Annotated in this window: 56 protein-coding genes and 3 pseudogenes (1 of these 59 running past the window's edge); 33 read left to right on the top strand and 26 right to left on the bottom strand. The window is 61.5% G+C overall.

Going from position 1 to position 55217, the window contains the following annotated elements; genetic code table 11:
* Nucleotides 1-18: the 5' end (the start) of a MarR family winged helix-turn-helix transcriptional regulator gene (locus RWK44_RS29960; RefSeq protein WP_017989072.1), read on the bottom strand. It extends 474 nt beyond the left edge of the window; only the first 18 of its 492 coding nucleotides appear in the window; its start codon is at nucleotides 16-18; its stop codon lies beyond the left edge, outside the window.
* 220 nt (nucleotides 19-238) lie between these two features.
* Between RWK44_RS29960 and RWK44_RS29955 the strand changes: the two are divergent.
* A pseudogene (locus tag RWK44_RS29955) lies at nucleotides 239-522 on the top strand (aminotransferase class IV); the annotation flags it as partial.
* Between the two features lie 130 nt (nucleotides 523-652).
* On the opposite strand, the gene RWK44_RS29950 reads toward RWK44_RS29955, so the two are convergent.
* Nucleotides 653-922, bottom strand: coding sequence for a hypothetical protein (locus tag RWK44_RS29950; RefSeq protein WP_003541697.1), 270 nt, complete (start codon nucleotides 920-922; stop codon nucleotides 653-655).
* Between the two features lie 182 nt (nucleotides 923-1104).
* Entirely contained in the window at nucleotides 1105-1722 is a 618-nt protein-coding gene (locus RWK44_RS29945) for a DUF1236 domain-containing protein (protein WP_077978892.1), read from the bottom strand.
* Nucleotides 1723-2009: 287 nt separating this feature from the next.
* On the opposite strand from RWK44_RS29945, the gene RWK44_RS29940 reads away from it, so the two are divergent.
* A complete protein-coding gene (locus tag RWK44_RS29940) occupies nucleotides 2010-2684 on the top strand; it encodes an MBL fold metallo-hydrolase (RefSeq protein WP_077978893.1) in 675 nt (224 codons plus the stop codon).
* 30 nt (nucleotides 2685-2714) lie between these two features.
* On the opposite strand, the gene RWK44_RS29935 is transcribed toward RWK44_RS29940, so the two are convergent.
* The 4 genes from RWK44_RS29935 to RWK44_RS29920 form a co-directional block, all read right to left on the bottom strand.
* Nucleotides 2715-3056 (bottom strand): tRNA-binding protein, encoded by a 342-nt coding sequence (locus tag RWK44_RS29935; RefSeq protein WP_077978894.1) that lies wholly within the window; start codon nucleotides 3054-3056, stop codon nucleotides 2715-2717.
* A gap of 10 nt (nucleotides 3057-3066) precedes the next feature.
* Nucleotides 3067-3894 carry a pyrroline-5-carboxylate reductase gene (gene proC, locus RWK44_RS29930; protein WP_077978895.1) on the bottom strand — a complete coding sequence of 276 codons (828 nt, stop codon included), beginning with the start codon at nucleotides 3892-3894 and terminating at the stop codon, nucleotides 3067-3069.
* 1 nt (nucleotide 3895) lies between these two features.
* Nucleotides 3896-4396, bottom strand: a complete 501-nt coding sequence (locus RWK44_RS29925) for a YbjN domain-containing protein (protein ID WP_003541709.1) — start codon at nucleotides 4394-4396, stop codon at nucleotides 3896-3898.
* A gap of 389 nt (nucleotides 4397-4785) precedes the next feature.
* Nucleotides 4786-5046, bottom strand: a complete 261-nt coding sequence (locus tag RWK44_RS29920) for an accessory factor UbiK family protein (RefSeq protein WP_003541711.1) — start codon at nucleotides 5044-5046, stop codon at nucleotides 4786-4788.
* 201 nt (nucleotides 5047-5247) lie between these two features.
* On the opposite strand from RWK44_RS29920, the gene lgt reads away from it, so the two are divergent.
* The 6 genes from lgt (at nucleotide 5248) to RWK44_RS29890 (ending at nucleotide 11229) form a co-directional block, all read left to right on the top strand.
* On the top strand, nucleotides 5248-6096 hold the full coding sequence (gene lgt, locus RWK44_RS29915) for a prolipoprotein diacylglyceryl transferase (protein ID WP_077978896.1): 849 nt from the start codon (nucleotides 5248-5250) through the stop codon (nucleotides 6094-6096).
* 18 nt (nucleotides 6097-6114) lie between these two features.
* Complete coding sequence (locus tag RWK44_RS29910; RefSeq protein ID WP_168284006.1) at nucleotides 6115-7215, top strand: class I SAM-dependent methyltransferase; 1101 nt, start codon at nucleotides 6115-6117, stop codon at nucleotides 7213-7215.
* A gap of 111 nt (nucleotides 7216-7326) precedes the next feature.
* Nucleotides 7327-8121 (top strand): peptidoglycan editing factor PgeF, encoded by a 795-nt coding sequence (gene pgeF / locus RWK44_RS29905; protein WP_168284005.1) that lies wholly within the window; start codon nucleotides 7327-7329, stop codon nucleotides 8119-8121.
* A gap of 5 nt (nucleotides 8122-8126) precedes the next feature.
* Nucleotides 8127-9278: a M24 family metallopeptidase gene (locus RWK44_RS29900; protein ID WP_017961468.1), complete on the top strand. Its 1152-nt coding sequence runs from the start codon at nucleotides 8127-8129 to the stop codon at nucleotides 9276-9278.
* Between the two features lie 91 nt (nucleotides 9279-9369).
* Nucleotides 9370-10191: a hypothetical protein gene (locus RWK44_RS29895; RefSeq protein ID WP_168284004.1), complete on the top strand. Its 822-nt coding sequence runs from the start codon at nucleotides 9370-9372 to the stop codon at nucleotides 10189-10191.
* A 105-nt stretch (nucleotides 10192-10296) separates the two neighbouring features.
* Complete coding sequence (locus tag RWK44_RS29890; protein ID WP_011652946.1) at nucleotides 10297-11229, top strand: ribose-phosphate pyrophosphokinase; 933 nt, start codon at nucleotides 10297-10299, stop codon at nucleotides 11227-11229.
* Nucleotides 11230-11449: 220 nt separating this feature from the next.
* On the opposite strand, the gene RWK44_RS29885 is transcribed toward RWK44_RS29890, so the two are convergent.
* Nucleotides 11450-12985 carry a hypothetical protein gene (locus RWK44_RS29885; RefSeq protein WP_131664606.1) on the bottom strand — a complete coding sequence of 512 codons (1536 nt, stop codon included), beginning with the start codon at nucleotides 12983-12985 and terminating at the stop codon, nucleotides 11450-11452.
* Nucleotides 12986-13087: 102 nt separating this feature from the next.
* Nucleotides 13088-15173, bottom strand: a pseudogene (locus RWK44_RS29880) (putative bifunctional diguanylate cyclase/phosphodiesterase).
* A gap of 295 nt (nucleotides 15174-15468) precedes the next feature.
* On the opposite strand from RWK44_RS29880, the gene RWK44_RS29875 reads away from it, so the two are divergent.
* The 5 genes from RWK44_RS29875 to RWK44_RS29855 all read left to right on the top strand — a co-directional run bounded on the left by RWK44_RS29875 (nucleotide 15469) and on the right by RWK44_RS29855 (nucleotide 20731).
* Nucleotides 15469-16077, top strand: a complete 609-nt coding sequence (locus RWK44_RS29875) for a 50S ribosomal protein L25/general stress protein Ctc (RefSeq protein ID WP_131664605.1) — start codon at nucleotides 15469-15471, stop codon at nucleotides 16075-16077.
* A gap of 183 nt (nucleotides 16078-16260) precedes the next feature.
* On the top strand, nucleotides 16261-18612 hold the full coding sequence (locus RWK44_RS29870) for an EAL domain-containing protein (protein WP_131664604.1): 2352 nt from the start codon (nucleotides 16261-16263) through the stop codon (nucleotides 18610-18612).
* A gap of 25 nt (nucleotides 18613-18637) precedes the next feature.
* Complete coding sequence (locus RWK44_RS29865; RefSeq protein WP_026265367.1) at nucleotides 18638-19351, top strand: substrate-binding periplasmic protein; 714 nt, start codon at nucleotides 18638-18640, stop codon at nucleotides 19349-19351.
* A gap of 190 nt (nucleotides 19352-19541) precedes the next feature.
* On the top strand, nucleotides 19542-20273 hold the full coding sequence (gene pth, locus RWK44_RS29860; protein ID WP_020051044.1) for an aminoacyl-tRNA hydrolase: 732 nt from the start codon (nucleotides 19542-19544) through the stop codon (nucleotides 20271-20273).
* Nucleotides 20274-20278: 5 nt separating this feature from the next.
* On the top strand, nucleotides 20279-20731 hold the full coding sequence (locus tag RWK44_RS29855) for a GNAT family N-acetyltransferase (RefSeq protein WP_376775258.1): 453 nt from the start codon (nucleotides 20279-20281) through the stop codon (nucleotides 20729-20731).
* Between the two features lie 31 nt (nucleotides 20732-20762).
* Here RWK44_RS29855 and clpS read toward each other — a convergent pair whose 3' ends face one another.
* The 3 genes from clpS to RWK44_RS29840 form a co-directional block, all read right to left on the bottom strand.
* Entirely contained in the window at nucleotides 20763-21074 is a 312-nt protein-coding gene (clpS, locus tag RWK44_RS29850; protein WP_131664602.1) for an ATP-dependent Clp protease adapter ClpS, read from the bottom strand.
* 95 nt (nucleotides 21075-21169) lie between these two features.
* A complete protein-coding gene (locus RWK44_RS29845) occupies nucleotides 21170-21568 on the bottom strand; it encodes a type II toxin-antitoxin system VapC family toxin (RefSeq protein WP_131664601.1) in 399 nt (132 codons plus the stop codon).
* Nucleotides 21558-21836: an AbrB/MazE/SpoVT family DNA-binding domain-containing protein gene (locus RWK44_RS29840; RefSeq protein ID WP_131664600.1), complete on the bottom strand. Its 279-nt coding sequence runs from the start codon at nucleotides 21834-21836 to the stop codon at nucleotides 21558-21560. The genes RWK44_RS29845 and RWK44_RS29840 overlap by 11 nt, the downstream gene beginning before the upstream one ends.
* Before the next feature lie 153 nt (nucleotides 21837-21989).
* On the opposite strand from RWK44_RS29840, the gene ychF reads away from it, so the two are divergent.
* The gene (gene ychF / locus RWK44_RS29835; protein WP_131664599.1) at nucleotides 21990-23093 is read left to right on the top strand and encodes a redox-regulated ATPase YchF; all 1104 of its coding nucleotides are present in this window, start codon (nucleotides 21990-21992) and stop codon (nucleotides 23091-23093) included.
* A 16-nt stretch (nucleotides 23094-23109) separates the two neighbouring features.
* Here the strand turns inward: ychF and RWK44_RS29830 are convergent, their stop codons facing one another.
* Nucleotides 23110-24189, bottom strand: a complete 1080-nt coding sequence (locus RWK44_RS29830) for a hypothetical protein (RefSeq protein WP_020051050.1) — start codon at nucleotides 24187-24189, stop codon at nucleotides 23110-23112.
* Nucleotides 24190-24270: 81 nt separating this feature from the next.
* Between RWK44_RS29830 and RWK44_RS29825 the strand changes: the two genes are divergently transcribed.
* Nucleotides 24271-24762, top strand: a complete 492-nt coding sequence (locus tag RWK44_RS29825; protein WP_221942437.1) for a MaoC family dehydratase — start codon at nucleotides 24271-24273, stop codon at nucleotides 24760-24762.
* Nucleotides 24759-25226, top strand: coding sequence for a MaoC family dehydratase (locus tag RWK44_RS29820; protein ID WP_131664597.1), 468 nt, complete (start codon nucleotides 24759-24761; stop codon nucleotides 25224-25226). The genes RWK44_RS29825 and RWK44_RS29820 overlap by 4 nt, the downstream gene beginning before the upstream one ends.
* 21 nt (nucleotides 25227-25247) lie before the next feature.
* On the opposite strand, the gene RWK44_RS29815 is transcribed toward RWK44_RS29820, so the two are convergent.
* From RWK44_RS29815 to petA, 4 genes are all read right to left on the bottom strand, one after another.
* Nucleotides 25248-25790 carry an adenine phosphoribosyltransferase gene (locus RWK44_RS29815; protein WP_131664596.1) on the bottom strand — a complete coding sequence of 181 codons (543 nt, stop codon included), beginning with the start codon at nucleotides 25788-25790 and terminating at the stop codon, nucleotides 25248-25250.
* Nucleotides 25791-25905: 115 nt separating this feature from the next.
* Nucleotides 25906-26790 (bottom strand): cytochrome c1, encoded by an 885-nt coding sequence (locus tag RWK44_RS29810; protein WP_131664595.1) that lies wholly within the window; start codon nucleotides 26788-26790, stop codon nucleotides 25906-25908.
* A gap of 24 nt (nucleotides 26791-26814) precedes the next feature.
* On the bottom strand, nucleotides 26815-28083 hold the full coding sequence (locus tag RWK44_RS29805) for a cytochrome b (protein ID WP_131664594.1): 1269 nt from the start codon (nucleotides 28081-28083) through the stop codon (nucleotides 26815-26817).
* A gap of 14 nt (nucleotides 28084-28097) precedes the next feature.
* Nucleotides 28098-28676 (bottom strand): ubiquinol-cytochrome c reductase iron-sulfur subunit, encoded by a 579-nt coding sequence (gene petA / locus RWK44_RS29800; protein ID WP_026265370.1) that lies wholly within the window; start codon nucleotides 28674-28676, stop codon nucleotides 28098-28100.
* Nucleotides 28677-28959: 283 nt separating this feature from the next.
* On the opposite strand from petA, the gene RWK44_RS29795 reads away from it, so the two are divergent.
* Nucleotides 28960-29892 (top strand): endonuclease/exonuclease/phosphatase family protein, encoded by a 933-nt coding sequence (locus tag RWK44_RS29795; protein WP_316029856.1) that lies wholly within the window; start codon nucleotides 28960-28962, stop codon nucleotides 29890-29892.
* Here the strand turns inward: RWK44_RS29795 and RWK44_RS29790 are convergent.
* Nucleotides 29848-31761, bottom strand: coding sequence for an ABC transporter ATP-binding protein (locus RWK44_RS29790; protein ID WP_221942439.1), 1914 nt, complete (start codon nucleotides 31759-31761; stop codon nucleotides 29848-29850). The genes RWK44_RS29795 and RWK44_RS29790 overlap by 45 nt on opposite strands.
* 161 nt (nucleotides 31762-31922) lie before the next feature.
* Between RWK44_RS29790 and RWK44_RS29785 the strand changes: the two genes are divergently transcribed.
* Nucleotides 31923-32153: a ribbon-helix-helix domain-containing protein gene (locus tag RWK44_RS29785; protein ID WP_026265371.1), complete on the top strand. Its 231-nt coding sequence runs from the start codon at nucleotides 31923-31925 to the stop codon at nucleotides 32151-32153.
* Nucleotides 32154-32264: 111 nt separating this feature from the next.
* Here RWK44_RS29785 and RWK44_RS29780 read toward each other — a convergent pair whose 3' ends face one another.
* Entirely contained in the window at nucleotides 32265-34121 is a 1857-nt protein-coding gene (locus RWK44_RS29780; protein ID WP_221999395.1) for an ABC transporter ATP-binding protein, read from the bottom strand.
* 386 nt (nucleotides 34122-34507) lie between these two features.
* Between RWK44_RS29780 and RWK44_RS29775 the strand changes: the two genes are divergently transcribed.
* The gene (locus tag RWK44_RS29775) at nucleotides 34508-34969 is read left to right on the top strand and encodes a tRNA (cytidine(34)-2'-O)-methyltransferase (RefSeq protein ID WP_131664590.1); all 462 of its coding nucleotides are present in this window, start codon (nucleotides 34508-34510) and stop codon (nucleotides 34967-34969) included.
* A 208-nt stretch (nucleotides 34970-35177) separates the two neighbouring features.
* The gene (locus tag RWK44_RS29770; RefSeq protein WP_131664589.1) at nucleotides 35178-36824 is read left to right on the top strand and encodes a Na/Pi cotransporter family protein; all 1647 of its coding nucleotides are present in this window, start codon (nucleotides 35178-35180) and stop codon (nucleotides 36822-36824) included.
* A gap of 3 nt (nucleotides 36825-36827) precedes the next feature.
* Here the strand turns inward: RWK44_RS29770 and RWK44_RS29765 are convergent, their stop codons facing one another.
* Nucleotides 36828-37088, bottom strand: coding sequence for a hypothetical protein (locus RWK44_RS29765; RefSeq protein WP_003541775.1), 261 nt, complete (start codon nucleotides 37086-37088; stop codon nucleotides 36828-36830).
* Nucleotides 37089-37266: 178 nt separating this feature from the next.
* Between RWK44_RS29765 and hemF the strand changes: the two genes are divergently transcribed.
* The 3 genes from hemF to RWK44_RS29750 all read left to right on the top strand — a co-directional run bounded on the left by hemF (nucleotide 37267) and on the right by RWK44_RS29750 (nucleotide 38851).
* On the top strand, nucleotides 37267-38178 hold the full coding sequence (hemF, locus tag RWK44_RS29760) for an oxygen-dependent coproporphyrinogen oxidase (RefSeq protein ID WP_131664588.1): 912 nt from the start codon (nucleotides 37267-37269) through the stop codon (nucleotides 38176-38178).
* Between the two features lie 103 nt (nucleotides 38179-38281).
* A complete protein-coding gene (locus RWK44_RS29755; protein WP_131664587.1) occupies nucleotides 38282-38551 on the top strand; it encodes a hypothetical protein in 270 nt (89 codons plus the stop codon).
* Nucleotides 38552-38665: 114 nt separating this feature from the next.
* The gene (locus RWK44_RS29750) at nucleotides 38666-38851 is read left to right on the top strand and encodes a DUF1059 domain-containing protein (RefSeq protein ID WP_003565542.1); all 186 of its coding nucleotides are present in this window, start codon (nucleotides 38666-38668) and stop codon (nucleotides 38849-38851) included.
* Here the strand turns inward: RWK44_RS29750 and RWK44_RS29745 are convergent, their stop codons facing one another.
* Genes RWK44_RS29745 through RWK44_RS29735 form a run of 3 tightly spaced genes read right to left on the bottom strand, consistent with a single transcriptional unit; the run spans nucleotide 38852 to nucleotide 41372 of the window.
* Nucleotides 38852-40105, bottom strand: coding sequence for a CCA tRNA nucleotidyltransferase (locus tag RWK44_RS29745; RefSeq protein WP_131664586.1), 1254 nt, complete (start codon nucleotides 40103-40105; stop codon nucleotides 38852-38854).
* Nucleotides 40102-40752 carry a CoA pyrophosphatase gene (locus RWK44_RS29740; RefSeq protein ID WP_027664102.1) on the bottom strand — a complete coding sequence of 217 codons (651 nt, stop codon included), beginning with the start codon at nucleotides 40750-40752 and terminating at the stop codon, nucleotides 40102-40104. The genes RWK44_RS29745 and RWK44_RS29740 overlap by 4 nt, the downstream gene beginning before the upstream one ends.
* Nucleotides 40749-41372: a DUF1285 domain-containing protein gene (locus RWK44_RS29735; protein WP_316029855.1), complete on the bottom strand. Its 624-nt coding sequence runs from the start codon at nucleotides 41370-41372 to the stop codon at nucleotides 40749-40751. The genes RWK44_RS29740 and RWK44_RS29735 overlap by 4 nt, the downstream gene beginning before the upstream one ends.
* Nucleotides 41373-41530: 158 nt before the next feature.
* Between RWK44_RS29735 and RWK44_RS29730 the strand changes: the two genes are divergently transcribed.
* From RWK44_RS29730 to RWK44_RS29710, 5 genes and pseudogenes are all read left to right on the top strand, one after another.
* Nucleotides 41531-42541 (top strand): AAA family ATPase, encoded by a 1011-nt coding sequence (locus tag RWK44_RS29730; protein WP_131664584.1) that lies wholly within the window; start codon nucleotides 41531-41533, stop codon nucleotides 42539-42541.
* 13 nt (nucleotides 42542-42554) lie between these two features.
* On the top strand, nucleotides 42555-43475 hold the full coding sequence (locus RWK44_RS29725) for a DUF58 domain-containing protein (protein ID WP_020051068.1): 921 nt from the start codon (nucleotides 42555-42557) through the stop codon (nucleotides 43473-43475).
* Complete coding sequence (locus tag RWK44_RS29720; RefSeq protein ID WP_168257512.1) at nucleotides 43472-46285, top strand: DUF4159 domain-containing protein; 2814 nt, start codon at nucleotides 43472-43474, stop codon at nucleotides 46283-46285. Before RWK44_RS29725 ends, RWK44_RS29720 begins: the two co-directional genes overlap by 4 nt.
* A gap of 1 nt (nucleotide 46286) precedes the next feature.
* A complete protein-coding gene (locus RWK44_RS29715) occupies nucleotides 46287-48356 on the top strand; it encodes a hypothetical protein (protein WP_131639610.1) in 2070 nt (689 codons plus the stop codon).
* A gap of 4 nt (nucleotides 48357-48360) precedes the next feature.
* A pseudogene (locus RWK44_RS29710) lies at nucleotides 48361-48509 on the top strand (GNAT family N-acetyltransferase); the annotation flags it as partial.
* Nucleotides 48510-48564: 55 nt separating this feature from the next.
* On the opposite strand, the gene RWK44_RS29705 reads toward RWK44_RS29710, so the two are convergent.
* Nucleotides 48565-49128 carry a GNAT family N-acetyltransferase gene (locus tag RWK44_RS29705; protein WP_003541792.1) on the bottom strand — a complete coding sequence of 188 codons (564 nt, stop codon included), beginning with the start codon at nucleotides 49126-49128 and terminating at the stop codon, nucleotides 48565-48567.
* Nucleotides 49129-49393: 265 nt separating this feature from the next.
* Here RWK44_RS29705 and RWK44_RS29700 point away from each other — a divergent pair, with 265 nt between their 5' ends.
* A complete protein-coding gene (locus tag RWK44_RS29700; protein WP_316029854.1) occupies nucleotides 49394-50404 on the top strand; it encodes a glutathione S-transferase family protein in 1011 nt (336 codons plus the stop codon).
* Nucleotides 50405-50485: 81 nt separating this feature from the next.
* On the opposite strand, the gene RWK44_RS29695 is transcribed toward RWK44_RS29700, so the two are convergent.
* Nucleotides 50486-50965 (bottom strand): NUDIX domain-containing protein, encoded by a 480-nt coding sequence (locus tag RWK44_RS29695; protein WP_017961501.1) that lies wholly within the window; start codon nucleotides 50963-50965, stop codon nucleotides 50486-50488.
* A 70-nt stretch (nucleotides 50966-51035) separates the two neighbouring features.
* Here RWK44_RS29695 and RWK44_RS29690 point away from each other — a divergent pair, with 70 nt between their 5' ends.
* The 4 genes from RWK44_RS29690 (at nucleotide 51036) to RWK44_RS29675 (ending at nucleotide 54209) form a co-directional block, all read left to right on the top strand.
* Nucleotides 51036-51944, top strand: coding sequence for a metallophosphoesterase family protein (locus RWK44_RS29690; protein WP_017961502.1), 909 nt, complete (start codon nucleotides 51036-51038; stop codon nucleotides 51942-51944).
* Nucleotides 51945-52103: 159 nt separating this feature from the next.
* A complete protein-coding gene (locus RWK44_RS29685) occupies nucleotides 52104-52664 on the top strand; it encodes a tetratricopeptide repeat protein (RefSeq protein ID WP_094088765.1) in 561 nt (186 codons plus the stop codon).
* A 187-nt stretch (nucleotides 52665-52851) separates the two neighbouring features.
* A complete protein-coding gene (locus RWK44_RS29680; protein WP_017961504.1) occupies nucleotides 52852-53361 on the top strand; it encodes an RNA polymerase sigma factor in 510 nt (169 codons plus the stop codon).
* A 2-nt stretch (nucleotides 53362-53363) separates the two neighbouring features.
* Nucleotides 53364-54209 carry an anti-sigma factor family protein gene (locus RWK44_RS29675; RefSeq protein WP_077978924.1) on the top strand — a complete coding sequence of 282 codons (846 nt, stop codon included), beginning with the start codon at nucleotides 53364-53366 and terminating at the stop codon, nucleotides 54207-54209.
* Between the two features lie 57 nt (nucleotides 54210-54266).
* Here the strand turns inward: RWK44_RS29675 and RWK44_RS29670 are convergent.
* Nucleotides 54267-55217, bottom strand: a 951-nt coding sequence (locus tag RWK44_RS29670; RefSeq protein ID WP_316029853.1) for a quinone oxidoreductase family protein, incomplete at its 5' end; no start/stop codon positions are given.

Raw genomic sequence — 55217 nt, 5'->3', positions numbered from 1 at the left:
GCCGGTCTGTCGTGACACTCGGCATTTCCTTTCTTTTCCGCGCGCTGCCGGAAGCTTTCGCGAAAATATGTCAGCCTCATTGACATAAATTTGCGTCGCTATCAGCTTCCACGAACTCTGCGGGAGCCCGCACGGCCTCTCATTTCCCTGGCATTTCCCCGGAAAACAAGGCCCGTCCGGCACTCCGACGCAATACGCGATTTCCCCTTGCGTCTGTGGATAAAACGTAATGGGGATAACAATCAACAGGCATGGGGCGTGAAGCGCCGGAGGAGTCTGGGGAGATGATGCTCGATTATCTCGGTCAGGTCACTGATGCGACCGGCGCCAACATCTTCTTCATCAAGGATGGCGTCATTCACACGCCGACCCCGGGTTGCTTTCTGAACGGTATCACCCGCCAGACGTCATCAACCCGGTTTCCGAAATCGGCCCGTATCGCTTCACGCCGTCGATGATCTCGAAACACGGATGAACGACCACATGAAGGAAGTCTATCCGGCGGCGGTCGCCGCCGAATAAGCCCCTCACGCAATCGGTCCGGCTACCGCATAATTCCTTAAATCGGAATCGATTTAAGGATGCAGCTACGGCGTCCTTTGCGGCTCTCGAAAAGACGTGCGGCGCTGTAGATACAGACCCGTCGGGCCTTTTATCTATGCGCCCGTGCCATGACCAGTCCGGCGAGCGTCGAGAGAATGCCGCCGCCGATCAAGCCGCCGATGCCGTCGGCGATCAGGCCGGTCATAGCCGCTTCCCCACCGACCATGCTGAGCAGCATACCGCCGGCAACGCCGCCGATCGCACCCGCGATCGTACGGGCGACGACATTGATCGCCTGCTGCTTCAAAGCGGCGCTCGCGGCGTTGCCGCCGATTGCACCGGCAATCAACTGGGTGATGAGCGGAAGTAGCGCTTCCATGATTTCCTCCTCTGGCGATCTCCCCGACCGCCGATCCATGCCGAACCTTCGGCATATTAGTATATTATCATATTTCGGAGGAAAGCGTTAAGAAAAATCAACCGATGCGGGATTAAGGCAGGGAGAACCGCCCCGGAACGAGGCGGTCCGACGTCCGCCTCGCTTCGTTTCTGTCGATCACGTCACTGATAGACGTAGACGATCCGGCGTGTACCGGGATCGACCAGCACCGGCCGGTCGTTGATCCTGGTATAGCGATACTCGTAATCCGGGATCGACTGGAAGGTGACATCGGCAGGCACTTCCGCGCCGACGACGACGTCACCGCCGAGCTGCACCGTCTCACCCGGATTGGTCTCGATGTAGGTGCGGACTGTCTCCGGTGGGGTGATGGTCTCGACCGCACCGACGGGGCCGAGCAACTCGTCGCCCGGTGCCGGCTGCGGATCGGCCGGAACGACACTCGCGGTCGACTCGTAAGTCACGCTGGGAACGCCGATCTCGGCGCGGTGCTGTTCGACGATAACAGACGTGCCGCCATGATCGACCTGCAGATAATCAGCATAGACCCAGCCGCGCATGCCGTTGACGTCGACGCGGCACCAGCGGCTGCCTTCGATGCAGCCGTCGAGGACCGCGGTCGAGCCGCGGGTGGCAAGGCCGACCGAGGGATATTGCGGGCCCGGGCCGGCGCGAACGTTGAGATCATTGACCGTTGTCGCCATCATCTCCGCCTGCGCAAGACCGCCGCTCGCCAGGAGCGCGGCTCCAGCCAACAGAATGTTTCTCTTCAACGTCATGTGAGCGTCTCCTTGGTTTCGATGCGCTGACAACGCGCGGGGTTCCCCGATGTTCCCCGGCACTCCGCCCAGCGAAACGCCGCTTGTCGGAGATTTCCTCCAAGTACCTTGAAGAATTAAACAAAATTCGATTTTTCCGCTCTACGGCAGTGGCGAAGAGAGGCATAAACTCTTGTTTCAGTCCGTCTTTTTGCCGTGAGGCAGGCCGCAATGGCGGAAGATTCCGGCTGTCCTTGCCGTGGTTTCGGACTATACCCGAAGCAATAGAGACACGAAGCGAGGCACATATGGGCATGCTCCAGGCCGGCATCATTCCGGTGACACCCTTCCAGCAGAACTGCACGATCTTCTTCGATCCCGATACCAAGGAAGGCGTCGTCGTCGATCCCGGCGGCGACGTGCCGCTCATCCTGCAGGCGATCGCCCAGAACGGCCTGACCATCAATGAAATCTGGCTGACACACGGCCATCTCGACCATGCGGGCGGCGCCAGTGAATTGAAGGAGGCCCTCGGCGTCGACGTGGTCGGCCCGCAGCAGGACGATCTGCCGCTGCTGCAACGGATCGAAACCCAGGCTGAAAAATACGGCATATCAGGATTGCGCGACGTCGTGCCCGACCGCTGGCTGAAGGACGGCGACAAGATCTCTTTCGGCGCCCATGAATTCGAAGTCTATCACACGCCCGGCCATGCCCCCGGCCACGTCATCTATTTCAACCGTGCGCAGAATTTCGCCCATCTCGGCGACGTGCTTTTCAACGGCTCGATCGGCCGCACCGACCTGCCGGGCGGCAATCATCAGCAGCTTCTCGATTCGATCCGCGACAAGGTATTGCCGCTCGGCGACGACGTCGGCTTCATCTGCGGCCACGGCCCCGGCAGCCGCATCGGCGACGAGCGGCGAAGCAATCCATTCCTGCAGGAGATCAAACCTCGTGGAGGATCCGATCCTGCCACGTGAAGCCCGGAACAAATAGCTGTAAGCTCGCGCTCACATCATTCTTCTGCCGTTCGGCACCGGCTGTTCGACCGCAGCAAGCACGATCGCGCCGTTCTCATCCTCGAATCCCAGCGTCAGCACTTCCGAGCGGAACGGCCCGATCTGGCGCGGCGGGAAGTTGACGACGCCGAGCACCTGCCGGCCGATCAGGCTTTCCGTCGTATAATGCACGGTGATCTGCGCTGAGGACTTTTTGATGCCGATGTCAGGACCAAAATCGATCAGGAGTTTGAACGCCGGCTTGCGCGCCTCCGGAAAGGGGCCGGCTTCGATGATCGTGCCGACGCGGATATCGACACGCTCGAAATCGGCGTAGGTGATCTCTTCTGCCATATGGTCTCCGTCAGCCAGCCAGTTCCTCGGCTCGCTTGCGCGCCGCCGCAAGGGCTGCGTCGAACAAGGGCTGCATGCCGTCTTCGGCCATCAGCACGGCGAGCGCCGCCGCCGTCGTGCCGCCGGGAGAGGTCACATTTTCCCGCAGCCGCGAAGCGTCGTCGGGGGACTGGTGCATGAGTTCACCAGCCCCCGCGACTGTTTCCCGCGCAAGACGCATGGCGAGGTCCGCCTGCAGGCCGAGTTTACGGCCTGCCTCCGCCATACATTCGACGAGATAGAATACATAAGCCGGACCGCTGCCCGAAAGCGCCGTCACGGCATCGATATCGGCTTCCGCCGGCACCCATTCGACCGGCCCCGAGACGTGCAGAAGGGCATGGACGCGTTCGCGCTGCGGATCGCTGACCCCTGAATTCGCAAAAGCACCGGTGACGCCGCGCCCGACCATGGCTGGCGTGTTCGGCATGGCCCGCACCATGGCGGCCTTGCCGAGATGTTTCTCGAGGAAACCGAGCGTCTTGCCGGCCGCGACCGAGACGACGACCGTGTCCGGCCCGATGGCACTCTTCACCGCCGGCAGCACCGTCTCCATCACCTGCGGCTTGACTGCCAGAAACAGCACGCTTGCCTTCAAATCCGTAGGAAGCGCAGTCAGATGGGTCGCGCCAGCCTCGCTGATCGTCGAAAGCATCGCCGGCGACGGGCCCGGATCGACAACGATGACGGCCGAGCCCGGAACGCCGCTTTTCAGCCAGCCGGAGAGCATCGCCCCGCCCATGTTTCCGGCACCGATCAGAACGACGGGATGTGTCGAGGAGAAAGCCTTCGTCGGCATCTTATGCCTCGCCGACCGTTTCAAACAGCACGGCTTCCATCGCCTTCGTCGCTTCCATGCCGGACCAGACGACGAACTGGAATGCCTGGAAATAGGCCTCGCAGGTGTCAAGCGCGCTGGAAAGCAGCACCTCCACCTGGCGATTGGTAGGCTCCGCACCGCCGGCAAGCAGCAGCGATTGGCGGAAAATGACGACATCTTCCTGGCGCCAGAGGTCGAAATGACCCATCAGCACCTGCCCGTTGATCGCCGAGAGCAGCTTGACCACCTCGTTGACCCTGATGTCGGGAACTTTGATATCGAAGGCGCAGCCAAGGTGCAGCGCCTCGAATTCCTCCATCCAGGAGAAGGAGACGTGGTAGTCCGTCCAGCGGCCCTCGACCGTCATCGCGATCTCGTCCTCGCCGGACCGTTCGAACGACCAGTCGTTGTTGGAGGCAACGTACTCGATCATATCGACCGGGTTCGACTGACGCTCGACTTCCAATTCCATCAGGTTCATGCAGCACCTTCTTGACCGGAACGAATGCGACCTAACTTGGTGTACGAACACAAGAAAGACACACGCAAAATACCGGAACCACCACTCGGATGATCGTTGAACCGCTGCCAGACTTAACGCAGATAACCTGCCCGGAGCTTACCACGTCGCTTCGAATCATCATTTAAAATCAGTGTATAGCGCCCCTGGTCCCCTGCCAGCCCCCCGAACCGAAAATAGGACCGACCACTGTGGAAAGGCTCTTCGAAATTCAATTCAGAAGGGAGAATAAGCGACTCTGCGAATTGGCTTTTTTGGCAGTGTCCACAGGTGGAAAACTCACCTGGTTTTTTTAAGGAAGATGCGGCGTGTGGCATGAAGGCAACGCCGCATCTGTGTCGTATCGGGACTTAAGCGCCCTCGCCGGCAAGCTTCGCCTCGAGTGCTGCGATGCGGGCGGCAAGCGCCTCGTTCTCGTCGCGTGCCTTGATCGCCATCTCGCGCACGGCCTCGAACTCCTCGCGCTTGACGATGTCCATGCTGTTCAGCCAACGCTCGGCTTGGGCGTTGAAGGCGGTTTCGATCTCCTTGCGGACGCCCTGGGCGGCACCGGCCGCATCGGTCATCAGCTTGGCGAATTCGTCCATGATGCGGTTCGTTCCGGTCGTCATGGCGTTTTTCTCCCTTCGCATGAGGTGAATTCAGCCCTTCAGGGCCTCGAGGATTGAGGTAGGGCTTCGCCATCGACGATGCAAGCGCTTTACACGGGATAAGCTTGCCGGAACCGGCCGGGAACGGGCCATCACGAACAATGGACTTGACCGTCCGGGATCGCAGCGGCATGTTCCGCGCAACTCAACAGGTGGAAAACCTTGCCGACAGCAGCCAATCTCCTTGCCATCATGCCTTTCCCGGATATCGATCCGATCGCCTTTTCGATCGGCCCGCTGGCGATTCATTGGTACGGTCTCGCCTATGTCGCCGGCATCCTGCTCGGCTGGGCCTATGCGCGTCGCATCGCCGCCAATGACAGTCTCTGGCCCGGCAACGTCTCGCCGATATCAAAGACGCAGCTCGATGATTTCATCGTCTGGGCAGCGCTTGGCGTCGTCCTCGGCGGTCGTCTCGGCTATATTTTCTTCTATGATCTCCCCGCCGTCCTGCGCACTCCCGTCCGTGCGCTCGAGATCTGGAACGGCGGCATGTCCTTCCATGGCGGTCTGACCGGCACGACGATCGCCATGATCCTCTTTGCCCGCCGTAACGCCATCCCGGTCTGGAGCCTGTTCGACATTGTCGCCGCCGTCGTTCCCTTCGGTCTGTTCTTCGGCCGCATCGCCAATTTCATCAATGGCGAGCTGTGGGGCCGGTTGACCGACGTGCCCTGGGCCGTTGTCTTCCCGACCGGCGGTCCCTTCGCCCGCCATCCGAGCCAGCTTTACGAAGCCGGTCTCGAAGGCATCGTTCTGCTCCTGGTGCTGGCCGCCTTCGTCTATGGCATGCGCGCGCTGAAAAGCCCCGGCTTCATTACAGGCGTCTTCGTCTGCGGTTATGCGCTGTCGCGCATCTTCGTCGAATTCTTCCGCGAGCCTGATGCCCAGCTCGGTTACCTGCTCGGCACGAACTGGCTGACCATGGGCATGGTGCTCTCCTTCCCGATGATCCTGCTTGGCCTCTGGGCGATGCTGCGGGCCCGCCGCCAGGCTGCGCTGCAGCTCTGAAACGGCAGGACGCGCGACATGACCACCGCTCTAGGCGAAAAGATCAAGGCGATTATCCAGGCCAACGGCCCGATCAGCGTCACCGATTATTTCTCGCTCTGCCTCGCAGACCCCGAACACGGCTATTACCGCACCCGCGAGCCCTTCGGCCGTTCCGGTGATTTCGTCACCGCGCCCGAAGTCAGCCAGATCTTCGGCGAGATGATCGGCGTCTTCATCGTCCATGCGTGGCAGCGCCATGGCACACCGACAGACGTCCGCCTCGTCGAGATCGGCCCCGGCCGCGGCACCATGATATCAGACATGCTGCGCGTCATTTCCCGCATCGCTCCACCGCTTTTCGACGCGATGACCGTGCATCTCGTCGAAACCAGCGAGCGCCTGCGCGACGTTCAGAGCCAGACGCTCGAACCCCACGGCGACAAGATCACCTGGCACGATGGCTTCGACGAAGTACCGCCCGGCTTCACGCTGATTGCCGCCAACGAACTCTTCGACGCCATCCCGATCCGCCAGTTCGTCCGCATGCCAACGGGGTTCCGTGAGCGCATGGTCGGTATCGACGCCGATGGCGAGCTGACTTTCGCCGCCGGCGTCGCCGGCCTCGATCCCACCTTGCTGCCCGAACCGGTGCAGAACGTGCCGGTCGGCACGCTCTTCGAGATCTCGCCTGCTCGCCAGGCGGTGATGATGGCGATCTGCGAGCGGCTGCGCGCCTTCGGCGGCACGGCGCTTACGATCGACTACGGCCATCTCGTCACCGGTTTCGGAGATACGCTGCAGGCCGTGCGCATGCATGAATTCGACCCGCCGCTCGCCCATCCCGGCGAAGCCGATCTGACGAGCCATGTCGACTTCCAGCAGCTCGCCGAAACGGCACTTGCGGCCGGCCTCCATCTGAACGGCGCCCTGCATCAGGGTGATTTCCTGACCGGCCTCGGCATCATCGAGCGCGCAACCGCGCTCGGCCGCGATCGCGAACCGCAAACCCAGCAGGTCATCCAGGCGGCGGTCGAAAGGCTCGCCGGCGCCGGTGAAGGCCGGATGGGCGAACTGTTCAAGGTGATGGCGGTCTCCTATCCCCCCCTCGATCTCATGCCCTTTCGTCCGGTGGATTGACAGGGCGCACGCGGCTGGTTCAACATCGGCCCGAAACAAGAACTTAAAGCGCGCCGCATATGCGATGCGCTTGGGATAATAACAAACCCCTCGAAAACCCCGGAATCACAGATGCAGGACGCGGCCTCTCCCGCACCGATCGAAAGCGCGCTGCTGAACGAAGCGACGGGCGCCACGATCCGGCACGGATATTTCACTCGGGCCGGCGGCGTTTCGGAGGGGCTGTATCGTGGCCTTAACGTCGGCCTCGGCTCCAGCGACGAACGCGACAAGGTCCTGGAAAACCGCCGTCGCGTCGCCGCCTGGTTCGGCTTGCCGGTCGAGCGGCTGGCAACCACGCATCAGGTCCATTCCGCCGATGTCGTGACGATCGGCGCCGATTACGACGGCGCCCGCCCCGACGCGGATGCGATGGTGACCCGCACCCCTGGCATTGCGCTTGGCGTGCTCGCCGCCGATTGCGGACCCATCCTGTTTGCCGACCCCGACAATCGCGTCATCGGCGCCGCCCATGCCGGCTGGAAGGGCGCACTGACGGGCGTGCTCGAAAACACCATCGCCGCCATGGAGGCGCTGGGTGCGGACCGCGCTCGCATCGTCGCCTGCCTCGGCCCCTCGATCAGCCAGGCGAGCTATGAGGTCGGTCCTGAGTTCGTCGAGCGTTTCGTCGTCGAAAACCCGGAGGACGAGTGCTTTTTCGTGCCTTCCGCAACACCCGGCCACGCCATGTTCGACCTGCCGGCGCTGACGGTCGACCGGCTGACGAAAGCCGGCGTGCGTGCCGAAAGCCTCGGCCTCTGCACCTATGTGGACAACGAGCGCTTCTTTTCCTACCGCAGGACGACACATCGCAAGGAGCCGGATTACGGCCGCCAGATTTCCGCGATATCAATCAGGGAGACTTGAGCAGAATGGCACTGCACTTCGAAAAGGCCGAATTCGCAAGCCGGCTTGCGCGCCTCACCGAGAAGATGAAGGAAGAAAAGCTCGACGCCTTGCTGCTCTTCGCCCAGGAAAGCATGTACTGGCTGACGGGCTACGACACCTTCGGCTACTGCTTCTTCCAGACGCTGGTCGTCAAGAGCGACGGCACCATGGCGCTGATCACCCGCTCGGCCGATCTTCGCCAGGCTAGGCATACCTCGATCCTTGAGGACATCCATATCTGGGTCGACCGGGTCAATGCCGACCCGACGCTCGACCTGAAGAACCTGCTGGTCGAAATGGACCTGCTCGGCGCCCGCATCGGCATCGAATATGATACGCACGGCATGACCGGCCGCGTCGCCCGGCTGCTCGACGCGCAATTGACCACCTTCGGCCAGATCGTCGACGCTTCCTACCTCGTCAGCCGCCTGCGCCTGATCAAGAGCCCGACGGAGGTCGCCTATGTCGAGCGCGCCGCCGTGCTCGCCGACGATGCGCTCGATGCCGCGATCCGTCTGACAAAACCCGGCGCCGACGAGGCCGATATCCTCGCCGCCATGCAGGGCGCGATCTTTTCCGGCGGCGGCGACTACCCCGCCAACGAGTTCATCATCGGCTCCGGCGCCGACGCCCTGCTTTGCCGCTACAAGGCCGGCCGCCGCAAGCTCGACGCCAACGACCAGCTGACGCTCGAATGGGCCGGCGCCTATGCGCATTACCATGCCGCGATGATGCGCACGATCGTCATCGGCGAACCGACGCATCGCCACCGCGAGCTTTACAACGCCTGCCGCGAAACCATCGAGGCGATCGAGACCGTGCTCAAGCCCGGCCAGACCTTCGGCGATGTCTTCGACATGCATGCCAGGATCATCGACGAGCGCGGCCTGGCCCGCCACCGGCTGAATGCCTGCGGTTATTCGCTCGGCGCCCGCTTCTCGCCCTCCTGGATGGAGCATCAGATGTTCCATGTCGGCAATCCGCAGCCGATCGAGCCGAACATGTCGCTCTTCGTGCACATGATCATCGCCGATTCCGATACGGGCACGGCGATGACGCTCGGCCAGACCTATCTGACGACTGCGGATGCGCCGCGCGCGCTATCCCGCCATCCGCTCGATTTCATCGGGCTCTGACCGGTGAGAATCCGGAATTGACAGACGACCGTCCCCACCCGCATAAATTCGGGTGGGGCTGATTGCGATTGCGGGAAGGACGGACCAAGGGATGACGCGAGCTGCGATTGTGCCCACGCTCCTGTTCGTCATGGCTCTAATGACAGCCTGCAACACGACCGATGCGCTGACGCCGCAGGTCGACATCGGCAATTCCTCCGGGGGCGCCCCGTCGAGCCCGGTGACGCAGAGCGAAGCCGAGCGCTTGGCAGGCACCCGCCAGCCGAGTTTCTCGGGAAGCTCGCAGCAGGGCGGCTACCATCCAGCCTATGATCAGTCGCAGCGGGCCTATCGACCCGGCACCGGCGCGGCGCCGACGACGATGCAGGAACAGGCAGACGCCCTGTCGAGAAGCGGCTCCTCACCGGCCGCCTCTGCCCCGATCGACGGACAATCGCTGCCCCCACCGGCGGCCAGTGGTGAACTTGCCGCACAGCCGGCTCCGCCGGCCGAGGCACAACAGCCGCAGCAGACCGCCGCCCTCCCCCCCAGTTCCTCCTCCGCCCGCGGCAATACCGTGCGCTTCCTACCGATCATCGGCGCGCCGGTGCAGGCCGTGACACCGCTCTCGCGCCAGCTCGGTGCCGAAGCGCGCGCGCACGGCCTTTCCATCAAGAGTTCGAACGACGCGAGCAGCGACTACATCCTCAAGGGCTACCTCTCCGCCTTCAGCGACGACGGCAAGGTCACCGTGGTCTATGTCTGGGACATTCTCGACAGCGGCGGGGGCCGCCTGCACCGCATCCAGGGCCAGGAAAGCGTGCCGACGGCCGCGGCCGATCCATGGGCGGGCGTTCCGGCCTCGGTGATGCAGCAGATCGCCTCGAAAACCATCGCGGAATTCTCTTCCTGGCGGCAGGCTCAGGGAGGTTAGTCACAAACTTTTTGCAAATATGGAAGGCTGTGGCGCCTTTGCCCTTGCATTCACGGGGAAGCTGACTAAAAAGCGCGGCTATCAGCGCGTAACAGGCGGACCAAAATGAAGGTTTTCGCGGGCAATTCGAACCGGCAACTCGCCGAAGCGATCTGCAACTATCTCAATGTTCCCTTGGGGAAAGCCAGTGTTCGAAGGTTTGCCGATCAGGAAATCTTCGTGGAAATCCAGGAAAATGTGCGCGGCGAGGACGTTTTCCTCGTGCAGCCGACCGCTTTTCCCGCAAACGACCACCTGATGGAACTGCTGATCATGATCGACGCTATGCGTCGTTCGTCAGCCCGCCGCATCACCGCCGTCCTTCCCTATTTCGGCTATGCCCGCCAGGACCGCCGAGCCTCCGGCCGCACGCCGATCTCCGCCAAGCTGGTCGCAAACCTCATTACCGAAGCCGGCGCCGACCGTGTCATGACGCTCGATCTCCATGCCGGGCAGATCCAGGGCTTCTTCGATATTCCGACCGACAATCTCTTCGCTATGCCCGTGCTGACGCGCGACATCAAGAGCCATTATGACCTCAGCAACGTCGTGGTCGTCTCGCCTGACGTCGGTGGTGTGGTGCGTGCCCGCGCGCTTGCCAAGCGGCTGGACTGTCTTCTGGCCATCGTCGACAAGCGTCGCGAGCGACCGGGTGAATCCGAAGTCATGAACATCATCGGCGACATCACCGGCAAGGACTGCCTGCTGATCGACGACATCGTTGATTCCGGCGGCACGCTCTGCAACGCGGCCGACGCGATGCTGGCCAAGGGCGCATCCAGCGTCACCGCCTATATCACCCACGGCGTTCTCTCGGGCGGCGCAGTCACCCGCGTCACTTCCTCGAAGCTGCGCGAACTCGTCATCACGGATTCGATCCAGCCGACCACGGCGGTTCTCTCGGCGCACAATATCCGCATCGTAACGACGGCGCCGCTGATCGGCGAAGCCATCAGCCGAACGGCTCAGGAAGAGTCCGTCTCCAGCCTCTTCGATTAAAGAGAGCCGGCATTCGACCGGCTCTTTCAATTTCTGCATCAGATGGACCAAGCTATTACTGGGCATGCTCTTCGAGCCGCATGAATTGCTGGCCGTTGATAGTCGCCGAGCCGCGTTCGGTGACAACGAAAGCCCAGAATAAACCGCCGTTGCGATCGTTGGGCGCAAAAAAGCCGGCACAAGGCCGGCTTTTTCATTTCTGATCCTAATTTGATAATGCTCAAGGCTGCTGCGGCGGCGCAGGTACCGCGTCCTGATCCTGATCCGGTTCCTGCTCCTGGTCTGGCTCCTGATCCAGACTATCCGGCCCCTTGACCACCTGCCCGTTGACGGCGATCGCGCCGTCGCGGCTGACGCTGATGTCCCAGCGCGAGCGGCCATCTGCATCGGTCTTGGCGAAACCCTTCACCATCATGATGCCGAAGGAGACCTGGTTGAGATCGGGATCCGTCTTGGCAAGCTCCTGAACCGCGGCAATCGTCTTGTCGAGATCACGGGCAAGGATCGTCGCCTCCATCGAATAGTCCTTCTGGGTATCGACGCGTCCCTCGATCTTGCCGGTCATGTCGAGGTCATAGACATCGGACTTGGCGCTGACCTTCGGAAACTCGATGGCGAGCCGGCCATCGCGGAAGAGCTTCTTCGCCATCTCCTCGCCGCTCGTCTCCGGCGCCTCGGCGCTGCTGAAATCCACCGCCATGAAGGCGTCGCCGAAGGTGGCGAAATCCAGATTCGGCATGGCGAGTTGCAGCTCGAAGCTGGTCGGCATGAAAGGCGAATAGCTTGGCGGCATCAGCGGGCTGTCGAGTCTGATGTCCTGCGCATTCATGCCGAAGCCGAAACGCATGGCATCGCTCGGCCCATCGATGGCCAGGTTGTAACCAAACGCCTTGACGCCGCCATTGCCCATCTGGCTGCTGACGGTCAGATTGTTGACCCCGATTGTTTCGCTGAAAGAGGCAAGAATCGGGAAGGCTTGCTTGAGCATTCCCTTTATCTTGTCGCTATTCTCCGGGCTCAGTTCCTTCTCCTCGAGATGGTCGAGAACGAAAAGGACGATCTCGCGGATTTGCTTGGCCGGCAGGCCGTTCACCTTGGCATCGAAATCGATCGAATCGGCACGGATTTCAACGGGCGGCATTTGCAGGCCGGAAACCTGCTCCACGAAAGTGGACATCGAGCCGCTGCCCGCAAAATCGATACGCCCGTTGCCGCCTGCGCTGTCCGTCGAACTCAGCTTTTGGTCGATCGCGGCGATACTGGCATGGACTTCCTCGGTGTCGGACTTGCTGGTGACCTTGATGTCCTTGCCGGTGAAGGTGCCGGAGCGCAGATAGCTGATCGCCGGATCGAAGACGCCGGTGTAGACAAGCGAAGCGATGGAGTAGGAAAAGTCCGTCGGCTTCTGGTCGGGGCCTTTGAAATGGCCGGAAACGTTGAGGTTGTTGTCACCCTCGATGTTCCAGAGCCCGCTGTCGAGCGGCGTGGCGAACATCGAGAACGGCGTCAGCCCGTTGATCGCGAATGTCGCCGGATCGGCCTTGGCAAGCAGCTTCGCCAGATCGTAAATGATCTCATATCGCGCCCCCGCCGGATTGACGGTGATCAGGCCGCTCTTCGCCAGATCCTCGGGAAGCAGCTTCGTCAGCGTGTCCTTGACCGCATTGGCGCCATCCTGATTGATCTCGACACCCTGGGCCGTGGTGACAAGGCAAAGTGCCAGCAAGCTCGTTGCCGTGACAAGTTTGAGACGCATAGTCCGATTTCTCCTCAGCCGCTTTTTTGAATGCGGGCCATCCAAAGATGCGAAGCGCGCGGATGTCAACCTCAGCTGCGGCAGAGAAGGGCAATTTGCCGCTCACGCGGCCGCGGATTTCTTCACGACCGGCGCAAGAACCGTTTCGTGCTGTACGGCCGGCACCTCGCCGTTGACGATCGCCTCGATGCCCCGAGCGCGGTCCCGGCTTACCGAAGAGGAAGCCCTGCACTTGCAGACAGCCTTCCCGTCGCAGGAAGTCGATATGGTCTTCGTTTTCGACGCCTTCAGCAAGCACCGGTATGTCGAGGCTTGCTGCAAGAATTAGCGTCGAACGCACGATTGTCGCAGACTGCTTGTTGGTGACGACGCCGTCGACGAAGGCGCGGTCGATCTTGATCTTGTCGAACGGGAAGCTGTGCAGTGTCGACAGTGACGAATAACCCGTGCCGTAATCGTCCATCGCCACCTTTACGCCGAGCGCTTTCAGCCGGCGGATGGCCTGAAGCGCATGTTGATGATCGGCGATGATGCCGGATTCGGTGATTTCGATCTCGAGTCGCGCCGCCGGCAGGCCGGTCTCAAGCAGGATCTGATGCACGATCTGCGGTAGGCGGTTGTCGCCGAGCTGCTGCGGCGCGACGTTGACGGCGATGCGTAACGGGTTCTTCCAGGTCGCCGCTTCCGCGCAAGCGGCCCGCAGCACCCATTCACCAAGCTCAATGATAAAGCCGGTCTTCTCCGCGATCGGAATGAATTCGACGAGTGAGATGTAGCCGCGCACAGGATGTCTCCAGCGCAGGAGCACTTCCAGCCCAATGATGTCGCGCGTCACCGTGTCATTCTGCTGCTGGTAGAACAGCTCGAATTCGCCGCGTGCCAATCCCTCCCGCATCTCGCTCGCCAGCGCGTTGCGTTCGCGCGCTGCCTGGTCCATCGAGGGCTCGTAGAAGCATATGCTGTTGGTCGCTGTCGATTTTGCCCGATACATGGCCGTATCGGCCTGTGACAGCAGGTCGTCCAAAGTGTTCGCCTGTCCGGGATAGGTGGAGATACCGATACTGGAGCCGACGGTCAGCGCATGGCCGTTCCATTCGATCGGCCGGGCGATCTCGTCGAGCATGCGTTGTGCCAGTCCCCTGGCGTCCGAACGGACGAAATAATCGCACATGACCGCCACGAACTCGTCGCCGCCGACCCGCGCCACGAACCGGCCGTTCTGCATGATCCTGGACAGCCGTTCGGCGACGGCGCGCAGCACGGCATCGCCGGCGGCGTGGCCGTGAACGTCGTTGATTTCCTTGAAACGGTCGAGGTCGAAGGAGAGCACGGCGATATTGGCCGTCATGTCCTTCGGCTTGTTGACCAGCGCCGACAGATGCTCGTTGAAGGCGGCGCGATTGGCAAGATTGGTCAGCGGGTCATGCAGCGACAGATGGCGATAACGCTCGACGGCTGCCTGGGTCGACTGCATGTCGATGATATAGGTGGAGGCGCCCAGCGCCAGGATGATGATCATGACGGCGCTGACGAGACCGGTCATGATGCCGTCAGAGATGATCTCGGTGGGTGCCGCAACAGTGGCATCCGGCAGGATCGTCAGCCCCGCCATCCCGGTGAAATGCGTGAGCACGATCGCAAGGATCAGCGAAAGGGCAGCCCCGTGGCGGCAGAAACGCCTGATCGGCCGGCAGACGCGATTGGTGGCGACTGCGCCGAACAAGCCGGCCAAGACCAGCGAGGTGACGACATAGGAGGTCTGCCATTCGAGACGACCCTCGATCTCGTAACCGGCGATCCCGACATAGTGCATGACCGCGATGCCGAGGCCGACGATCACGCCGCCTGCCTCGATAAGCGCGCTCTTCTGCGCAATTGACGCGATGGCAAAGCCGATCATCGTCGTCGCGACGGCGGCAAACAGCGACAGCAGCGTCAGCGTCGGCCCATAGCCGTTCGCCACCGGCGTCTGGTAACCGAGCATGGCGATGAAATGCGTCGTCCAGATGGTCGAGCCGCCAACGAAACCGGAGAGAAACAGCCAGTTGGTTTTCTGCAGCCCCTGCGATCGGCGCACCCGGGTGAAGAGGCGCATCGACAGCATCGATCCGAGCACACAGATAACGGTGGCGAAGATCAGATGCGGAAGGCTGTGTTCGACTGTGATGCAGGAAAGGACGCGCAACATGAGAGGCAACCGGCAAATTGAGACGGCCCTGCTTATATTGGCGGGTAAACGCAGGATTTATTAATCGCCGCCGATTTCGTTTTCGATGGTGAAACCTTGGCGAAAGCGTGTATATGGGCAAAAACAACTCAAATCCGCAACTTGCGTTTCCGATCGACTTATAATATAGGCCACCGGTCCGTGTAGACACCCTTGGAGGCAACGCGGATGAGGTCGGGTCATCCCGCCTCCGGTTCGTCGGAACAAGGCTTTTGCCCGCCGCCGAACTCTCCAAATAACCTCGAAAGGAATAGCCATGAGCCAGGAAACTTACGAGCTCAAGGCCGAGGCGCGCGAACGGGTTGGTAAGGGGTCCGCCCGTGAACTTCGCCGCAACGGTTTGATTCCCGCTGTCATCTATGGTGACAAGCAGGCCCCCATTTCCATCGCTCTCAACACCAATGAGGTGACGAAGCGCATTCACGCCGGTGGTTTCATGACCACCGTGGCGACGATCGAAGTCGACGGCAAGAAGCACAAGGTTCTGCCGAAGGACTACCAGCTCGATCCGGTCCGTGACTTCACCATGCATGTCGATTTCCTGCGCGTCTCCGGCAACACCCAAGTGACCGTCGAAATCCCCGTGCACTTCATCAACGAAGAGAAGTCACCGGGCCTCAAGGTTGGCGGCGTTCTGAACATCGTTCGCCATGAAGTCGAAGTTCACTGCCCGGCCGATGCGATCCCCGAGTTCTTCAACATCGACCTCAGCGGCAAGAAGATCGGCGACAGCATCCATATCGCGGAAGTCACCCTGCCGAAGGGTGTCACCCCGGTCATCGACCGCGACTTCACGATCGCGACGATCATCGCTCCGGCTGCCGGCATCGATGAGAGCGCCGCGGAAGGCGAAGCCGAAGCCTGATCGCTTCGACCAATTTGTAAAGCATATGGCCCGCTTTCCCCTGGAAAGCGGGTTTTTCATTGCCCGGAAACACCCGTTTCAGCAACATTTAACAAATTCGTGAAAGCATGCTCCGTCAGCTGCGAAGAAGCCCGCCTCAACGCGCGACAGCAAATACGGTCGGCCCGGGGAGTAGACGGAACCATGAACAATTCCGTTGAGAACAGATTTTTTGCGATAGTTTGCGGAGCGCTGCTTGTTTTTGTCGCTCCCCTCTTTGTTCTCTTCCTTTTTCTTTCCTCGGAACGGGCCGACAAGGAAATACGCGACCATATCTCCGTTCTTCTTGTCGCCAATGCCCAGGCGCTGGCCAAACCCCTGTGGGACCTTGACGAGGACAGCGTCACCCAGATCAGCGCGACGGTCGTTTCCCAGGGCGCCATCGTCAAGGTCGAAGTGCGTGACCAGTCGGGCCAGCTCGACGTCAGCCAGTCCACCATTCCGCGCTCCTTCGACGGCAAGCTGGTGCAGGTGTCGCGCGCCATCATCTATAACAACGTCGACGGTCCGAAGAACCTCGGCAGCATCAGCGTCTATTATCCTGCGCTCGGCCTGTTTTCCGGCCTGAAGCAGGAAGAGGTCGTCTTCATCTCGATCTTCATCTTCGCGGTGCTGACCGTTTTCGGCACGGCGCTGATCGGCAACCGCTTCTTCGTCATCCAGCCGCTGATGCGGCTGACCGCGGCAATCGAGGCCACCCGCCAGTTGGGCTCCCGCCATCATGTCGACTGGCAGTCGAACGACGAGATGGGACGGCTTGCCCATAGCTTCAACGAGATGCAGACCAAGCTCGAAAGCGAGGAAAAGGAGCTGAAGTTCGCACACCGCCGCGCCACCGACATCTACAATCTGACGCCCGCCATGCTCTTCTCGCTCGACGAGGAAGACCGCATCACCGCCGTCAGCGATTATTGGCTGCTTGCCACAGGTTATAACCGCGCCGCCGTCATCGGCCGCAACTTCGCCAATCTCGTCACCCCCGCGACCCGCAACAAATTCGTCAAGCGCCGCCAAGCCGAAAGCGGCATGACCGTCACCGTCAAGTTCGTTTGCCTGGATGGCCGCACCATGGACGTCCTCATCATGGAATCGGAGGCAAGAGCTGGCGCTCAGGACCGCCTCTCGCTATCGGTCATGACCGATGTGACCGAACTCAAGGCGTCCGAGGACCGCAATCACCGCCAGGCAATCACCGATCACCTGACCGGGCTTCTCAATCGCCAGGGCTTCGAAGCCGTCCTCGACAACAAGATCGCCGCCGCCGATGCCGCCGGCCAGGAACTCGCCTGTCTCTTCGTCGATCTCGACCGTTTCAAGTGGATCAACGACAATATGGGCCATGCCGCCGGTGACATGGCGCTGGTCGAGCTAGTCGAGCGCCTGAAGACCCATCTTGCCCCCTCCGACGAGGCGGCCCGTCTCGGCGGCGACGAATTTGCCATCCTGCTGCCGGCCAAGGACGCCGAAAGCCGCGCCAAGGTGATGTGCGAGCAGATTGCCTCGATCTTCGAAACGCCATTCGCCCCCGACATGCATCTGAGCGCTTCCGTCGGCATCGCCATCTATCCGCATCATGCTGCAACCGCGGCCGAGCTGCTGCAAAAATCCGACATGGCGATGTATGCCAAGAAACGCGACGGCAAGAACGGCGCGCAGCTCTTCGACAATGCCATGCTCGACCGCGCTCGCAGCCGCGCCGAAATCGAGGCCAATATCGAAGCCGGCCTGGTCGACAACTGGTTCGAAGCCTTCCTGCAGCCGATCGTCACCCTGAACGGCCGCGGCATTGCCGGTTTCGAGGCGCTGATGCGCCTCAACCATCCGCAGAAGGGCATGATGCCGCCGGCCGAGATCATCAGCGTCGCCGAGGAAACGGCAAAGATCGTCCGCGTCGGCAACGTCATCATGGAAAAGGCGATCGCCAACCTCGCGAAGATTTCCCGCATATCAGGCATGCAGGATACCTATCTCGCCATCAACTTCTCGCCGCTGCAGTTCGAGCCGGCGCTGCCGGCCCGTCTTGCCGCCGTCATCGGCCGCCACGGCATCCGCCCCGAGCGCATCGTCGTCGAGATCACCGAAGCCGTGCTGATGCACGACAACCCGCAGATCCGCTTGATCGTCACGGAGCTTCGTCGTTTCGGCTGCCGCATCGCGCTTGACGATTTCGGCACGGGCTATTCGTCGCTGAGCTACCTCAACCGTTTCCCCGTCGACATCATCAAGATCGACCAGTCCTTCACTCGCGCAATCAACGACGGCGACGACGACGCGCGTCAGAAGAGCCGGATGCTGATCGAAGGCATTACCACGCTTTCCCATAAGATGAACTGCACCGTTATTGCCGAGGGCATCGAGACCGAAGAGGAATGCCGCACGCTCCATCAGATGGGGCTTGACTACGGCCAGGGCTATCTCTTCCATCGTCCGCAGCACGCCGCCACGCTGATCGACGAACTGACGGCCTCGCAATCGGCCGTCGCACGTGCCTCGTGAACGAAGAACCAAGGAGATGATACGGATGAAAAAGCTCCTGCTTCTCGCATGCCTGGCGCTGCCCTGCACCGCCCATGCGCAAACGGTGACGTTCACGACCGAGGACTATGCCCCCTTCAATTACCGCGAAGGCAAGGAGATCAAGGGCGCGACCGTCGAGCAGGTCGAAAAGGTGATGGCCGCGATCGGCGTCGACTACACGATCGAGATCATGCCCTGGGCGCGTGCTTTCAGCCTCGCCCGCACGGCGCCGATGACTTGTGTCTTTGCGACCGCCCACAACGGCGCACGCGACCCGTTGTTCAAATGGGTCGAGCCGCTGCTCATCGACCGCAACATCCTGATCACCCGCAAGGGCTCGGGCGTCACCGCCGGCAATCTGGACGAGGCGAAGAAATATACGGTCGGCACGCAGCGCGAGGATTATACCGAGACGATCCTGAAGGAGAAGGGTTTCACCAAGCTCGATGTCGCCAGCGATTTCAATGCGACGCTGCGCAAACTGCTTGGCGGGCGCATCGACATGATGCCGATCTCCGAACTCTATTTCGAAAAACTGAAGGCCGACCAGCCGGTGGAATTGGTGACCGTGCTCTCCGCCCAGCCAATGGGCATCGCCTGCGAGAAGAACTTTCCGGACGATCTGCTCGCCAGGATGCAGGCTGCTCTCGACAAGCTGATCGCCGATGGCGACCAGAAGCAGATCTTCCTGAAATACGGCATGAACCTGTCGGAATGACTCCGGAGACAACTGCCCTTTCCGCTTGACTTTGCTTTCATTTCGCGGTGGTGAACGGCGGGAAGTTTTAAAGCGCGTCGCGATCTTTCAGATTTGCTCCTCGCGCTTTAGGTCTTTGTTTTTACGCATGTGATTGTCGCAAAACCGCTGCACACTTTGCGCGACATGCTTTAGCGAGGAAAGACAGGCCATGCTGATCATCGCGGGTCTCGGCAATCCCGGCAGCAAATACGCCGGCAACCGCCACAATATCGGCTTCATGGCCGTCGACGCCATCCATCGGCGCCACGGCTTTTCGCCCTGGTCGAAGAAGTTCAGGGCCGAGATCGCCGAGGGCGAGGTCGGCGGCGAGAAAGTGCTGCTGATGAAGCCGCAGACCTTCATGAACCTTTCCGGCGAGTCCGTCGGCGAAGCGATGCGTTTCTACAAGCTCCAGCCGGCCGATCTCGTGGCCATCTACGACGAGCTCGACCTTCCCCAGGGCAAGGCGCGGCTGAAGACCGGCGGCGGCCACAACGGCCACAACGGCATCAAGTCGCTCGACGCCCATTGCGGCAGGGAATACCGGCGGCTACGCCTCGGTATCGGCCATCCCGGCATCAAGGAAATGGTGCAGAACCATGTGCTCGGCGATTTCGCCAAGGCCGACAAGGCCTGGCTGGAGCCGCTTCTCGACACGCTCGCCGACAATGCCGACATGCTGGTGCGAAACGAAGATTCGCAGCTGATGAACAAGATTGCGCTGGCGCTCGGCGGAAAGGCCGAGGAGGAGAAACCGGCGAAAGAAAAGAAGGATGTCGAGAAGAAGCCGGCCGGCCAGTCGCATATCTATCAGGCCCGCAACCACAATCAGCCGAAGTTGCCGGCCACCGGCCCGATGGCCGACATGCTAAAAAAGATGTTCGGCAAAAAGGGCGATTGAGACCGATGCCGGATCACGACGTCATCATCCGCCCGGCTGCCCGCGGCGATCTCGCCGGTCTCATGACGCTTTACCGTCACCTGAGCCCCACCGATCCGGTTCTTGACGAGGCCATTGCCGAAGAACGCTTTTCCGCCATCCTGGCCCAGCCCGGCATGACCGTCTTCATCGGTTTTGCGGGTGAGGTCGCCGTCGCCACCGTCACAAGCGTCGTCGTGCCGAACCTGACACGGAACGGCGCGCCCTATGCGCTCATCGAAAACGTCGTCACCCATGCCGATCATCGCAAGCGCGGTTATGCCCGCACCGTCATCGGCCACGCGGTCGCCGAGGCCTGGAACGACGGATGCTACAAGGTGATGCTGCTTACCGGCTCCAAGAATCCGGCAACGTTGCGCTTCTATGAGAATTGCGGTTTCGTGCAGGAAAAGACCGGCTATCAGATCCGCCGGCCCTGACTCCATATTCGGGGCGGCCCTCAGAAAGCGCCTATTCCTCCGGTTCGGTGGTGAACATCAGCGGAAACCCCATGCCCTTGGCAAGGTCGATACCCTCCTTGGCCTTGGTCTCGGCGATGTCCCTGGCGCAGACCACGACCACGCAGGAACCGAGCTTGTGCGCCGTCATCATCACCCGGTAACCCGTCTCCTCGCTCATGCGGAAGACGGCCTTCAGGATCATGATGACGAGTTCGCGTGGGGTATAATCGTCATTGACGAGGATGACCTTGTAGAGCTTCGGCTTGTCCAGCTTGGGCTTCACTTTGACCTTCGGTTTCAGGGCAATGTCATTGTCACTCATCGGAAAAATCCACCCGTTGATGACATGGAAAAGGCGGAGAAAACGTCCACCACCAATATATTGCACCGTAAGCACGGCAGTTCAATGACGGAGTGTTATTCCGCGGAGAGCAGGAGGCAATTCTGACTGGCTATTTCCAGGATTGCGGCAGCCTTCTTGTCGAATGTCACGAATGTTTCGCCGCCAAGCCTGCGACCTTCGAAGACGATGATGCCATCGGCGAAGTCCCCGCCAGCATCGAGAAAGGATAATCCGGCTTCGACGGCAACTCTGTCGTAGACAACCTTCCTGTCCGATATCAGCAGCCGGATGGCCGCTGATATCTCTGAAGCGCTCTTGCGATAGACCCGGCTGGCGACCCAGACGAATTCGCAAAACGTCAGATTGGAAATGAACAGGCGTTCGGCCTCGCGCATGAACGTCCTTGCACGCTCAGTTTGCTTCGGATCGTCATGCACGGCCGAACGTACGAGCACATTCGTATCAACGATCATTGTCGACGCCGACCTCGCCTGCCCAGCCCGCCTTTATGGCCTCATCGATCTCTTCGAGCGTCGCATGAATATTCTCCTTGTTCTCCAGACTCCCGAAGAAGCTTTCCACCGAGCCCGCGACCGACCGCCTCTCAACAGCAATGACCTCGAGTTTGCCGCCAGGCAGGAGATCGACATCGATCCTGTCGCCAGGCCTGACCCCGAGATGCTGAAGCACCTCCTTTTTCAGGGTCACCTGCCCCTTTGCCGTCACAGTCAGAGTTGCCATGCTGATGGTATCCTTTGCTCCAAAAGTAAGGCTAAAACGCCTTACCTTCAAGCCGAGCGCCTCAGCTTTTTCGATTCATGTTGCGAACCCTTGACCCAGGGCGGCCATTCCCGCATAGGCAGGGCAAAGTTACCAATAGATATGGATCAAGCCATGGGCTTCAAATGCGGTATCGTCGGGCTGCCGAATGTCGGCAAATCGACCCTCTTCAACGCGCTCACCAAGACGGCGGCGGCACAGGCGGCGAACTACCCCTTCTGCACCATCGAGCCGAACACCGGCGAAGTCGCCGTTCCCGATCCGCGCATGCGCAAGCTTGCCGACGTCGCCAAGTCGAAAGAACTGATCCCGACCCGCATCTCCTTCGTCGATATCGCCGGCCTGGTGCGCGGCGCCTCGAAGGGCGAAGGCCTCGGCAACCAGTTCCTCGCCAATATCCGCGAGGTCGACGCCATCGTCCATGTGCTCCGCTGCTTCGAAGACAGCGACATCACTCATGTCGAGGGCCGCATCAACCCGGTCGCCGATGCCGAGACGATCGAGACCGAGCTGATGCTTGCCGACCTCGAAAGCCTGGAGCGCCGCAGCGAGCAGACGCGCAAGCGCGCCACCGGCAAGGACAAGGATTCGGTGGCGATGCTGCCGATCATGGAAGCGTCGCTGAAGCTGCTCAACGAAGGCAAGCCGGTGCGCACGCTGCTGTCGACGCTCGATGCGGAAGAAATCGTCATCCTCAAGAGCCTCAATCTTCTGACCTCGCATCCGGTGCTCTACGTCTGCAACGTCGCCGAAGGCGATGCCTCGACCGGCAACGAATTCACCGAGGTCGTCGCCGTCATGGCGAAGGAACAGGGTGCCGAAACCGTCGTCATCTCGGCGGCGATCGAAGCGGAAGTCGCCCAGCTTCCAGAAGAGGAAGCGAAGGAATTCCTCTCTGCCCTCGACCTTGACGAGGCGGGCCTCGACCGGCTGATCCGCGCCGGCTACAAGCTGCTCCACCTCATCACCTATTTTACCGTCGGCCCGAAGGAAACGCGCGCCTGGACGATCGAGCGCGGCACCAAGGCGCCGCAGGCCGCGGGCGTCATCCATTCGGATTTCGAGCGCGGCTTCATCCGCGCCAACACCATCGCCTATGACGACTACATCAAATATAACGGCGAAGTCGGCGCCAAGGATGCCGGCAAGGCGCGCGACGAAGGCAAGGAATACGTCGTCCAAGACGGCGACGTCATCCACTTCCGCTTTAATACTTGATCAAATCGCTGCCGCCCTAACCAGGCGGCAGCCTGTTCGCGATTGCCGGAGGGAGTGCCCTAAGCAACATCCGGCGCAGCGGCATCCAGCCCGTTCCGATAATGAGAACGATCGCGCCGACGACGATCAGCGTCGTGTAGATGTAGGTGTCGACAGTCGCACTTCCGTGCCGGAAGACGCTGAAGATCGCAACGCCGAGCGACAACAGCCCCGAAGTGACGAAGGCGCGGCGGTCGATGACGAGGCCGATCAGCATCAGCGCCGCCACCGTCGCGACGACCACAGGCGTCCGGGCCGACATGTTCGCCAGGTCGAAGATACGGCCGCTTTCCTCGAACGACAGCAGGGAAACGGTGCTGTAGAGCATCGCCGGCGCCGCGCCGAGATGCAGCCAGAAAGCGATATCCGAGCGCGTCGTCCGGCGCAGCCGGTCGCCGAGGTCGAAATAGAGCGCCGTCGCGAAGAGGCCGAGCGCGCAGACGAGCGAGACCGCAGCCAGCACGGCAAGATGGTCGGCGAAAAACGTCGGATTACCGCTTACCCATTGCACCAAACGCAAAAGCAGGGTGAGCACGAAGGCAAGCGTCGACATGATGGAGAGCGCCAGCGCCAAGGGCACGCGATAGCGGGCATAGTAAACGCCGAGGATGATCGGGAAGCCGGCAACGAGCTGTGTCACCTCCGCTCCGAAGGATCCGGAGGTCTGTGCCCACGGCGGGAAGAAGCCGGACATCAGCGGCCATGTCCAGCAGAACAGCGCGATCGTCAGGCTGACGGCCGGCAAAGCAAGCCGCTGACGCCGCACCAGGATTTCCGAAAGCACGATGATGGCAGCCGGCACGGCGTAAAGCGGCGCAAGGCCCCAGAGGCCGACGAGCGCGACGATAACGCCGATGGTGATCAGCACGTCGTGGAAGCCTCGCACGAAACGCGGCGTCTCCGTATCCGACCAGGCCTGCTCCTCGGCCACCATTCCAGGCGCCCCAGCGACGGCCACGCCCCGCTCAATGAGGAACGGCAAAAGCCGCCCGCCCGCCTCCGGCGAAATCAGCTCCTGGCGCACGGCCTCGTCGAGTATCGACCTTAGTTCAGTCATGCCGGTTTATCTCCCCGGAATCATTGAGCCCGCGCGGATGCTATTGTAAGCATTGTGCGCTGCATATGGCGGGAGGAGTGAATGTCGGCAGAAAAGCTTTCCTTCGAGGATTTCCAGCCCGGCCGCCGCTTCGCGCTTGGCCCGAAGCCGGTGACCACCGAGGAAATCATTGAGTTTGCAAGCGAATTCGACCCGCAACCGATGCATCTCGATGAGGCTGCCGGCCGCGCCAGCATTCTCGGCGGCCTTGCCGCCTCCGGTTGGCATACCTCTTCGATGTTCATGCGCATGATGGCCGACAGTTATGTGCTGCATTCGCTCTGCGAGGGTGCGCCGGGCGTCGATCTTATGGAATGGCGAAAGCCGGTGCTTGCCGGCGACACGCTGTCCGGCCATTCGACCGTGCTCGAAGCCCGGCCGATGCGCTCGCGCCCCGGAATGGGCATTGTCAAGTTTCGCCACGAGGTGAAAAACCAGCGCGGCGAACTCGTCTGCGTCTCGGAGAATTCGGTCATGTTCGGCATGCGCGTCCGGCCCGCGGATATCGGCATAAACCCGGAGACGTCAGCATGAGGATGTCCGAGCTTTACGCGGTTGGCGAGAAGGCCGAGATCGGCAGCTATACTTTTACCGAGGAAAACATCATCCGTTTCGCGACACGCTACGATCCGCAGCGTTTCCACCTCGACAAAGAAGCCGCCAAAGGCACCCTCTTCGGCGATCTCTGCGCCTCGGGCTGGCACACCACCGCAGGCTGGATGCGAACCTTCCTCGCCTTTTGGGAAAGACAGAGCGCCGCACTCGCGCAAAACGGCCTGACGTCGCCGAACCTCGGCCCCTCACCCGGTTTCCAGAAACTGCAATGGCTGCGGCCGGTCTTCGCAGGCGACGTCGTGACCTATTCCGTCGCCTTCCTCTCCAGCCGCGCACTCGCGTCGCGGCCGGGATGGCACCTCAACACCATCCTCTGCGAGGGCGTCAATCAAAACGGAGATGCCGTTATCCGCTTCGAAAGCAGCGTCCTCGAATTCGACTGACACAGCCGGAATGGCACCCGGTCAGTGACCGGAGAATTCGACCAGTGTGTGCACGACGACGCCGAGCTCTTCCAGCTTCCTGCGACCGCCAAGATCCGGCAGGTCGATGACGAAACAGGCACCGACGACTTCCGCACCAATCTGGCGCAATAGCCTCGTCGCGCCGACCGCGGTGCCGCCGGTGGCGATCAGGTCGTCGACCAGGATCACCTTCTCGCCGGGTTGGACAGCATCGCGATGCATCTCCATCTCGTCGACGCCATATTCCAGGCTGTAGGCGATGCGCACGGTCTCGTGCGGCAGCTTGCCCTTCTTGCGGATCGGTACGAAGCCTGAGGAAAGCTGGTGCGCCACCGCGCCGCCGAGGATGAAGCCGCGCGCCTCCATGCCGGCGATCTTGTCGATCTTCGTGCCGGCATAGGGCTGCACGAGTTCGTCGACCGCCCGGCGGAAAGCCCGAGGGTTGCCGAGCAGCGTGGTGATGTCGCGGAAGATGATGCCGGGCTTGGGATAGTCAGGAATGGAGCGGATGCTGGCTGCGAGCTCCGAAGTCGTATTATTCATGGAAAATCCATATCTGCGAACGCATGAAACTGGCCGCACCCTACCAATTACGAGGGGCGGAACCAACAAAAAAGGCGGCCCGTAGGCCGCCTTTCGAAATCCGGCGGGGAACCGCTTAATGTTCCTTATTGGCGTAGATCGAGCGCTTCGTCAGGTAGATCAGCACCGTGAAAATCGCCAGGAAGATCATGACCATGAAGCCCGTGCGTTTGCGCTCCTCAAGATGCGGCTCCGCCGCCCACATCAGGAAGGCGGTGACATCCTTCGAATACTGGTCGACCGTCGCCGGCGCGCCGTCGTCATAGGTCACCTGGCCGTCAGAGAGCGGCTTTGGCATGGCAAGGACGGCGGCAGCATTGAAATAAGGGTTATAATGTCCCCCCTGCGGCACCTGGAAACCGGCCGGCGGCTCTTCATAGCCGGTCAGCAGTGCGTGGATATAGTCCGGGCCGCTTTCCTGATATTGCGTAAAAATGTCGAAAACGAACTGCGGAAAGCCGCGCTCGACTGAGCGGGCCTTGGCAATCAGCGAAAAATCGGGCGGAGCCGCGCCATTGTTGGAAGCAGCCGCGGCTTCAGCATTGGGGAAAGGCGACGGGAAGTAATCGGAAGGAACCGCCTTGCGGGTAAACATCTCGCCACTGGCGTCGGGACCATCCTGGACCTCGTAGTTCGCGGCGAAGGCCTTCACCTGCGCCTCGGAATAGCCGAGCTCGTCGAGCGTGCGGAAAGGCACGAGCTTCATCGAATGACAGGCTGCACAGACTTCCGTGTAGACCTTGAGGCCGCGCTGGAGCTGGCCCTTGTCGTAATGGCCGAACGGACCGGCGAAAGACCATTCCTCCTCCTTCGGATGCTTCAGCGGATAGTGAGGCGTTTCGCTTTCCTCGTGATGGGCCGGAGCTGCACCGTTGGCGGGCGTCGCCTCCTGAGCCAGCACGGCACTGCCGAAACTGGCGGCGAATGCGAACGAAAGAATGCTTGTAACAAGCGTTTTCATATTTCTATTCCCTTCCGTCGCTCGCTATGCCTTGACCACTACGGTCTTGTTGCGCTTTTCGAGCACCGCTTCGGTAATCGAGTTCGGGATGCGGCGCGGTGTTTCCACCAAGCCGAGAACCGGCATCGCGACCAGGAAGAAAGCGAAGTAGAGGAGCGTGCAGATCTGCGAGATCGTGGTGAACAGGCCCTCCGCCGGCTGCGAGCCAAGCCAGCCGAGGATGATCGCGTTGATCACGAACAACCAGTAGAACAGCTTGTACCAGGGACGGTAGACGGCGGAACGGACCTTTGAGGTATCGAGCCAGGGCAGGAAGAACAGTACGATAATCGCGCCGAACATCACCAGCACGCCGCCGAGCTTGGAATCGATCGGGCCGACGTTGAAGGTGATCGAGCGCAGCATCGCATAGAACGGCAGGAAGTACCATTCCGGAACGATGTGGGCCGGCGTCTTCAACGGATCGGCCGGGATGTAGTTGTCGGCATGACCGAGGAAGTTCGGCAGGTAGAAGACGAAATAGGCATAGACCAGCAGGAAGATCGATACGCCAAGCGCATCCTTCATCGTCGCATAAGGCGTGAAACGCACCGTATCCGTCTTCGTTTTGACCTCGACGCCCGTTGGGTTCGTCTGGCCGGTGACGTGCAGCGCCCAGATATGCAGGACGACGACGCCGGCGATCATGAAGGGGAGCAGGTAATGCAGCGAAAAGAAGCGGTTCAGCGTCGGCTGTTCGACGGCAAAGCCGCCGAGTAGGAACTGCTGCAACCATTCGCCAATCAGGGGAAAGGCCGAGAAGAAGCCGGTGATGACGGTGGCGCCCCAGAAGGACATCTGGCCCCACGGCAGAACGTAACCCATGAAGCCGGTCGCCATCATCAGGAGATAAATGACCACGCCGAGAATCCAGAGAATTTCGCGCGGCGCCTTGTAGGAGCCGTAGTAGAGGCCGCGGGCAATATGCAGGTAGACCGCGACGAAGAAGAAAGACGCGCCATTGGCATGCATATAGCGCAGCAGCCAGCCATGATTGACGTCGCGCATGATCTTTTCAACGGAGTTGAAGGCAATCGTCGTCTCGGCGGCATAGTGCATGGCGAGAACCACACCCGTCAATATCTGCAGGATCAGCATGACGGAGAGCATTGCGCCAAAAGTATAGGCATAGTTCAGGTTACGCGGAACCGGATAGGCGACGAAACTATCATAGACCATGCGCGGCAGTGGAAGGCGCGCATCGACCCATTTCTCGAGGCCGGTTGATGGCTCGTAGCTGGAATGGCCACTCATATATCAGTCTCCCCTCAACCGATCTTGATTTTGGTATCGGACACAAATGAAAAGGTCGGAATCGGCAGGTTCTCGGGCGCAGGACCTTTGCGAACGCGGCCGGCCGTGTCGTAGACCGAGCCATGGCAGGGACAGAACCAACCATTGTATTCGCCGGCCTGGCCGAGCGGTACGCAGCCGAGATGCGTGCAGGTGCCGATCATGACGATCCAGTTTTCCTTGTCCTTGCCGCCCGAACGGTCAACACCCGTTGCCTGAGCGTCGGCGGGAAGGTTTGCATTGCGCGCGATCGGGTCCTTGAGATCCGACAGCGGAACATCGGCTGCGGCCGTTACTTCTTCCGGGGTGCGATTGCGGATGAAGATCGGCTTGCCGCGCCATTTGACCGTCAGCGACATGCCGGGTTCCAGGCTGGCAACGTCGACTTCGATTGAGGCGAGAGCGAGCGTCGAAGCGTCAGGACGCATCTGATCGATGAACGGCCAAGCGACCGCGACGGCGCCGACGGCGCCCGCCATACCAGTGGTGAGATAAAGGAAATCACGGCGAGTGGGTTCGCCCGTGCCCTCGCTTGTCGTTTCGTGTTCGCTCACGGCTAACATCCTCTGCGCAATTTTCGCGGAATTCCGCCCTACCCCTCTACCGGCGAATCTCTCTAGACACAATTCGGCCATAGATTCCCCAGCAATCCGGCGCGTTCTATGCTTGATCGCAAATTATGTCCAGCCTTGGGAAGGGGATGAGGGCACAATGTCGCGGGAAATTTGGGATGAATTTTTTAAGGCAAACACGCGCTTGCCATTATGTTGCATTGCAACAAAAATGCCCTCGTGATAGGCGCAGTCCGAGCCATGCAAGTGAGCCGGACCGGAGCGGATGAGAGACACGATTTTTTGCGTATTCAGCGTTCTCACGACGCTCGTTCTCGCCATTATCTCCCTGCGATACATCACCGATTTCTATTTGCTGTCCTTCTTTTACAGCTTCCAGGTTCATCTGGCGGCAGCCGGCGCGGTTGCCTCGGTTGCTGCCCTTCTCGTCAAGCGGCACTGGTATGGCCTGCTGACCCTCTCGGTATCGGTGGTTTTTGCAGTCCATGGCATCGTGATGATGCGCGAGTTCGTCGAACCATCAGTTGAAGAGAGCCGCCCGGCCCTGTTCAGGCTGATGTCCTTCAATATCGAAAACGATAATTTCGCAAACGGCACTGACATCGCCGACATGGTCATCGCCTCAGGCGCCGATGTCGTCAACATCCTGGAGGCCGAGCCGCTGCTGTCGGAACTGCCGCGGTTGTTGAAGACCTATCCCTATTATATCGGCTGCGGTGTCGGCATGGAGCAATGCGATACGCTGGTGCTGTCGAAGCGTCCGCTGATCGAACCCCGCATCCGCAATCTCGGCCTGCTCTGGCGCAACCGGCTGACGATCTCGACGATCGATTTCGAAGGCCAGAAGGTCAATTTCCTCGCCGCGCACCTGACCAAACCTTATTACGACGAGTTCCACGGTCTGGAGATCTGGGATCTCGCGGAGGTCATCCCTACCCTTTCGGGACCGCTCGTTCTGGCCGGTGATTTCAATACATCGATTCTCGCGCCCGACGTGCAGTATCTCATGCGCACTCAAGGCTTGGGCACGGCATCGCTGGAGCCCGCGACATGGCCGATCCGCGCCGGCGCCTTCGGTATTCCGATCGATCATATCTTTGCCCGCGCGCCGCTGCGGCTGAAATCGGTCCGCCGCATCGAAAACGGCTTCGGATCAAATCATTTTGGCCTCATGGCGGAATTCGTCGTCGACCCTTGAGCCCACGTCATCATCCGCAGCAAGGAAGCCGCCGGACTGGCGCGCCCAAAGTTCGGCATAGAGCCCGCCGTGGCGAAGCAGTGCATCATGGCTGCCTTCCTCGATGATCCGTCCGAGATCGACGACGATCAGCCGATCGAGCGCGGCGATCGTCGACAGCCGATGGGCGATCGCAAGCACCGTCTTGCCTTCCATGATCCGGTGGAGATTGGACTGGATCGCTTCTTCCACCTCCGAATCGAGCGCCGACGTCGCTTCGTCGAGAACGAGGATCGGCGCGTCCTTCAGCATGACGCGGGCAATGGCGATACGCTGCCGCTGCCCGCCGGACAGTTTGACGCCGCGTTCGCCGACATGCGCATCGAAACCTCTGCGGCCCTGCTGATCCTGCAGGCGTTCGATGAAGTCGATGGCTTCGGCGCGCCTGGCCGCCTCGACCAGCCCCTCCTCGCCGGCATCCGGCCGCCCGAACAGGATATTGTCGCGCACCGAACGATGCAGCAGCGAGGTGTCCTGGCTGACGACGCCGATCTGCATCCTGAGGGATTCCTGCGTCACGGCTGATATATCCTGGCCGTCGATGAGAATGCGGCCGTCCTGAATGTCGTAGAGGCGCAGCAGCAGGTTCATCAGCGTCGATTTCCCCGCGCCCGAACGGCCGACGATCCCGACCTTCTCGCCGGGCCGGATGGTCATGGAAAAATTCTCGACCACCGTCTCGTGGCCCTTGCCGTAGCGGAAGGAAACATTGTCGAAGCGGATGCCGGGCTGCCGGATCACCAGCGTCTTCGCATCGGCCCGATCGACGAGCCCCAGAGGCTGGGAGATCAACTCTGCGGCGTTCTGGATGGTGCCGAGGTTGCGCATGATGCCGTTGAATTGCGTCATCAACCGTCCGAGCAGGAAATTCAGCCTGAGCACCAGCGCCAGCGAAAACGCCACCGCACCCGAGCTGATGAGGCCGCGCAGCCAGAGATCGACGCTCAACCCCGCCATCGTCACGATCATCAGGCCGGAAAGCAGCGCCATCGAGGCCCTGACGCCGGTGATGAACCGCGTGAAGCGCAGCACCGTATCCTGATAGATATCGAAGCCTTGCCGCATGTAGCGGTCGGCCTCCTCGTCGCGTGCAAACAGCTTCAGCGTCTGCATGTTGCTGTAGGAATCGACCATCCTGCCGTTCAGCATCGATCCGGCTTCCGCCGTTTCGCGAGAATGATGGCGGATCCGCGGGACGAAGTGGCGGGCAAGCAGGCTGAAGGCGCCAAGCCAGAACAGCACGACAGCGGCAAGGGAAAAGTCCAGCCGGGCGACGAGCACGAGCGTCGTTACGGCATAGATGCCGACGAACCAGACGCTTTCCATCAGCGAGGTGACGAGATCGCCGGTGGCCTGCCCGGCCGACCAGACCTTTGTGACGATGCGTCCGGAAAAATCGCTCTGGAAAAACGACAATGACTGCCTGGAGACGTGGAGATAGGATTGCCAGCGTGCGAGATTGTAGAAGCCCGGCGTGATCACCTGCTGGTCGACCAGCGCGATCAGGAAGGCGATGACGAAGCGCACCAGCCCGATGAGGGCGAGCATGACGAACAGCTCGCCGCCATGAGCGGTGAGAAGGCCGCTCCAGCCGGCGCCCGGTGTGATGCTACCGAGGATATCAACGAGCCGCCCGACAAACCAGAAGAGCGCTGCCTCGATCGCCGCCGACGCGCCGCCGAGAACGAGCATGGCGATGAACGGCATCCTCGCCTGGCCGATATAGAACCAGATGAATCCGAGCGTCGAGCGCGGCGGCTGGAGATTGGCGCGGGGGCGGAACGGATCGATCCAGGTTTCGAACCGGCGGAGGATGGGCTTCAGCAACATAGAAGCGATATAGGCGGAATAGCCGGACCGGCAAAGAGAATGAAAAGCGGACAGAGTGTTATATTTTGGTAATTATCGGTAACATCGGCGGCATACCCATTGAATGCCCCCGAACCGGTCACAATCTGACGTTACGATCGCGCTTTACCGGAGATACTCCCATGGAAACGAAAGTGCTCGATGCGCATATTCCGCTTCCGCTTGCAGAAAGGCTGGATGCTCTGGCATTCGCCCTGGGGTTGCCGCGCGACGAGATCGTCGCTGAGGCCATTACCGCCTGGCTGGACCAGGAAGAGCAGCGTCGTCTCGTCGCACTGCGCACGATCGCAGCCGCCAACACCATGATCGTCGTCGAACATCACCGCGTGATCGATTGGGCCGACAGTCTTTGAACGGATAAGAGGCAAACGCCAGTCAGGCCTTCAGCAACCGTCCGGCAAGCTTATAGCCATCCTAAGAAAAAGAGGCCCTCCCCGCTTTCGCAGGGAGGGCCTCATTTCATCTTATTCCGCCGCCACTTCCGCTTCGTCGGCGTGATCGGAGAGGAAGCCGCCGGACTGGCGGTTCCAGAGGTCGGCATAGATACCGCCTGCTTCGATCAGTTCGCTGTGCGAGCCGGCCTCGATGATCCGGCCCTTGTCGAGCACGATCAGCCGATCCATCTCCGTCAGCGTCGACAGCCGGTGGGCGATGGCGATCACCGTCTTGCCCTCCATCAAGGCGAAAAGGTTTTCCTGGATCGCCGCCTCGACTTCCGAATCGAGCGCCGAGGTCGCCTCGTCGAGCACCAGGATCGGCGCGTCCTTCAGGAAGACGCGGGCGATCGCGACACGCTGCCGCTGGCCGCCTGACAGTTTGACGCCGCGTTCGCCGACCTGCGCGTCGAGCCCCGCGCGGCCCTGCATGTCGACGAGGCCTTCGATGAACTCCCAGGCGTTGGCGCGTTTGGCGGCCTCGATCACCTCGTCATCCGTTGCTTCGGGACGACCATAGGCGATGTTGTCGCGGATCGAGCGATGCAACAGCGAGGTGTCCTGCGTCACCACGCCGATCAGCGAACGCAGGCTTTCCTGCGAGACACCGGCGATATCCTGCCCGTCGATGGTGATGCGGCCGGCCTCCAGATCGTAAAAGCGCAGCAGCAGGTTCATCAGCGTCGTCTTGCCGGCACCGGAACGGCCGACCAGACCGACCTTCTCGCCTGCCTTGATGTCGAGCGACAGGTTGTCGATGACGCCCTTGCTCTTGCCGTAGTGGAAGCGGATGCGGTCGTAGTGGATCGCGCCCTTCTTCGCCATCAGGGTGGGTGCGCCCGGCTTGTCGACGATGTCGTGCTGTTTGCTCATCATCTCCATGCCGTCATAGACCGTGCCGATATTCTCGAACAGCGCCGAGACTTCCCACATGATCCATTGCGACATGCCGTTGACGCGCATGGCAAGACCGATAGCGATGGCGATGGCGCCGATCGAGATCGCCCCGTTCAGCCAGAACCAGATCGACAGGCCCGAGATGACGAAGAGCGCAACGCAGTTGTTCACGTAGACGAAGATGTGGAAGAGCGTCACCTTGCGCATCTGCTTGTGCACGGTCTGCAGGAACTCGTCCATGCCCTCCTTGGCATAGACCTCCTCGCGGCCCGCATGCGAAAACAGCTTGACCGTCGCGATATTCGTATAGCTATCGACCACGCGGCCCGTCATCATCGAACGCGCATCCGCCTGCGCCGCCGCGATCTTGCGAAGCCGCGGCACGAAATAGGCGACGATGCTGATATAGACCGCGAGCCAGACGAGGATCGGGATCATCAGCCGCCAGTCCGCCGCCGCAATCACGATGATCATCGTCAGGAAGTAGGTGACGACATAGACGAAGACGTCGAGGATTTTCATCACCGTTTCACGTACGGCAAGCGAGGTCTGCATCACCTTGGTGGCGACACGCCCGGCAAACTCGTTGGCAAAGAACGACATGCTGTGGCGCAGCAGGAAGCGGTGCATCTGCCAGCGTGCGATCATCGGATAATTGCCGAGCATCATCTGATGCATGATGAGCGAATCGAGCCCGGCTACCGCAGGCAGGCCGATCAGCACAAGCGCCGCCATCCAGAAAAGCTTGTGGCCTTCTCTCTCCAGGAATGTGGCGCGGTCGGCATTGGTCAGCCAGTCGACGATGTCGCCGAGGAACTGGAAGAGCGCCACTTCGCCGATGGCGATCAGCGCCGTCAGCACGGCCATCAGGCCGAGCCAGGGCGCAGCCGGCTTGCTGTAATGCCAGCAAAAGGCAAAGAGACCTTTCGGCGGGGCGACAGGGTCCTCGCTTGGAAAGGGATTGAGTCGCTGCTCGAACCAGCCAAACATGAAATTGCTCCGAAACGTCAGCGTTCCGGCTCCCGGCTTCGCGCCATCCCAGCGCCATGCAAGCACATATGGGAACCGAACGTTCAAGGGGCGAGGCTGAGACAGCCGCACAATGGATCAAAAAAGGAAATTCAGGGAAGAAACCCGCCCTATCGGCGGAAAATCGCACTGCTTGGCATCATGGCCGGGAGGCGCACATACAGCAAAATATTCATTCTGGCGCTCCTTGCTGGCGATTGAAGATATGCACCGATAACGCGAAAACGAGGAATTTTCCAGCCCTGTTGTGCCAAAAATTTCATCTCGTCGGGTCAAAACGCGCCCTGTTGCGCCGAAATCACAGTTGCATTAGGCCTTGAGCGGCGAAAGCGGGAAAACGGCGCATCATGACTTCACTCAGACTGGCACTCTATCAGCCGGATATAGCAGGCAATACCGGCACCATCCTGCGTCTTGCCGCCTGCCTTGGCTTCGCGGTCGATCTGATCGAGCCCGCCGGCTTCGACATCTCCGACCGCAACCTGAAACGGGCCGGCATGGACTATATCGCCGCCGCCGCCCTCACCCGCCATGTCAACTGGGACCGCTTCGAGGCCTGGCGTCTGAGCACCGGCCGCCGCCTGATCCTCGCCTCGACCAAGGCGGCGGATCGCTATACCGATCTTGCCTTCCGCCCGGACGATATCCTGCTCTTCGGTCGCGAAAGCGCTGGCGTGCCGGATCAGGTGCATGAAGCAGCCGATGCGCGCGTCCTGATCCCGATGGTCGAAGGCCAGCGCTCGATCAACGTCGCCGTCTCGGCCGCGATGATCGTCGGCGAGGCGATGCGCCAAACCGTCTGGGCTTGAGAGACATCAGACTGGCGGAGCATAGGCGGGCGCAATCGCAAATCAGCTTGGCATTGTCGGAAAATGACATTGCCAAGCCGTCAAACCGGTTTATATTTATTAGCCGAACAATAAAAACTGCTCCACGACCTCTAAGATTCCAACGGCTTGGGAAGATTTATTTAGAAAACCACGATCTTAGGACGTGAAAGAAGAATAAAACAACAAAATGGACTCCACGATTATCATGATCAATCTGTTCGGTGCCGTGGCTTTGCTGCTGTTCGGCCTCGCGCAGGTGAAGGATGGCGTGACCAGGGCCTTTGGCGCCCGCCTGAGAACAGGTCTGGCGACCGGCACACGCGGCAGCCTTCGTTCTTTCCTGTCAGGCCTCGGCGCAACCATCGCGCTGCAGAGCTCCACGGCAACGGCACTGATGACGGCCTCCTTCGTCGAGCGTGACCTGATCAAGCCGCGCATGGCGCAGATCGTCCTGCTCGGCGCCAATGTCGGTACCGCGATCACCGCCTGGATCGTGGCAACGGGCATCGAATGGCTCTCTCCTCTCCTGATTCTTGCCGGCATCGTGCTTTGCCGCGGCCGTTCAAGCACCAGCCAGGGTGGCGGCACAGCGCTGATCGGCATCGGCCTGATGCTGCTGTCGCTGCACCTGCTTGGCCTTGCGACGGAACCGATGCGCGCCTCTCCCGCCCTTGCCGCTTTCATCGGCCTGCTGGACGGCGCCCTGCCCGTGGCGATGATCGTCTCGGCAACACTTGCCTTCGCATCCTCGTCGAGCCTTGCGGTGGTGGTGCTCATCCTGTCACTCGCCTCGGCCGGCGTGATTTCCGCCGAACTCGTCATCGTGCTCGTCCTCGGCGCCAATCTCGGCGGCGCTATACCACCTGTCGTCGCGACATTGTCCGGCCCGGCTTCGGCGCGGCGCGTCACCCTCGGCAATCTCGCCGTCCGCGCGCTCGGCTGCCTCATCGCTCTACCGCTGGCTGGATATGGCGCGGAACTCATCCAGATGCTGCCCTTCGGTCCCGCCAAGCTGCCGGTCGACGCGCATCTTGCCTTCAACCTTCTGCTGGCAGCGGTTGCCTGGCCATTCTCCCGGCCGCTCGCCGCCCTGATGACCCGGCTGGTGCCGGATCAAGCCGAGCCTGAGAGCGCCCCGAAATATTTAGATGCGCAGGAGCTTTCGACGCCGGTCGTTGCCCTTGCCAGCGCCACGCGCGAAGTGCTCGGCGTCGGGGATCTCATCGAGCGCATGCTGATCCGGGTCTCCGAAGGCTTCGAGCAGGGGGAGGCATCTAAGCTTGCCGAGATTCCGGCTCTCGAAGAGCGCGTCGACCGGCTGCAGCAGGCGGTGAAGGTCTATCTTTCGAAGCTCGGCCGCGAGGGACTCAGCGACGAAAACGCCCGCCGCTCGATCGTCGTCATCGATTACGCGATCAATCTCGAACATATGGGCGACATCATCGAGAAGGGCCTGGCGGAGCAGGTGGCGAAGAAAATCTCTCTCGGTTTGAAATTTTCCGAGGACGGTCATCAGGAACTGCGCAAGCTGTTCGATCTGACGATCGACAATCTGCGCGTCGCCCAGACGATCTTCGTCACCCGCGATTTCAATCTGGCGCGCCAGATGATGGAGGTAAAGGTCGAGGTGCGCCGGATGGAGAAACAATCGGCCGAGCGTCACCTCGAACGCCTGCGTGACGGCCGCGCCGACAGCCTGCAGACGAGTTCGCTGCATCTCGACATGCTGCGCGACCTGAAGCGCCTCAACGCTCACATCGTCTCCGTGGCGCATCCGATCATGGATGAAAACGGCCTGCTGATCGAAAGCCGCGTACGGGCGACTGCGAAGTGACGGTCAGTCGGCCGAAGGCAGGCGGCGCATGGTGAATTCGATCTGGTCGCCGTCGAGCTGGCGCCAGCTTTCCACCTCGGTCCAGTAAGCGGCTTTCGGATATTCGTCGAACCATTCGCGCGCCTTGGCGCGTGCGTCCATGAGGCCGAGGCAATATGTCTCACGCACGAAATGGTCTTTCTTGCTCGGGGGATTTTCCGCCCGATGTCTTGCTATCCTGCGCTTCAGGCCGTCGAAGGACGGAGGCCCTGGAACTTTCTTCATCAAACCTACCTCCTCGGAAAAGGTAGTATCGAAATTCTTGATTTGCGAGTCGAATCTTGGAAGTGCTCGGCGGTGCTTGCCTCGGCTTGGCGAGATGCAACACCAACTGCTAATCATGGCGTGCAATCAAGAATGAGCGAGTCGCCTCCGAAGGAGATGTCGACCGTCGGAGGCGTAAATGGAAAGACCGGAACTGCCGATCGGCTTGCCTGACGATATTGAAGAGAAGAAGGCTGCTGCCCGCAATTGGTTCGAGGGATTGCGCGATACGATCTGCGCCTCCTTCGAAGCCATCGAGGATGAGTTGGAAGGGCCGCTGTCCGACCAGGAGCCCGGCCGCTTCGTCGCCAAGGACTGGTCACGCGAAAACGGCGCTGGCGGCGGTGGCCGGATGTCGATGATGGAAGGCCGCGTCTTCGAAAAGGTCGGCGTCCATACCTCCACTGTCTACGGCGAATTCGCCCCGGATTTCCGCGCCCAGATACCCGGCGCCAAGGACGATCCGCGTTTCTGGGCCTCCGGCATCTCGCTGATTGCCCATCCCGTCAACCCAAACGTTCCGGCCGTGCACATGAACACTCGCATGGTCGTCACCACCAGCCGCTGGTTCGGCGGCGGCGCCGACCTGACGCCGGTGCTGTCGCGCCGCCGCACGCAGGAGGACGAGGATAGCCAGCTCTTCCACAAGGCCATGGAGATCGCCTGCCGCAATCATGCCGTCGCCGATTACGATGCGTACAAAGCCTGGTGCGACGAGTATTTCTTCCTGAAACACCGCAACGAGGCCCGCGGCATCGGCGGCATCTTCTATGACTGGCTGCATTCAAACGAGGAAGCCGGCGGCTGGGACGCCGATTTCGCCTTCACGCGTGATGTCGGCCGGGCTTTCGCCATGGTCTATCCAAAAATCGTCCGCTCCAACTTCAATAAATTGTGGACAGAGGCCGACCGCGACGAACAATTGATCCGCCGGGGCCGCTACGTCGAATTCAATCTGCTGTATGATCGCGGCACGATCTTCGGCCTGAAAACCGGCGGCAACGTTGAATCCATTCTCTCATCGCTGCCCCCTGTCGTGCGCTGGCCATGAAACTGTGAGATCTTATCGATAAATTCGAGTTGACAGACCTTCACGAAAATTCAGTGCGTCCTAACTTTATATGTATGTGCGTAACAATCGGAGGAGGATTGTCATGACGATACAAAGTGGCTCGCCAACGTCCACGGATGTCCAGGAAACATCCCGCACGATCGACACGTCCGAATTTCTGACGCGCATTGCGGAGAAACTGCGGGCCAAGAGCGGTTCGGATCTGCCGCTGTCCTGCTTCATCGAGCAGGTTAAGCTGCAACTGGCCGGCGGGAAGTCGCCGGAACAGCTGCAGAACGAAGCAGCGGCCGCCAACAGCAACATGCCCGACCACCTCTTGGATACCTACAAAGCCTGGGCGATGCCCGACTGACACGGCCTGTACTGGCCGGCATGTCGATGCCGGCCGGAACCTTCCCTCCCCCCGCACATTCATAAATCGCGTAAGATCGCGATCGTCGTTGTGTTTCGAACAGAGGAGAAGACCATGCGACTTTTCGAATGCGGCACTCTCGTTCCGGGGTGCGCCTGGCATACACGGGCAGATAGCGACGCCGAGGTGGTCCGCCGTGCCGTCGAGCACCTGAAAAATGCTCACGGCGAAACCACGATCCGCGAGAACATGGTGGATAATATCAAGGCTCGCATTCGCGACGAGGTGAACGCAGCCTGATTATTGCACGCGTTCCTGCAGCCGGGCGAGCAGCGCCGCCCGGTCGGCAACGAAATTTTCCTCCACCCATTGGCTTTCCAGACCGGCAAGCAGTTCGCCGACGCGCGGGCCGGAGGCGATTCCTGCCGAAATCACGTCGCCGCCGTTCAGCGGAAACTGTGGCTTCTTCCAGTGCATTGCCCTGTCCAGCAGCTTGATAATCCGCGCCGACCGCGCCATTTCGTCGAAATCACCTTCAGCCTTGCCGCGCGCAACCGCAAGCGCCAGCTTCAGCCGCGTCGTAATGCCGTCGGCGCCGTTGCGGTAAAGCAGCCGTTCGAAGGCGGCCGACGACATGTCGTCATTAACAGGCGCTGCCGTTGACCAGGCCTTGAGAGTGGCCGCTTCCGCATTCGAGAGCTTGAGCCGGGCTGCGAGCGCCTCCATGCGCGCCGCATCGGGCGGCACGATAGCCGCAAGGCGCAGCAACGGATCGGGCGTCCAGCCGAGCGCCTTTTCGGTGGCGATCAGCGAAGGGATCGCATCGATACCCCATCGTTCCGATTCCGGCAGGATTTCCGTCAGCACCGCCACCTGCCGCATCCACAGCAGCGCGCGGCCAGGATCGGCAGCACCTAGCAACTTTCGCAGTTCAGACCAGACGCGTTCTGCCGAAAGCGTCGTCAGTTTCGAACGCGCGACGGAACACGCCTTCAGCCCCTCGGCGTCCGGCCGCCCGGAACCGTAATATGCAAAGAAGCGAAAGAAACGCAGGATGCGCAGATGGTCCTCGGCGATGCGCCTTGCAGGATCGCCGATAAAGCGGATGTTGCGCGTCTCGATATCGGCAAGCCCGCCGACGAGGTCAACGATCTCGCCCTCGGCATCGGCATAAAGCGCGTTGATCGTCAGATCCCGCCGCTCGGCATCTGCCGTCCAGTCGGTGCTGAAGGCAACCTTGGCATGGCGTCCGTCGGTCTCGACGTCGGTGCGAAGGGTCGTCACCTCGAAGGGCTTGCCATCGATGACCAGCGTCACCGTGCCGTGCTCCAGGCCGGTTGGGACCGCTTTGATGCCGGCCGCCGCCGCGCGCTCCATCACCGCCTCCGGTCTGAGTGTGGTGGCTATGTCGACATCATTGACCGGCAGGCCCATCAGGCTGTTGCGCACTGCACCGCCGACCACCCGCCCTTCCCCGCCATCGGCGTTGAGAAGCGCTAAGATCCGGCCAAGGGCCGGGTCACGGAACCATGCTTGGTCGGCAAGGCCGGTCATGCATAAAGCCTTTCGTAAAGCGTGCGGACGATGCCGGCGGTGATGCCCCAGATCATTCTGGTTTCATAGGGCACGCGGTAGAAATGCCGGTCGATGCCGTCGATGACACGTCTGTCGCGGGTGTGATTGGCAGGATCCATCAGGAAGGAAAGCGGCACCTCGAACACGTCGTCCACCTCGGTCGGGTTCAGCGTCAGCGCAAAGCCCGGCGAGACGACGCCGAGCACCGGCGTAATGCGGAAGCCCGTCGAGGCAAGGTAATTCGGCAGCCGCCCGACGGTTTCGACGAAGGAACCGGCGAGGCCGATCTCCTCCTCCGTTTCTCGGATCGCCGCCATTTCGGGCGAGATATCGGCGGGATCGATCGAGCCGCCGGGAAAGGCGATCTGCCCGGAATGTTTGCGCAGCGTCGCCGTGCGCTTGGTGAAGATCACATGCGCCTCCTCGCCGTCGTCGACGACGGGCACGAGCACGGCGGCGTCGCGCAGCTCGAAGGTCTCGACCTCGGCGACGATATCGGGATTGAGTATGTGGTCCCCGTGATCGCGCCAGGCATGATCGACCGGCCCACCATTCTGGTTGAGCGCGCGGCGGCGGAATTCGGCTGCGGAAAACAGCGGATAACGTTGGGTAATCGCATCATTCATCGGGAAAGCGCATCCAGTTCATCGGCCGGCATCATCGCAAAGACTTCTCCGGCGGAGCGGACGGCGAACATCGCCTGTCCCTCGACCTCGAGCGTCTCGCCGAGCGCCACCAGTTCATACATCACCGCACGCGACACCAGCGCCTCCAGCCGCCCGCGCACATGCAGATAGGGTTTCAATTCGGCATTCTCGCCCGCAATGGCAAAGCGCAGCCGATGCTCTCCTCCCGCCTCCACGACATCGCCGACATTGGTGCGGAAGGTCAGCACCTGTTGGCCTTGCCCCTCCGTCACGCTCATCTCCACGGCGATGAAAGGCGCGTCGACGACCCTTATACCGACCTTTTCCACAGGAGTTACGAGATAGGTCTTCTGGTCGTCGTCTTTTCTTAAAACCGTCGAGAACAGCCGCACCAGCGCCGGTCGGCCAATCGGCGTGCCCATGTAGAACCAGATGCCGTCCGCCCGGATTTCCATGTCAATATCGCCGCAGAAAGGCGGATTCCACCGCTCGACCGGCGGTAATCCCCGTTTTTTACCGGCATTTTCCTGAGACGCGCGCGAAATCAGTGCGGCAAGTCCCGCCGCATCCGCCTGTCCGCTGATTTCCTCGGCTGCCATTCTTCCGTCCCGGTTTGTCCTTAACGAAGTAAAGTCACGAGATAGTCATTCGCAACGAACTTGTCAGCCCGTCACATCTCCATAACTCTATCGGGTATGAGGCACATGTATAAGTCCGCCGATTCGCTGCCGAATGATTTCAGCCGTTGGAGATACGCATGGGTATGATGAAGACCGAAGCCAGCCTCGATGAAAAGGCGATCGTCGCCGCCGCCGAAAAGGCGCTCTCCGATATCGCCGCGATCCGCGGGGAAGTCTCGAAAGTGATCTTCGGTCAGGAAAGCGTCGTCGAGAACACCATTCTCGCCGTGCTGTCAGGCGGTCATGCGCTGCTCGTCGGCGTTCCCGGCCTTGCCAAGACCAGACTGGTGACGACGCTCGGCGAGGTGCTCGGCCTTGCCGCCAACCGCATCCAGTTCACGCCGGATCTGATGCCCTCGGATATTCTCGGCTCCGAGGTGATGGACCAGGACGACAGTGGACGCCGCTCCTTCCGTTTCGTCAAGGGCCCGGTCTTCGCCCAGCTCCTGATGGCCGACGAGATCAACCGTGCCTCGCCGCGTACCCAGTCGGCACTTCTGCAATCCATGCAGGAATACCATATCACGATCGCCGGCCAGCGTTATGACCTGCCGGCGCCCTTCCATGTGCTTGCCACCCAGAACCCGCTCGAGCAGGAAGGCACCTACCCCCTGCCCGAAGCCCAGCTCGACCGCTTCCTGCTGCAGGTCGACGTCAACTACCCTGAACTCGCCGCCGAGCGCCAGATCCTGCTTGAGACGACGGGCCTGGGCGAAACCCGGCCGGAAGCCATCATCGATGCGCAGCGGCTGCTCGAGATCCAGACCCTGGTGCGCCAGATGCCGGTGAGCGACACGGTCGTCGATGCCATCCTGGCGCTGGTGCGTTCCGCCCGCCCAGGACAGGGCAATGCCTCGACCGACAAGAATGTCGCCTGGGGCCCCGGCCCGCGCGCCGGCCAGTCGATGATGCTCTGCGCGCGTGCCCGCGCGCTCTACGAAGGCCGTCTCGCCCCGTCTCTGGACGATATCTTCGCGCTCGCCGAACCCATTCTCCAGCACCGCATGGCGCTGACTTTCGCCGCCCGCGCCGAAGGCATGTCGGTGCGTGACGTCATCGCCGGACTGGTCAAGCAGGCAAAGGGATAAGGAAGCCGGACGCGTGGCATCTATCGGACAGATCGTCAATCCGACACCCGGCAGCGATGCCCTTTCCCGCGCCAGGCAGCGGGCCGCCCTGGTGCCGGACTGCCTGGTGGAAGCCAAGCGCATCGCCAATACGGTGATCGCCGGCTGGCATGGCCGCCGCAAGCGCGGCATCGGCGAGAATTTCTGGCAGTTCCGTCCCTATGCCGAGGGCGAGAGCCTGTCGCGCATCGATTGGCGCCGCTCCGCCCGCGACGACCATACCTATGTGCGCGAGCGCGAATGGGAGGCAGCGCATACGATCTGGCTCTGGTGCGACATGTCGCCCTCGATGATGTACAAGTCGAGCTATGGCAGCGTCTCCAAGGAAAGCCGCGCGCTGGTCATCATGCTGGCGCTTGCCGAAATCCTCGCCCGCTCCGGCGAGCGCATCGGCTGCCCCGGCATCATGGAGCCCGCCTCCGCCCGTAACGCCGCCGAACGCCTCGCAGCCGCTCTCATGCACACGCCGCTGACCGGCGGCCTGCCGGAAACGGCGATGATCCGTGGCTGGAGCGACCTCGTCCTTATCGGCGATTTCCTCGATGATGCGCCGGCAATCATGGAACGGCTCGGCCCGCTTGCCCGCCGCGGCCTGCGCGGCCACGTGGTCGAGATATCAGATCCCGCTGAAGAGATATTCCCCTATAGCGGCCGCACCGAATTCACCGATCCCGAGAGCGGCGCCAAGCTTATCTCCGGCCGCGCCGAACATATCCGCGAGGCCTATCGCAACGCCTATCTCGCCCGCAGGGACAGCCTCGGCCAGTCGCTGCGCCATCTCGGCTGGACCTTCGCAAGCCACCGCACCGATCACCTTGCGTCGGAGGCGCTGGTCGCGGTGCACATGTATCTGTCCGGCATGCCGGCCAAGGCAACGCATGGAGGGCAGCTATGAACGCCCTTCCCTTCGCTTTCGCCTATCCCGCCATTCTAGGCGCGCTCCTTGCCTTGCCCGTCATCTGGTGGCTGCTGCGGCTGACGCCGCCACGTCCGAAGACCGAAGTCTTTCCGCCGCTGAAAATTCTCGCCTCCGTGCTGAAGCGCGAGGAGACGCCGGCGCAAAGCCCGTGGTGGCTGACGCTTCTGCGCATGCTGCTCGCTGCCGCCATCATCCTTGCGATCGCCGATCCGGTTTTCAATCCACGCACCAGTTCGCTCGCATCAGGTGGCCCGCTCGTCCTCTTCGTCGACAACAGCTGGGCCGCGGCACCCGACTGGGAGCGCCGCATCCAGACCGCCGACGCATTGGTAGACGACGCCGAATCCGCCGGCACGCCTGTGTCGATCGCCTTTACCGCCGACCCGACCAACGACGCCGTGCCCGGCACCGCCGCTGCCGCCCGCGACAAGCTGCGCGCCGCCGAGCCACGACCGCTTGTGCCGGACCGCGAACGCGCCTTCCAGGCGCTGCGCGCCGCGCTGAACGGCATCAAGCCCGGTACCCTCGCCTTCCTGACCGACGGCGCCGCCGCCAAGCCCGACGACGCGACGGTGCGCAGGCTCGCCGAACTCCAGCCCGCCGATCTGCGCCTAATCGAGGGCGATGCCGCGCGGACAGTCGCGATCACGGCGGCCAACAATGCGGCGGATGCCATGACCGTCAAGGTCACGCGGCTCAACAGTGCGCAGGCCGCATCGGTAGCGCTGAACGCCGTCGATACCCAGGGCCGCTCGATCGCCAATGGCAGGGCGGATTTCCGCCCCGGCCAGAGCGTCGCGACCAGTTCGATCAGCGCCCCCTTCGAGATGCGCAACGATTTCGCGCGCGTAAGCGTCGACAATGGCGCGACGGCAGGCGCCGTCCACCTTCTCGACGACGCATTCAAGCGCCGCCGCGTCGTCTTGCTGTCGGGTGAAGGAGGGGATGAGTTCCAGCCGCTGCTCTCGCCGCTTTATTATATCCAGCGGGCACTGCAGCCCTATGCGGATCTGATCCAACCTGCCGATTCCGATCTTTCGGTCGCAATACCAAAACTTCTCGCCAGCAATCCCTCCATCATCATCATGGCCGATATCGGCCGGCTGCCGGAGGAGACCTACGAGCCTTTGACGCGCTGGATATCGAATGGCGGCATGCTCCTGCGTTTTGCCGGCCCGCGCATGGCGGCAGCCCCTGCGGACGATCCGCTGATCCCTGTCATCCTGCGTCAGGGAGAACGGGCGCTGGGCGGCACCTTGTCCTGGAGCGAGCCGCAGTCGCTTGCCGAATTTCCGAGTATCGGGCCTTTCGCCGGCATAGCGCGTCCCGCCGATGTCGTCGTCAAGCGGCAGGTGCTTGCCGAACCGACGCCCGATCTTGCCGAACGCACCTGGGCAAGCCTGGCTGACGGCACGCCGCTCGTCACGATGAAGCAGCTCGCCTCCGGTCAGATCGTCCTGTTTCACGTCACCGCGGAAGCAACTTGGTCCGATCTGCCGATCTCCGGCACTTTCGTCGACATGCTGCGCCACCTCCTGCAGATATCGCGCTCGGGCGGCGTGACATCGGAGGCGCGCGGCAATGCGCGTGTCTCCGAAACCCTGCCGCCATTCCGCATGCTGACGGCCAAAGGCACGCTCGTCTCCGAGACGGGATCGGCGCGGCCGCTCATTCCACAGGCCGGAGTCGAACCGACGGCAAATTTCGACAACCCGCCCGGGCTCTACGGTTCGGAGGATGGTTTCACCTCCCTCAACGTGCTGCCCGAGAACGCCGAACTGAAGCCGATCGACACAACAGGGACTAATGCCATGCGCGAAGGCCTGATCGGCGGCGAAAGCTGGTCGGCAAAACCCGCCCTCTTTCTTGCAGCCTTCCTGCTGCTCTTGGCCGATAGCCTGATCGTCCTCTTCATGAATGGTGCATTCTCGCGATTGCGCCCGACTGTCCGCACTGCAGCGATTATCGCGGTCGCTGTCGGCGCCGGCTTCCTAATGCAACCAGGCACGCTTCATGCCGACGACTCCAAGCCCGGCGACGACCTCATCCTGCAGAGGCTTGACAACACCCATCTCGCCTATGTCGTCACCGGCGAACGGGATGTAGACAATATTTCCGAGCGTGGTCTCGAGGGACTGACCCAGTTCCTGACGTTTCGCACGACGCTGGAGCCGGCACCGCCCGTCGGCATAGACCTCACCAAGGACGAGCTCTCCTTCTATCCGATCATCTACTGGCCGGTTTCGGCAACAGCGCCCATGCCGTCGTCGGCGGCGATCAGCCGTATCGATGCCTATATGCGCAATGGCGGCACCGTGCTTTTCGATACGCGCGATCAGATCAGCGCATTGGACAATGGCGGCAATGTCAGCGCCAACGGTGAGAGGCTGCAAGCAATCCTCGCCAATCTGGACATTCCGGCGCTCGAGCCGGTACCATCAGATCACGTGCTGACGAAATCCTTCTATCTCCTGTCGAGCTTTCCCGGTCGTTATGCCGGCAGCCCTCTCTGGATCGAGGCCCGGCAAGGCGGTCAGGGGCCGAGCGAAAAATCGGCGGCGACGGCCGACGGCGTTTCGCCGATCCTGATCACCGGCAATGATTTCGCCGGCGCCTGGGCGATCGACGACAACGGCGTACCGATACTGCCGACCGTGCCGTCGGATGAAACCCAGCGCGAATATGCCTACCGTTCCGGCGTCAACATCATGATGTACATGCTGACCGGCAACTACAAGACCGACCAGGTCCATGTTCCCGACCTCCTCGAACGGTTAGGACAATGAGATGACATTCGACTTTTCGCCCTTCCTGCCCTGGTCGGTTCTGGCTGCATTGGCTGTCGTCAGCGCTGTTATCGCCGCCTTTGCGATCTGGCGCGGCATTCGTGGCGCCTGGATCAGAACGCTGGCAGCACTCGCCATGCTGACCGCGCTTGCCAATCCTGTGCTGCTGCAGGAAGATCGGGATCAGTTGTCCACGATCGTTCCCGTTCTTGTCGATCGAAGCCAGAGCCAGCAGACGCCCGATCGCGTCAAGATGACCGACGATGCGCTTGCGGCCTTGAAGGGACAGCTCGCCCGCTTCCCTCAGATAGAGCCCCGCTTCGTCGATGTCGAAGGCGACGTCAATTCCGACGTTCCGTCCACGCGCCTGTTCGACGCGCTGTCGGCCAACATTGCCGATGTCCCGCCCGCCCGTATCGGCGGCGCCATCATGCTGACCGACGGTGAGGTCCATGATGTACCGGGCGCCAATCAAGCGCTTGGTTTCGACGCGCCGATCCATGGCCTCGTCACCGGCAAGGCCAACGAATTCGATCGCCGCATCGAAGTCATCAAGGGGCCACGCTTCGGCATCGTCAACGAGGAGCAGCAGGTAATCTTGCGCGTCTTCGACGACGGCCCGAGCCCCGGCGGCACGGCCGATGTCACGGTTAAGCTGAATGGTGACGAGATCGCCACTCTGCAGGCGACGCCTGGGCAGGATACGCCCTTCTCCTTCAAGGTGCCGGGTGGCGGCAGCAATGTGCTCGAATTCTCGGTCGCAGCACTTCCAGGCGAAGTCACCACCGCCAACAACCGCGCCGTCCACGTCATCGACGGCATCCGCCAGAACCTCCGCGTCCTGCTCGTCTCCGGCGAGCCGCATGCCGGCGAGCGCGCCTGGCGCAACCTGCTGAAATCCGATGCCTCGGTCGATCTCGTCCATTTCACCATCCTGCGTCCGCCGGAAAAGCAGGACGGCACGCCGATCAACGAGCTGTCGCTGATCGCCTTCCCGACGCGGGAGCTCTTCGTCGACAAGATCAAGGACTTCGACCTGATCATTTTCGACCGCTACCAGCACCGCGGTGTGCTGCCGCTGCTCTATTACGATTACATCGCGCAATATGTCGACAATGGTGGCGCGCTGCTGATCGCCGCCGGTCCCGAGCATGCCGGCCCAGATTCCATTGCCTTGACGCCGCTTTCCACGGTCCTGCCGGCAACGCCCACCGGAGAGATGATCGAGAAGGCCTTCTATCCCCGCCTCTCCGAGGAAGGCCGCAAACATCCCGTCACACGCGGTCTGGACGGTTCGGGCGAGGATCCGCCGCATTGGGGCCGCTGGTTCCGTAGCGTCGATGTCGACCGGCCGCAGGGCGAGACCATCATGCTCGGCGCCGACAACCACCCGCTGCTGGTGCTGAACCGTGCCGGCCAGGGCCGCGTCGCCATGCTGCTTTCCGATCAGGGCTGGCTCTGGGCGCGCGGCTTCGAAGGCGGCGGTCCGAACGTTTCGCTCTATCGCCGTATCGCCCATTGGCTGATGAAGGAGCCGGCGCTCGAGGAAGAAGCGCTGACGGCGCGCGCCTCCGGCCGGACCCTTGAAGTCACCCGCCAGACGATCGGCGACAATCCCGGCAATGCCACCGTGCGCTATCCCTCCGGCAAGACCGAAACCCTGCCGCTCACTCAGTCCGAACCGGGGCTCTACAAGGCCGAGAAGAGGATGGACGAAATCGGCCTCTTCGAAATCCGCAACGGCAGGCTGTCGACGCTTGTCCATATCGGCGCTGTCGACGCACCGGAATTCAAGGCGATGATCTCGACGACCGATGTACTGCAGCCGGTCGCCGACAGAAGCAAGGGTCTCGTCACCCGCGTCTCCAATGCTAATGGCGCGATCTCGGTGCCGCCGATCCTACCGGTGCGCGGCCAGGTCCGCGTCTCCGACAACGATCGCATGATGATCCGCATGACCAACGAGACGGTCTTGAAGGGCATCAACACGCTGCCGCTCTTTGCCGGGTTCGCCGGCGTCGGCATCCTGCTGCTCGCCTTCGGCGCCATGTGGTGGCGCGAAGGGCGCTAATCTCGTGCCGGAATTCGAGCTCACCGCCTCGCCCTCGCCGGAGGAATTGGCGGTGATCCCCGATGCGCTCGCGGCCTTCAACACCAGCGATGTCGGCCCTCGGATCGCCGCCCGCTCGCCGTCCTCATCCGCGATACCGACGGCAAGGTGACCCGGAAGCCGCACGCATAGCTTCCTCCGGAAAAGCCTGTAGCGGGCTGTTGCAAGATCATTCGCGCCAGGCGATCGTGCCCTTCAGCCGCGCGTGTACGCCCTCGGCGATCGGAACGACGAGCACACGGCCGGGATCGACCGGGCCTGGAAAAGACAGCGCGTTATAGGCAACTTTCTCGAAGCCGAGCGGGCCGTAATAGGGTGGATCGCCGACGAGGATGACGGCTTCCGAGCCCTTGCGTCTTGCCGCCTCCACCGCAATCCGCACCAGTTCCCGGCCGATGCCCTTGTTCTTGTGGGAGGGGCGGACAGCGAGCGGGCCGAGCAGATGTCCCTTCACCGTGCCGGCCAGCACCGGCGTCATGCGCACGGAGGCGATCGTCTCACCATTATCGGTACAGATGAAGGAAAGCGACAGATCATGAGGCCCCTGCTCACGGATGCGCGCGGCAGCGCGCGTGAAGCGGCCGGGACCGAAGGCTTCTTCGTTGATGTGTTCGATGGCGGCGTCATGAGACGCGTCTTCAGTGAGGTAGACGAGATCGTGCTTGTACATGATGACAGAAACCGGATGGACAGATTGATGGGTCTCGAACACGCCTTGGGCGTTCGGGAGCATCAGCGTCGTCGCGGGTTTCTGGAAATGAACATCCGGCAGGGATCCAAAAATCGTGAAAAGGCCGATAGCAGGAAAAATTTCCGTCGTCCAACGCAAAATGCACGACCACAGCGCCGCGCATCTTTTCGAGAGCTACAAAGGACGCTGCAACACTGAATTATGCGGTGCCCGAACGATGTGACGCACTGTTCAATCTTTGCCGCCTGTAAAGCCCTGCCATCTGCGATATCTTCCGCTCCAACACGCAATCAAGGGAATGAAGATCATGGGAATGCTGGTGGACGGCGTCTGGCACGACGCCTGGTACGACACGAAGGAGAGCAAGGGCCATTTCAAGCGGCAGCCCTCGCAGTTCCGCAACTGGGTGACACCGGACGGCGGGGCCGGCCCTTCCGGCAGCGGCGGCTTCAAGGCCGAGGCAGGGCGTTACCATCTCTATGTCTCGCTCGCCTGCCCCTGGGCGCACCGCACGCTGATCTTCCGCAAGCTGAAAAAGCTCCAAGAGCTGATCTCGGTTTCCGTCGTCGATCCACTGATGCTCGAGAACGGCTGGGAGTTCAAGGTCGGCGACGGCGCCACCGGCGACCACCTCTTCGGCGCGTCCGCGCTTTGGCAGGTCTATGTCAAGGCTGATCCGCACTATTCCGGCCGCGTCACCGTTCCTGTGCTCTGGGACAAGAAGACCGGCACGATCGTCAACAACGAATCCGGCGAGATCATTCGCATGTTCAACGGCGCCTTCGACGGGCTGACCGGCTCGACAGCCGATTTCTATCCCGAGGACCTTCGCGCCGAAATCGATGCGCTGAACACCACCGTCTACGACACCGTCAACAACGGCGTCTACAAGGCAGGCTTTGCCACCACCCAGGAAGCCTATGCCGAAAACGTCGTCACGCTGTTCGAAACACTCGACATACTCGACGAACGCCTCGGCAAGGGCCGCTACCTCTTCGGCAACCGTCAGACCGAGGCCGACTGGCGCCTGTTCACCACGCTGGTGCGCTTCGATGCCGTCTATGTCGGCCATTTCAAGTGCAACATCCGCCGCATCGCCGACTACCGCAACCTGCCTGACTATCTTCGCGACCTCTACCAGACGGCGGGCGTTGCCGAGACGGTGAACCTCAACCACATCAAGCAGCACTATTACCGTAGCCACAAGACGATCAATCCGACCGGCATCGTTCCCGTCGGCCCGGCGCTCGATCTCGACAGTCCGCACGGCCGTGCCACAGCGCCGCGCGTCTTTTCAGACGCACATCGGACTCTGTAACAATTTGAACGGCTGAATAATTTTATCCTTAAATCGATTCCGATTTAAGGAATCATGTAGCGGACTTGCCGGGGCATGAACTTACCAGCGATGGTCGGGCTCCTGCTCGCCCCGAAGCTCGGCAAGACGGCGATGGGTGGCATCGGTCGTGCCCTCGGGCAGGCTGTCGAGGGAGAAGAAGCCGCTGTCGGAGATCTCCCAGTCCGGCGGCCGCGGCGCGGTCTGCTCGACTGTCGCCCGGTAGAACACGACATGGTCACGCTTTGTGGTCGTGGTGTTGAAATAGACCTGAACCAACTCCGGTTTGCCGATGATCCTGAGGTTGCCCTCCTCGCGCAGCTCCTTGACCAGCGCTTCTTCGGCCGTCTCGTTGCGCTCCAGTCCGCCGCCGGGCATATGCCAGCCGCCGATATAGCTGTGGCGCACCAGGAAAATACGACCGTCCGCATCGAAGCAGGCGGCCCTGACACCCACGGTCATGCCGCGGGCAAAGGAGAAATAGACATGCAGGAGGCGCAACGCCAGCCTGATGTGAGGGGGCCGCTTCTCTTTATCCACCATCGTTCCGTTTCGGCTCTTCATCGCGCCGGATGTGTTTGATTTGTCAATAAGCTGGTCTATGTCTCGTAGAATGTTCAAGCTCGCGCATATTTCCGACGTCCACCTCGGGCCGTTGCCCAGTCTTTCCATTCAAGAGCTGTTTTCAAAACGCATAACAGGCTTTGTGAACTGGCATCGAAATCGACGCAAGCACCTTTTCGGCAGCACGCTGGATCTGCTGCTCGACGACATCCGCGCCCATCAGGCCGATCACCTGGCCGTCACCGGGGACCTCGTCAATCTGGCGAGCGGCATCGAGATCCGCTCGGCCGCCGCCTGGCTGCGCGCGCTCGGCGATCCCGCAGACACGTCGGTCGTTCCCGGCAATCACGATGCCTATGTACCCGGCTCCTACGAGAAGTCGATGCGCGCCTGGTACGATTATGTCCGCGGCGATCTCGCTCCACCGCAATGGCAGGACGACCGCCATATCTTTCCTTATCTGCGCGTTCGCGGCAAAGTCGCGATTGTCGGCTGTTCGACGGCAGTCGCCACCCCTCCCTTCGCCGCCTCTGGCTTTTTCGGCGCGCGACAGGCCCGCGATACTGTCAACATACTGCGTGCGGCTGGCGAAGCCGGTCTCTTCCGCGTCGTCATGATCCATCACCCGCCGATCCGCGGCGCCACGGCCTTCTATAAACGGATGATCGGCATCCGCCGCTTCGCCGCCGTGATTTCGACGGGCGGCGCCGAACTCGTTCTGCACGGACATACGCACCTGAATACGCTAAATTGGCTGCGCGGCCAGATGCAGCCGGTGCCAGTCGTCGGTATCGCCTCTGCATCGCAGGGACCGGGCAGCATCAAGCCGCCCGCCGCCTACAACCTCTTCTCCATCGATGGCTCTCCCGGTGCCTGGGAGCTCAGCGGCGAGCGCTTCAGCCTCAACAGGGCTGGCGACGCGGTGATGCCGGAAAGCGCCGATATTTTCGCGTCTTAGCTCCAGTTCCAGACTCTTTTTGTGCAGCACTTGAATCGATCTGCGAGGACATCAGTCCACCGTCGCAACATTTGCCGCAGAGGTTGCTTACCCTCTTGGTATTTTTAGTGGTAAGCGTACAATCCGAGCAAATGCATTGCCTGAGAACGGAGCGCGCCGATGACTTTTTCTTTCCGCCACCTGTCCAGACTTTCGCTCGCCGCCGGCTTTGCCTTCGGCATCGCCACGGCCGCTTTCGCGGCCGGCGACAGCAACGATGACACCAATCCGCCGCCGAAGACCCAGACGACCAAGACCTGCACCGGCGGCAAGGTCTGGGACAAGGCCAAGAAGGAATGTGTCACCCCGAAGAAGAGCAGCTTCAACGACGACGATCTCTATCAGTTCGCCCGCGAGTTTGCCTATGCCGGCCAGTATGACAACGCCATCACCGTGCTCAATCTCGCTCGCAACCAGAACGACCCGCGCGTCCTGAACTATCTCGGCTACGCCAACCGCAAGGCCGGCCGCATGGAACTCGGCATGTCCTACTACCGCAAGGCGCTGCAGGCGGATGAGAATTATATCCTCGCCCGCTCCTATATGGGCATGGCGCTGGTGGAACAGGGAGACATCCAGGGTGCTCGCGTCCAGCTTGTCGAAATCCGTGATCGCGGCGGCGAAGGCACCTGGGCCTATCGCTCCCTGCTGCAAAGCTTGAACGGCTACAAGACATATTGACGCAAGCTTTGCAGGCCACAATACGAAAATCCCTTGGGAAAGAGGGATGAAGATGACCGGATGCTTGCGAAGTGCAGGAGACTTGTTTCATAAAGCGCATGCATCGACGGCGTCGATAAAGTCGGTTTCGCGCCCGACGGCGAACCCTTCGTCCGCGAAACCATTGTGAATGCTTCTTGGATAGACAATGCGTCAGCCCGCAACGACCATCGATCTCCGGCGTGATCTCGTCGGCCTCCTGCCCCGCCTTCGCCGCTTCGCGATCACGCTCGCGGGCGAGGTTGCCGTGGCCGATGAACTCGTTCAGGCCGTCTGTCAGCGCGCCGTCTCCAAAGGTCATCAATGGAGCGGCGAAGGCCGGCTGGAAAGCTGGATCTACACGCTTGCCCGCCAGCAATGGACCGACGACAACCGCAAGCGCAAGCCGAAGGCTTCCGTCCGCGGCAACGTCACCGATATTCGCGAGGCCGCGCGCGATCGCTCGGCCGCGGTCGATCCCGACACCATCCATCACATGATTTCCGATATGCCGGATGGCGTTTCCAGCATGTTCCTGCTGGTCGACGTCGAAGGCCACAGCTACCAGCAGGCAGCCGACATCATGGGCATTCCGGTGGCAAACGTCGTCTCGCAGCTCGCGACCGCGAGGCTGCATTTCGCCGGGCTTGCCGGCACCCACCCGATCCACAGGTTTTGAATTTGCTCGATCTTAGGAAATTGCCGCTCGAAGCCCAGCTCACCGCTCTTCTCGACGGCGAAGTCTCGCCCGAACAGCGGCAAGAACTGGAGCAGCGTCTGGCAAGCGACGAGAATGCACGCCGACTGCATGAGAAGCTGCGTCACGGGGCTGATTTCGGCCGCCGCCGCCTCGACGATATCCTGAAGGAGCCTGTACCGCTCGCCCTCGTCCGCTCGATCAAGAGCACGCAGCCGCCGAAAACGCCGATCGCCCAGCGCGCCACGCGCCCGCAAGTGAAACTGGCGCCGAGCGGCCCGCAGGCACTGGCCGCCGCGCTCATCCTCTTTGTCGTCGGTTGCGGTATCGGCTATTTCGTCGGCACCGCGCCGGATGCCGACGAGATTGCCAGCACGGCTACCACCAATGCGGCACCGGCCAATACCAGCGACTGGCTGGGCGACGTCACCGCCTTTCAACGCCTGCTGATCCGCCAGCCCCGTCATCTCGTCGAAGTGCCCGCCTCGCAGGCCGAGGAAATCTCCAGCTGGCTGACGACGGCGATCGGCGTGCCCTTCCGCGTGCCGGATCTGAGCGCCGAAGCCTGGACCTTCCAGGGCGCACGCGTCATCCTTGGCGATAGCCGCCCTGTCGGACAGCTCGTCTATTCTAATTCCGATGGCGACATCATCTCCATTTGCTTCCGCAAGGACGCACAGCCGCCGGAGACCGACGACTTCAAGGAAACGATCAAGGACGAGATCGGCCTCGTGACCTGGCACAATGCCGGCACCTCCTATGTGCTTGCCGGCCCCTCCGCCGAAGCAACGCTCGGCCAACTCGCCATGGAGATCGCCACCGCGATCTGATTGCCGGAGCATGATGCCGAGCGGTATCGCACGACATCGTGCGTCGCCTTCTTTGATTTAAGGCACCAGCACCACCTTGCCGACCGCCCGCCGTCCTTCGATGGCGCGATGCGCTTCCGCCGCTTGATGCAGTGGGAAACGACCGCCGTCGATAACCGTCAGGGCACCCGCCGCGGCAAGCTCGAAGAGCGCGGCAAGATCCTCCTGCACCCCCTGAGGCGTCAGCAGCGGCAATAGCGAAAATCCCTTGATTGACTGATTGTCATCAAGCATGTGCTCGACATCGGCCTCCTCAAGCCCGAACCGCCCCATCGCCGCCAGCACCAGCTCGCCGCAAGGCGCCAGCGTCTCGAGTGCCGCCCTTGAAAACGCGCCGCCGACGGTTTCATAGATGATATCCGCGCCGAGCCCTCCGGTCAGCCTTTTGACGTCCTCCTGCCAGCCAGGCGCCCTATAATCGACCGCATAATCGGCGCCGAGAGACAGGGAAAGCGCCCTCTTCTCGTCACTGCTCGCCGCCGCGATCACCATCCTCGCCCCGTCACGTCTCGCGAGCTGCACCAGCAGCGACCCGACACCGCCCGCTGCCGCACTCACGAGAACATTCTTGCCTTTCGCGGGACTGCGGCGCAGGAGATGCGACGCCGTCAGCCCTTGCACCATCAGCCCGGCAGCCGCCGCGAAAGAAACCGCATCCGGCAGCTGCATCACCGCCCCGCCGTCGACCGCGACGAATTCGGCATAGCCGCCAGAACCGCGCCCGGTCGCAAAGAGAGGAACGGCAACCCGCATGCCAATGAGCGAGCGGTCGGCACCAGGCTCTGCTCGCTCGATCGTACCCGCGACCTCGACACCGGGAAACATCGGCAGATCGGGCGTTGCGGCATAACGGTCGGCCCGCATCAGCACCTCGAAGAAGTTGACACCCGCCGCATGGACGCGGACGAGAACCTCACCCGGCCCCAGCTCGGGAACCGGCAGTTCTACGACGTCCAGGACATCGGGAGG

Source organism: Rhizobium sp. 25PS6 (assembly GCF_032464655.1).
In the GTDB taxonomy this organism is placed as follows: Bacteria; Pseudomonadota; Alphaproteobacteria; order Rhizobiales; family Rhizobiaceae; genus Rhizobium; species Rhizobium laguerreae.
This window is presented reverse-complemented; position numbering and strand designations above follow the sequence as displayed.

Excerpts from the sequence above, each read along its gene's own strand:
- clpS (WP_131664602.1), bottom strand. The coding sequence starts at position 21,074 with ATGAGTGACAATGACATTGCCCTGAAACCGAAGGTCAAAGTGAAGCCC.
- RWK44_RS29720 (WP_168257512.1), top strand. The coding sequence starts at position 43,472 with ATGAACGCCCTTCCCTTCGCTTTCGCCTATCCCGCCATTCTAGGCGCG.
- RWK44_RS29805 (WP_131664594.1), bottom strand. The coding sequence starts at position 28,083 with ATGAGTGGCCATTCCAGCTACGAGCCATCAACCGGCCTCGAGAAATGG.
- RWK44_RS29885 (WP_131664606.1), bottom strand. The coding sequence starts at position 12,985 with ATGCGTCTCAAACTTGTCACGGCAACGAGCTTGCTGGCACTTTGCCTT.
- pgeF (WP_168284005.1), top strand. The coding sequence starts at position 7,327 with ATGCAGGACGCGGCCTCTCCCGCACCGATCGAAAGCGCGCTGCTGAAC.
- RWK44_RS29770 (WP_131664589.1), top strand. The coding sequence starts at position 35,178 with ATGGACTCCACGATTATCATGATCAATCTGTTCGGTGCCGTGGCTTTG.
- RWK44_RS29820 (WP_131664597.1), top strand. The coding sequence starts at position 24,759 with ATGAGGATGTCCGAGCTTTACGCGGTTGGCGAGAAGGCCGAGATCGGC.
- RWK44_RS29745 (WP_131664586.1), bottom strand. The coding sequence starts at position 40,105 with ATGACCGGCCTTGCCGACCAAGCATGGTTCCGTGACCCGGCCCTTGGC.
- RWK44_RS29785 (WP_026265371.1), top strand. The coding sequence starts at position 31,923 with ATGGAAACGAAAGTGCTCGATGCGCATATTCCGCTTCCGCTTGCAGAA.
- RWK44_RS29690 (WP_017961502.1), top strand. The coding sequence starts at position 51,036 with ATGTTCAAGCTCGCGCATATTTCCGACGTCCACCTCGGGCCGTTGCCC.
- RWK44_RS29740 (WP_027664102.1), bottom strand. The coding sequence starts at position 40,752 with ATGAATGATGCGATTACCCAACGTTATCCGCTGTTTTCCGCAGCCGAA.
- RWK44_RS29935 (WP_077978894.1), bottom strand. The coding sequence starts at position 3,056 with ATGGCAGAAGAGATCACCTACGCCGATTTCGAGCGTGTCGATATCCGC.
- RWK44_RS29925 (WP_003541709.1), bottom strand. The coding sequence starts at position 4,396 with ATGAACCTGATGGAATTGGAAGTCGAGCGTCAGTCGAACCCGGTCGAT.
- RWK44_RS29695 (WP_017961501.1), bottom strand. The coding sequence starts at position 50,965 with ATGGTGGATAAAGAGAAGCGGCCCCCTCACATCAGGCTGGCGTTGCGC.
- RWK44_RS29810 (WP_131664595.1), bottom strand. The coding sequence starts at position 26,790 with ATGAAAACGCTTGTTACAAGCATTCTTTCGTTCGCATTCGCCGCCAGT.
- RWK44_RS29795 (WP_316029856.1), top strand. The coding sequence starts at position 28,960 with ATGAGAGACACGATTTTTTGCGTATTCAGCGTTCTCACGACGCTCGTT.
- RWK44_RS29750 (WP_003565542.1), top strand. The coding sequence starts at position 38,666 with ATGCGACTTTTCGAATGCGGCACTCTCGTTCCGGGGTGCGCCTGGCAT.
- ychF (WP_131664599.1), top strand. The coding sequence starts at position 21,990 with ATGGGCTTCAAATGCGGTATCGTCGGGCTGCCGAATGTCGGCAAATCG.
- RWK44_RS29755 (WP_131664587.1), top strand. The coding sequence starts at position 38,282 with ATGACGATACAAAGTGGCTCGCCAACGTCCACGGATGTCCAGGAAACA.
- RWK44_RS29840 (WP_131664600.1), bottom strand. The coding sequence starts at position 21,836 with ATGGCAACTCTGACTGTGACGGCAAAGGGGCAGGTGACCCTGAAAAAG.
- RWK44_RS29825 (WP_221942437.1), top strand. The coding sequence starts at position 24,271 with ATGTCGGCAGAAAAGCTTTCCTTCGAGGATTTCCAGCCCGGCCGCCGC.
- RWK44_RS29815 (WP_131664596.1), bottom strand. The coding sequence starts at position 25,790 with ATGAATAATACGACTTCGGAGCTCGCAGCCAGCATCCGCTCCATTCCT.
- RWK44_RS29705 (WP_003541792.1), bottom strand. The coding sequence starts at position 49,128 with ATGCTCCCGAACGCCCAAGGCGTGTTCGAGACCCATCAATCTGTCCAT.
- RWK44_RS29680 (WP_017961504.1), top strand. The coding sequence starts at position 52,852 with ATGCGTCAGCCCGCAACGACCATCGATCTCCGGCGTGATCTCGTCGGC.
- RWK44_RS29790 (WP_221942439.1), bottom strand. The coding sequence starts at position 31,761 with ATGTTGCTGAAGCCCATCCTCCGCCGGTTCGAAACCTGGATCGATCCG.
- RWK44_RS29910 (WP_168284006.1), top strand. The coding sequence starts at position 6,115 with ATGACCACCGCTCTAGGCGAAAAGATCAAGGCGATTATCCAGGCCAAC.
- RWK44_RS29865 (WP_026265367.1), top strand. The coding sequence starts at position 18,638 with ATGAAAAAGCTCCTGCTTCTCGCATGCCTGGCGCTGCCCTGCACCGCC.
- RWK44_RS29855 (WP_376775258.1), top strand. The coding sequence starts at position 20,279 with ATGCCGGATCACGACGTCATCATCCGCCCGGCTGCCCGCGGCGATCTC.
- RWK44_RS29920 (WP_003541711.1), bottom strand. The coding sequence starts at position 5,046 with ATGACGACCGGAACGAACCGCATCATGGACGAATTCGCCAAGCTGATG.
- pth (WP_020051044.1), top strand. The coding sequence starts at position 19,542 with ATGCTGATCATCGCGGGTCTCGGCAATCCCGGCAGCAAATACGCCGGC.
- RWK44_RS29950 (WP_003541697.1), bottom strand. The coding sequence starts at position 922 with ATGGAAGCGCTACTTCCGCTCATCACCCAGTTGATTGCCGGTGCAATC.
- hemF (WP_131664588.1), top strand. The coding sequence starts at position 37,267 with ATGGAAAGACCGGAACTGCCGATCGGCTTGCCTGACGATATTGAAGAG.
- RWK44_RS29685 (WP_094088765.1), top strand. The coding sequence starts at position 52,104 with ATGACTTTTTCTTTCCGCCACCTGTCCAGACTTTCGCTCGCCGCCGGC.
- RWK44_RS29900 (WP_017961468.1), top strand. The coding sequence starts at position 8,127 with ATGGCACTGCACTTCGAAAAGGCCGAATTCGCAAGCCGGCTTGCGCGC.
- RWK44_RS29845 (WP_131664601.1), bottom strand. The coding sequence starts at position 21,568 with ATGATCGTTGATACGAATGTGCTCGTACGTTCGGCCGTGCATGACGAT.
- RWK44_RS29940 (WP_077978893.1), top strand. The coding sequence starts at position 2,010 with ATGGGCATGCTCCAGGCCGGCATCATTCCGGTGACACCCTTCCAGCAG.
- RWK44_RS29875 (WP_131664605.1), top strand. The coding sequence starts at position 15,469 with ATGAGCCAGGAAACTTACGAGCTCAAGGCCGAGGCGCGCGAACGGGTT.
- RWK44_RS29890 (WP_011652946.1), top strand. The coding sequence starts at position 10,297 with ATGAAGGTTTTCGCGGGCAATTCGAACCGGCAACTCGCCGAAGCGATC.
- RWK44_RS29700 (WP_316029854.1), top strand. The coding sequence starts at position 49,394 with ATGGGAATGCTGGTGGACGGCGTCTGGCACGACGCCTGGTACGACACG.
- RWK44_RS29945 (WP_077978892.1), bottom strand. The coding sequence starts at position 1,722 with ATGACGTTGAAGAGAAACATTCTGTTGGCTGGAGCCGCGCTCCTGGCG.
- proC (WP_077978895.1), bottom strand. The coding sequence starts at position 3,894 with ATGCCGACGAAGGCTTTCTCCTCGACACATCCCGTCGTTCTGATCGGT.
- RWK44_RS29775 (WP_131664590.1), top strand. The coding sequence starts at position 34,508 with ATGACTTCACTCAGACTGGCACTCTATCAGCCGGATATAGCAGGCAAT.
- RWK44_RS29830 (WP_020051050.1), bottom strand. The coding sequence starts at position 24,189 with ATGACTGAACTAAGGTCGATACTCGACGAGGCCGTGCGCCAGGAGCTG.
- RWK44_RS29735 (WP_316029855.1), bottom strand. The coding sequence starts at position 41,372 with ATGGCAGCCGAGGAAATCAGCGGACAGGCGGATGCGGCGGGACTTGCC.
- RWK44_RS29780 (WP_221999395.1), bottom strand. The coding sequence starts at position 34,121 with ATGTTTGGCTGGTTCGAGCAGCGACTCAATCCCTTTCCAAGCGAGGAC.
- RWK44_RS29870 (WP_131664604.1), top strand. The coding sequence starts at position 16,261 with ATGAACAATTCCGTTGAGAACAGATTTTTTGCGATAGTTTGCGGAGCG.
- RWK44_RS29730 (WP_131664584.1), top strand. The coding sequence starts at position 41,531 with ATGGGTATGATGAAGACCGAAGCCAGCCTCGATGAAAAGGCGATCGTC.
- RWK44_RS29765 (WP_003541775.1), bottom strand. The coding sequence starts at position 37,088 with ATGAAGAAAGTTCCAGGGCCTCCGTCCTTCGACGGCCTGAAGCGCAGG.
- RWK44_RS29895 (WP_168284004.1), top strand. The coding sequence starts at position 9,370 with ATGACGCGAGCTGCGATTGTGCCCACGCTCCTGTTCGTCATGGCTCTA.
- RWK44_RS29715 (WP_131639610.1), top strand. The coding sequence starts at position 46,287 with ATGACATTCGACTTTTCGCCCTTCCTGCCCTGGTCGGTTCTGGCTGCA.